At 56.4% G+C, this 57,671-nt stretch carries 43 protein-coding genes and 2 tRNA genes (1 of these 45 running past the window's edge); 26 read left to right on the forward strand and 19 right to left on the reverse strand.

The features are described 5' to 3' along the window. Window positions 1-547: 547 nt before the first annotated feature. From NB063_RS01140 to NB063_RS01175, 8 genes are all read right to left on the reverse strand, one after another. Window positions 548-1,573: an IS630 family transposase gene (locus tag NB063_RS01140; protein WP_250926893.1), complete on the reverse strand. Its 1,026-nt coding sequence runs from the start codon at window positions 1,571-1,573 to the stop codon at window positions 548-550. A gap of 310 nt (window positions 1,574-1,883) precedes the next feature. Next, the gene (gmd, locus tag NB063_RS01145) at window positions 1,884-2,975 is read right to left on the reverse strand and encodes a GDP-mannose 4,6-dehydratase (protein ID WP_250926894.1); all 1,092 of its coding nucleotides are present in this window, start codon (window positions 2,973-2,975) and stop codon (window positions 1,884-1,886) included. A gap of 185 nt (window positions 2,976-3,160) precedes the next feature. Next, complete coding sequence (gene gmd, locus NB063_RS01150) at window positions 3,161-4,279, reverse strand: GDP-mannose 4,6-dehydratase (protein ID WP_250926895.1); 1,119 nt, start codon at window positions 4,277-4,279, stop codon at window positions 3,161-3,163. 408 nt (window positions 4,280-4,687) lie between these two features. Then, window positions 4,688-6,292 carry an exopolysaccharide biosynthesis polyprenyl glycosylphosphotransferase gene (locus NB063_RS01155; RefSeq protein ID WP_250926896.1) on the reverse strand — a complete coding sequence of 535 codons (1,605 nt, stop codon included), beginning with the start codon at window positions 6,290-6,292 and terminating at the stop codon, window positions 4,688-4,690. An 852-nt stretch (window positions 6,293-7,144) separates the two neighbouring features. Then, the gene (locus NB063_RS01160) at window positions 7,145-8,521 is read right to left on the reverse strand and encodes a hypothetical protein (RefSeq protein ID WP_250926897.1); all 1,377 of its coding nucleotides are present in this window, start codon (window positions 8,519-8,521) and stop codon (window positions 7,145-7,147) included. 506 nt (window positions 8,522-9,027) lie between these two features. After that, entirely contained in the window at window positions 9,028-9,786 is a 759-nt protein-coding gene (locus tag NB063_RS01165; protein WP_250926898.1) for a hypothetical protein, read from the reverse strand. 394 nt (window positions 9,787-10,180) lie between these two features. Continuing rightward, window positions 10,181-10,254 (reverse strand) — tRNA-Lys (locus NB063_RS01170). An 85-nt stretch (window positions 10,255-10,339) separates the two neighbouring features. After that, window positions 10,340-10,428, reverse strand: a tRNA-Ser gene (locus NB063_RS01175). Between the two features lie 202 nt (window positions 10,429-10,630). On the opposite strand from NB063_RS01175, the gene NB063_RS01180 reads away from it, so the two are divergent. From NB063_RS01180 to NB063_RS01200, 5 genes are all read left to right on the forward strand, one after another. Next, on the forward strand, window positions 10,631-11,497 hold the full coding sequence (locus NB063_RS01180) for a polyphosphate kinase 2 family protein (RefSeq protein ID WP_250926899.1): 867 nt from the start codon (window positions 10,631-10,633) through the stop codon (window positions 11,495-11,497). Window positions 11,498-11,582: 85 nt separating this feature from the next. Further along, complete coding sequence (gene ispG, locus NB063_RS01185; protein WP_250926900.1) at window positions 11,583-12,737, forward strand: (E)-4-hydroxy-3-methylbut-2-enyl-diphosphate synthase; 1,155 nt, start codon at window positions 11,583-11,585, stop codon at window positions 12,735-12,737. Beyond that, complete coding sequence (locus tag NB063_RS01190) at window positions 12,734-14,014, forward strand: glycosyltransferase (RefSeq protein ID WP_322975033.1); 1,281 nt, start codon at window positions 12,734-12,736, stop codon at window positions 14,012-14,014. The genes ispG and NB063_RS01190 overlap by 4 nt, the downstream gene beginning before the upstream one ends. Window positions 14,015-14,174: 160 nt before the next feature. Beyond that, window positions 14,175-15,011, forward strand: a complete 837-nt coding sequence (locus tag NB063_RS01195) for a hypothetical protein (RefSeq protein ID WP_250926901.1) — start codon at window positions 14,175-14,177, stop codon at window positions 15,009-15,011. Continuing rightward, on the forward strand, window positions 14,989-15,207 hold the full coding sequence (locus tag NB063_RS01200) for a hypothetical protein (RefSeq protein WP_250926902.1): 219 nt from the start codon (window positions 14,989-14,991) through the stop codon (window positions 15,205-15,207). The genes NB063_RS01195 and NB063_RS01200 overlap by 23 nt, the downstream gene beginning before the upstream one ends. A 478-nt stretch (window positions 15,208-15,685) precedes the next feature. Here NB063_RS01200 and queA read toward each other — a convergent pair whose 3' ends face one another. The 3 genes from queA to glgA form a co-directional block, all read right to left on the reverse strand. Further along, window positions 15,686-16,789, reverse strand: a complete 1,104-nt coding sequence (queA, locus tag NB063_RS01205; RefSeq protein ID WP_250926903.1) for a tRNA preQ1(34) S-adenosylmethionine ribosyltransferase-isomerase QueA — start codon at window positions 16,787-16,789, stop codon at window positions 15,686-15,688. 1 nt (window position 16,790) lies between these two features. Then, a complete protein-coding gene (locus NB063_RS01210; RefSeq protein ID WP_250926904.1) occupies window positions 16,791-18,587 on the reverse strand; it encodes a galactose-1-phosphate uridylyltransferase in 1,797 nt (598 codons plus the stop codon). Window positions 18,588-18,728: 141 nt separating this feature from the next. Beyond that, complete coding sequence (gene glgA / locus NB063_RS01215; RefSeq protein WP_250926905.1) at window positions 18,729-20,216, reverse strand: glycogen synthase GlgA; 1,488 nt, start codon at window positions 20,214-20,216, stop codon at window positions 18,729-18,731. 252 nt (window positions 20,217-20,468) lie between these two features. On the opposite strand from glgA, the gene NB063_RS01220 reads away from it, so the two are divergent. Continuing rightward, entirely contained in the window at window positions 20,469-23,897 is a 3,429-nt protein-coding gene (locus NB063_RS01220) for a serine/threonine-protein kinase (protein ID WP_250926906.1), read from the forward strand. Window positions 23,898-24,167: 270 nt separating this feature from the next. Beyond that, window positions 24,168-24,500 carry a HesB/IscA family protein gene (locus NB063_RS01225; protein ID WP_250926907.1) on the forward strand — a complete coding sequence of 111 codons (333 nt, stop codon included), beginning with the start codon at window positions 24,168-24,170 and terminating at the stop codon, window positions 24,498-24,500. A gap of 183 nt (window positions 24,501-24,683) precedes the next feature. Here the strand turns inward: NB063_RS01225 and NB063_RS01230 are convergent, their stop codons facing one another. Continuing rightward, window positions 24,684-26,162, reverse strand: a complete 1,479-nt coding sequence (locus NB063_RS01230) for a DUF389 domain-containing protein (protein ID WP_322975036.1) — start codon at window positions 26,160-26,162, stop codon at window positions 24,684-24,686. A gap of 181 nt (window positions 26,163-26,343) precedes the next feature. Then, the gene (locus NB063_RS01235) at window positions 26,344-27,555 is read right to left on the reverse strand and encodes a hypothetical protein (RefSeq protein ID WP_250926909.1); all 1,212 of its coding nucleotides are present in this window, start codon (window positions 27,553-27,555) and stop codon (window positions 26,344-26,346) included. A 364-nt stretch (window positions 27,556-27,919) separates the two neighbouring features. Between NB063_RS01235 and NB063_RS01240 the strand changes: the two genes are divergently transcribed. From NB063_RS01240 to NB063_RS01265, 6 genes are all read left to right on the forward strand, one after another. Next, complete coding sequence (locus NB063_RS01240; protein ID WP_250926910.1) at window positions 27,920-29,149, forward strand: M24 family metallopeptidase; 1,230 nt, start codon at window positions 27,920-27,922, stop codon at window positions 29,147-29,149. Between the two features lie 69 nt (window positions 29,150-29,218). Further along, window positions 29,219-29,527, forward strand: a complete 309-nt coding sequence (locus tag NB063_RS01245; protein WP_250926911.1) for a FliM/FliN family flagellar motor switch protein — start codon at window positions 29,219-29,221, stop codon at window positions 29,525-29,527. A gap of 144 nt (window positions 29,528-29,671) precedes the next feature. Further along, on the forward strand, window positions 29,672-30,661 hold the full coding sequence (locus NB063_RS01250) for an adenosine kinase (RefSeq protein WP_250926912.1): 990 nt from the start codon (window positions 29,672-29,674) through the stop codon (window positions 30,659-30,661). Between the two features lie 3 nt (window positions 30,662-30,664). Continuing rightward, on the forward strand, window positions 30,665-31,048 hold the full coding sequence (locus tag NB063_RS01255; RefSeq protein ID WP_250926913.1) for a response regulator: 384 nt from the start codon (window positions 30,665-30,667) through the stop codon (window positions 31,046-31,048). Then, complete coding sequence (locus tag NB063_RS01260) at window positions 31,033-32,658, forward strand: TrkH family potassium uptake protein (protein ID WP_322975034.1); 1,626 nt, start codon at window positions 31,033-31,035, stop codon at window positions 32,656-32,658. The genes NB063_RS01255 and NB063_RS01260 overlap by 16 nt, the downstream gene beginning before the upstream one ends. 1 nt (window position 32,659) lies before the next feature. After that, window positions 32,660-34,225 carry an NfeD family protein gene (locus tag NB063_RS01265; RefSeq protein ID WP_250926915.1) on the forward strand — a complete coding sequence of 522 codons (1,566 nt, stop codon included), beginning with the start codon at window positions 32,660-32,662 and terminating at the stop codon, window positions 34,223-34,225. A gap of 51 nt (window positions 34,226-34,276) precedes the next feature. Here the strand turns inward: NB063_RS01265 and NB063_RS01270 are convergent, their stop codons facing one another. Further along, window positions 34,277-36,145: a leucine-rich repeat domain-containing protein gene (locus tag NB063_RS01270; RefSeq protein ID WP_250926916.1), complete on the reverse strand. Its 1,869-nt coding sequence runs from the start codon at window positions 36,143-36,145 to the stop codon at window positions 34,277-34,279. On the opposite strand from NB063_RS01270, the gene NB063_RS01275 reads away from it, so the two are divergent. Continuing rightward, entirely contained in the window at window positions 36,144-37,709 is a 1,566-nt protein-coding gene (locus NB063_RS01275) for a sulfatase family protein (protein WP_250926917.1), read from the forward strand. The genes NB063_RS01270 and NB063_RS01275 overlap by 2 nt on opposite strands. Window positions 37,710-37,777: 68 nt before the next feature. Here the strand turns inward: NB063_RS01275 and NB063_RS01280 are convergent, their stop codons facing one another. Next, window positions 37,778-39,199 carry a DUF6666 family protein gene (locus tag NB063_RS01280; RefSeq protein ID WP_250926918.1) on the reverse strand — a complete coding sequence of 474 codons (1,422 nt, stop codon included), beginning with the start codon at window positions 39,197-39,199 and terminating at the stop codon, window positions 37,778-37,780. A 344-nt stretch (window positions 39,200-39,543) separates the two neighbouring features. Here NB063_RS01280 and NB063_RS01285 point away from each other — a divergent pair, with 344 nt between their 5' ends. From NB063_RS01285 to NB063_RS01320, 8 genes are all read left to right on the forward strand, one after another. After that, on the forward strand, window positions 39,544-40,830 hold the full coding sequence (locus tag NB063_RS01285) for a hypothetical protein (protein WP_250926919.1): 1,287 nt from the start codon (window positions 39,544-39,546) through the stop codon (window positions 40,828-40,830). 340 nt (window positions 40,831-41,170) lie between these two features. Continuing rightward, a complete protein-coding gene (locus tag NB063_RS01290; RefSeq protein ID WP_250926920.1) occupies window positions 41,171-41,338 on the forward strand; it encodes a DUF1328 domain-containing protein in 168 nt (55 codons plus the stop codon). 76 nt (window positions 41,339-41,414) lie between these two features. After that, window positions 41,415-41,765: a hypothetical protein gene (locus NB063_RS01295; RefSeq protein WP_250926921.1), complete on the forward strand. Its 351-nt coding sequence runs from the start codon at window positions 41,415-41,417 to the stop codon at window positions 41,763-41,765. Between the two features lie 20 nt (window positions 41,766-41,785). Then, window positions 41,786-42,082: a Rho termination factor N-terminal domain-containing protein gene (locus tag NB063_RS01300; RefSeq protein ID WP_250926922.1), complete on the forward strand. Its 297-nt coding sequence runs from the start codon at window positions 41,786-41,788 to the stop codon at window positions 42,080-42,082. 323 nt (window positions 42,083-42,405) lie between these two features. Beyond that, on the forward strand, window positions 42,406-43,308 hold the full coding sequence (locus NB063_RS01305; RefSeq protein WP_250926923.1) for a DUF4142 domain-containing protein: 903 nt from the start codon (window positions 42,406-42,408) through the stop codon (window positions 43,306-43,308). A gap of 52 nt (window positions 43,309-43,360) precedes the next feature. Next, complete coding sequence (locus NB063_RS01310; protein ID WP_250926924.1) at window positions 43,361-43,804, forward strand: hypothetical protein; 444 nt, start codon at window positions 43,361-43,363, stop codon at window positions 43,802-43,804. A 26-nt stretch (window positions 43,805-43,830) separates the two neighbouring features. Further along, window positions 43,831-45,138 (forward strand): cytochrome P450, encoded by a 1,308-nt coding sequence (locus NB063_RS01315; RefSeq protein WP_250926925.1) that lies wholly within the window; start codon window positions 43,831-43,833, stop codon window positions 45,136-45,138. After that, the gene (locus tag NB063_RS01320; RefSeq protein ID WP_250926926.1) at window positions 45,122-45,703 is read left to right on the forward strand and encodes a DUF1990 family protein; all 582 of its coding nucleotides are present in this window, start codon (window positions 45,122-45,124) and stop codon (window positions 45,701-45,703) included. Before NB063_RS01315 ends, NB063_RS01320 begins: the two co-directional genes overlap by 17 nt. A 111-nt stretch (window positions 45,704-45,814) precedes the next feature. Here NB063_RS01320 and NB063_RS01325 read toward each other — a convergent pair whose 3' ends face one another. Beyond that, on the reverse strand, window positions 45,815-46,708 hold the full coding sequence (locus NB063_RS01325) for an SDR family oxidoreductase (protein ID WP_250926927.1): 894 nt from the start codon (window positions 46,706-46,708) through the stop codon (window positions 45,815-45,817). A 338-nt stretch (window positions 46,709-47,046) separates the two neighbouring features. On the opposite strand from NB063_RS01325, the gene NB063_RS01330 reads away from it, so the two are divergent. Then, window positions 47,047-47,964: a prolyl oligopeptidase family serine peptidase gene (locus tag NB063_RS01330; protein ID WP_250926928.1), complete on the forward strand. Its 918-nt coding sequence runs from the start codon at window positions 47,047-47,049 to the stop codon at window positions 47,962-47,964. A gap of 50 nt (window positions 47,965-48,014) precedes the next feature. On the opposite strand, the gene NB063_RS01335 is transcribed toward NB063_RS01330, so the two are convergent. Then, on the reverse strand, window positions 48,015-49,157 hold the full coding sequence (locus NB063_RS01335; protein WP_250926929.1) for an AraC family transcriptional regulator: 1,143 nt from the start codon (window positions 49,155-49,157) through the stop codon (window positions 48,015-48,017). A 152-nt stretch (window positions 49,158-49,309) separates the two neighbouring features. Here NB063_RS01335 and xylA point away from each other — a divergent pair, with 152 nt between their 5' ends. Further along, window positions 49,310-50,626 carry a xylose isomerase gene (xylA, locus tag NB063_RS01340; RefSeq protein WP_250926930.1) on the forward strand — a complete coding sequence of 439 codons (1,317 nt, stop codon included), beginning with the start codon at window positions 49,310-49,312 and terminating at the stop codon, window positions 50,624-50,626. Window positions 50,627-50,886: 260 nt separating this feature from the next. On the opposite strand, the gene NB063_RS01345 is transcribed toward xylA, so the two are convergent. Further along, complete coding sequence (locus tag NB063_RS01345; RefSeq protein WP_250926931.1) at window positions 50,887-52,200, reverse strand: MFS transporter; 1,314 nt, start codon at window positions 52,198-52,200, stop codon at window positions 50,887-50,889. Between the two features lie 378 nt (window positions 52,201-52,578). On the opposite strand from NB063_RS01345, the gene NB063_RS01350 reads away from it, so the two are divergent. Further along, entirely contained in the window at window positions 52,579-53,637 is a 1,059-nt protein-coding gene (locus NB063_RS01350; RefSeq protein ID WP_250926945.1) for a hypothetical protein, read from the forward strand. Between the two features lie 440 nt (window positions 53,638-54,077). On the opposite strand, the gene katG is transcribed toward NB063_RS01350, so the two are convergent. Then, window positions 54,078-56,528, reverse strand: coding sequence for a catalase/peroxidase HPI (gene katG, locus NB063_RS01355; RefSeq protein WP_407652520.1), 2,451 nt, complete (start codon window positions 56,526-56,528; stop codon window positions 54,078-54,080). Window positions 56,529-57,534: 1,006 nt separating this feature from the next. Between katG and NB063_RS01360 the strand changes: the two genes are divergently transcribed. Next, window positions 57,535-57,671 carry the 5' end (the start) of a glycoside hydrolase family 2 protein gene (locus NB063_RS01360; protein ID WP_250926932.1) on the forward strand. It continues 2,386 nt past the right edge of the window, so 137 of the gene's 2,523 nt are visible here — the first part of the coding sequence; the start codon lies at window positions 57,535-57,537; the stop codon falls past the right edge of the window.

Genomic DNA, 57,671 nt, shown 5'->3' on the forward strand with positions numbered 1-57,671 from the left:
GCTGCAAACCAGCTACCCAATCACGAACCCTTGCTCAGCTTCGCAGATTGCCCAATGTGGCGCAATCGCCCTGGGTAAGTATACTATGGTGCCGTATACCACCACACGCTCGCTATAGTTTTCCGATCCCCTACTCATCGAACCGAGAACGCAATGATCAAGGATTGTGGTACGTTCGTTGCGACATTATATTGATAGTTGGCTTGTCCTTACTTTCGAGGTACATGCACTTTTTTGAGCTTTGAGCGATATTCGCCGAACGTCACGCGTTCCTTCGAATCGCAAGGGTTTCGGCGTGGCGGGGTGATCCAAGGTTGAGTGAGTCACGTTGCACGCATGCAGTCCGCAACAACTCGCAGCAATTGAACGTGCTCCACCACGAACACAACCTGTCACAAACATAGGGCAATCGCCGATAAAAGGGGGTAGTTTCCTACCGTGGAATCTCTGGTGCTAAACCAAGCAGGAGTCGAGTTGATGCTGGATTGAGCTCGGGGTTCTTTCCGCACTGAGAAAGAAGATCTGATTCTAAGCACGAGAACAGGAGTTATTCGGCGTAATGATGAAGCGACAGCATATAGGTCACTTCACCGAGTTCTGCGAGCTTCGATGTCAAAGTATCCAGCATAGTTTTGAACCGTTCCCAAGCATTTGCGGGCATCAGTTGGTACTTGAGTTTTTTCCACAATCGTTCGATCGCGTTGAGTTCTGGGCTGTAGGGAGGAATGTTGTAGACCAGCAAGCCCCGCTCCGCCCAACGCTCCACCGACGCCCTGAAGGTTTTGCTGGTGTGGCAAGACGCGTTGTCCAAGATCACCACGGTCGTTTGGTCGATGGTCTCGCAAAAATCGTCGAACACGTCGATGACGGTTTGCGTGTTGACGTAACCCTTGTGAAGGTAGGTCTGGGTTGTACCGTCTTGGTGCTCGAAGCCCATCGCCTGCACCGTCGATCCGTGCGCGCCGGTGACAGGCACATCGGTGCGTTCACCAACCGGAAGCCACCCATAGGGAACGACTCCCTTGAGGGAGAAGCCAGCTTCGTCGAAATAGACTACGTTCAATCCAAGTTCTTCGAGCAGCTCGGCAAGTTCTGCTTGAGCGAGTCGAAACGCTCGTTCGTCCCGTTTCTGCCGAAGGCTGCGGCGAAACCGTTTCCAGCTGAGATTGAATCGTTTGGCGTATCGCGACAGGGACTTGCGGCTGATCGATTTGCCCGTTTTCTCTTTCAGCTTCGCAATCACCTTTGCAGGGTGCGAGGGATACTCTCGGAGAAGATCCTCGAGGATCCGCTGCTCCTGTTCGACGAGTTTTCGCGGCCCGCCCGGTCTGTCGTCATCGAAAAGGGCGTCGACTCCTCCCTGGTTAAAACGCGAGATCCAGCTGGCTGCGGTGTCGCGATCAACACCGAAGATGTCCACCAGTTGACTAACGTTGTAGCCGGCGTCACAGAGGATGATCGCGTGTCCCCGCATTCGCGTGTAATGATTGGGATGTTGTTTCCAAAGTTCGACAAGACGATCGCGTTGTTGTTCACTTTTGATTTCCGCAAACAGAATTGCAGGCCGTGCCATGATACTCCTCCCGTTGAAGTTAGGAGGAAACGACGCTGTGGCGGCCGCCTGACCTTCAGGCGAAATGCTAGCAAAACCACGAGAGATTCCCATCGAACCAATGCTGCAATTCGCTTGCCAATTAAACACAATCAATCCTGTTCACGTGCTTAGATTCTTTGTCTGACGCTTTGTGCTTGTTTGCCGAGCGAGCGTTTCATTTAGTTCGTCAGTTGGTGTCGAATTGAGCGTGCAAGATAGATTTGAATGATTGTCGGTGGCGACTACCGCTAGGAAAATTCAATATTCAGTTCGAATTGCGAAGCCATTATTAGGATTTGCCGGAACTTGCATTCGGCGGTGATGTCCACGCTTGTGAGGCGACGGCACAATTGGGGAATCGATTGCGATTAATCAACAATAGATCCGCGTCAACCATACTTCGCACTATCGAAGCCAAGTCTGACTGCGGTTTCCAGCCGAGCCGCTGCCACGCTTTGCTTGGATCTCCTACCAGCATGTTGACTTCGGCGGGGCGAATAAACCGCTGATCCACTTCATAGTGGTCTTTCCAGTCAAGCCCGACTGCTTCGAAAGCGGTCTGCAGAAATTCCTGGACACTGTGGTCGACCCCGGTTGCTAGTACGTAATCATCAGGATTGTTTTGCTGTAAAATTTGCCACATACCTACGACGTACTCTGGTGCATAACCCCAGTCGCGACGAGCGTCGAGGCTGCCCATCTTAAGTTTGTCTTGCAGGCCGACTGATATTGCGGCGGCGGCCTGGGTGATCTTACGGGTGACAAACGATTCGCCGCGTCGAGGTGACTCATGGTTGTAGCAAATTGCATTGCAGGCAAAGAGGTCGAAGGATTCGCGGTACAAACACGTCATGCTGGTTGCGAAAGCCTTAGCCACTCCATACGGGGTGACGGGCCGCATCGGAGTGTGCTCATTTTGTGGTGACGCAGTGGGGCGACCGAAAATTTCACTGCTGCTTATTTGCAAAAACCGCGGTCGCTTGGCTAGATCACGAATAATCTCCAGCAGCTTCAGTGTTCCCATGGCGGTGAACTCGCACGTCGACTCGGGGATCTCGAAACTTGTGCCAACATGGCTTTGGCCTGCGAGGTGATATATTTCGTCGGGCTGAATTTTCGTAAGAAGTCGGCGAATGGTGGTAACATCATCAAGGTCCGCATAGTGCAAAAAGAGTCGTTTTCCGTAGACTTCTTTGTCTTGGAATATTGGGTCTAACCGAGCCCTCGTCGTCGAACTGTTTCGCCGCACGAGTCCATGGACGACGTAGCCCTTTGACAGCAAAAGCTCACATAAATACGAACCGTCTTGACCGGTGATACCAGTGATCAAGGCAAGTGGCGGAGGAGCGTTGGAGGAATGCAGTTGAAAGTTGGATGTCATAATTGGTAGTTGGCATGGGGGAAAAGTCGAGTGAAGGCAGAGCCGAAACTGAAGCCACTGGATATTGAGGTTCGTTCACGCTCCGTAACCGCGGGCACTGACCGATCGCCGGAGACGCGAGAATTCTTAGCAACCACACCACCTCTATGCTGAGGATTTTTATCTGACAACTGGCAGCCTTCCGCCTACTCCACGGCGAAGCTGACGCTGTGGCCATGGAGCTTTAGGAGGGCGTGGCAGCGGGCTTGTTCGAGGTCGTTGGCTACCATCTCGGCGCACATTTCTTCAACGGTGATTTCGCATTCCCAGCCGAGTTTGTCTTTTGCTTTGGTAGGATCGCCTAGCAGCGTTTCGACTTCGGCGGGGCGGAAGTAGCGAGGGTCGACTCGGACAATCACGTCGCCGACGGAGACTTCAGGAGCCCTTTCGTGATCGGTGACCCCGGTGACGGTTGCAATTTCGTCGATTCCTTCGCCGCTGAATTCGACTTCTAAACCGGCTTCCGCGGCTGACATTTTCACAAACTCACGGACGGTAATTTGTTGGCCGGTTGCGATGACGAAGTCGTCTGCGGTCTCTTGTTGCAGCATCATCCACTGCATACGGACGTAGTCTTTTGCATGTCCCCAGTCGCGGAGTGCGTCCATGTTGCCGAGGTACAGGCACGGCTCTAGCCCCTGGGCGATGTTCGCCATTCCCCGAGTAATTTTACGCGTGACGAAAGTCTCGCCGCGGCGCGGCGATTCGTGGTTAAAAAGAATTCCGTTGCACGCATACATCCCATAGGATTCACGATAGTTGACCGTGATCCAATACGCGTACAACTTGGCGCACGCATAGGGGGAACGCGGATAAAACGGCGTTGATTCCTTTTGTGGGATCTCTTGGACGAGACCAAACAGCTCGGATGTGGACGCCTGGTAGAATCGTGTTTTCTGCTCAAGACCAAGGAAGCGGATGGCTTCGAGAAGTCGAAGCGTTCCGAGGCCGTCGACGTCCGCAGTGTATTCCGGAGACTCGAACGAGACCGCAACGTGGGATTGCGCACCCAGGTTGTAGACTTCGTCGGGTTGAACCTCTTGGATGATCCGCGTCAGGTTCGAGGTGTCCGTGAGGTCGCCGTAATGAAGCTGGAAGCGTTTGCTCCCTGCGTGTGGCGATTGATAGATATGATCAACTCGTTCGGTATTGAACGATGAGGCGCGGCGTTTGATGCCGTGTACTTCGTAGCCCTTTTCCAAGAGGAACTCAGCGAGGTAAGAGCCATCTTGGCCGGTGATGCCGGTGATGAGTGCACGTTTCATTGTCTATCTAAGTCCTAAGAAAGTTCGGCTTTCGCAATTTTCAGGCGACTTCAGGCGACGATTGTCGCCTGTTGTGAAGCCATCGCTGCGACTGAGGATGAAAAACAATTTGGGAAAATTGTTCTACAATGCGAAACGCGAAAGTCGACGCTAGCATCCATGCCGGAAATATCGGGGCTCGGTATAGTGATGCGTCTGCCGCCAAAAAAGTTATTTGTTTCTAGATGTGTGTCACAGCTTAGTACTGGACGGCTTGCGTCGTTCCGCTAACAAGCAAAAGCCTTGCTTTTGCAGTTCAAAATGCTTCACAGCGTTGCGTTTTGGCGCTAGCCACGATTTACCGAAAAACCGGGGCTATCGCCCAAACGGCTAAAATCATCAACCTTCATTCCAAGTTGTGACTTAGTGCTAACACGCGCCTTCTTGGAAGAGAGCCGTTTTGATCGTTCGCCAGAGAATGAAGATGTCGGTTGCGATGGACCAATTGTGAAGATAGAAACGGTCGAAGTCGATCCGCTGTTTGTAGCTGGTGGAATTTCGCCCGCTCACCTGCCACATGCCGGTGATGCCGGGACGCACCATTTGATACATCTCGAACACATCGGGATGCTCTTGGATGTATTCGCGGTCGTAGCTACTGCAGTCGATGATCGGCCTGGGCCCGACCAGGCTCATCTCGCCACGTAGCACGTTGATCAATTGCGGCAATTCATCTAAGCTTGTTTTGCGAATGATACGGCCGATACCTGTGATCCGTGGGTCGTTTTGAAGCTTGTGTGTCGCATCCCACTCCGCTTTCATTTCAGGGTTGTTGCTCAAGTACTCATTCAGTTTGCGATCCGCGTCGCAGCACATGCTTCGAAACTTGAGGGCGTCGAAGGGTTGACGAAATCTGCCAACACGCGACTGGCGATAGAAGATTGGGCCGGGGTCTGTGAGTTTGATCGCCAGGCCGATCAGTACCATCACAGGGATCCAGAATGGCATGGCGCCGACAACTAATATTAGGTCCATGGCTCGTTTTGCAATCATAGCCTGGGGGCTGAGCAGTGTCGTTTGGCAATGCATCTCAACCCGCCCGTCTGCCTCAACGATCCGCACGTTTTCGGTGGGTTGGCTGGATAGGTCCATGGGAACCGCAACATGCGGTATGCCATGAAAGCTGGTGAATTGGTTGCTAGACATATCGTGGCAATCGGCAATCGCGATCCGGCACGTGCCCGATTCGAGCAGTATGTCTTCCAGTTCGCTGATGGGCCCGATGTACATCGGTGCTGATCGCTTTACTCTGGCTCGTACCGCATTGGCCAAGAGCACTTGGTCGCGTTCCAGTGCAGCATTGTGTTCGAAGTTGTTCGTCCAGTGCGGGTGGGGATCGTATACGATCCCCACTGGCCTTAGCCCATCGCTGCCCATTTTGCCAAGTCGTTCAAACAAGCGAGCCGCTCTTTCCCCATTCCCGACGACCAGGATAGGCTGCGTCCACCAGGCTTGGGAGGAAAGTAAATACCGGGCAAGCGACCGAGACGACGACAGCAAAAACAGAAAAACTATACTGAAAATCAGCCAACAAACCCAAGGGAAGCTGCCCGCAAAGAACATGCCCAATCCCATGCCCACGCTTACGTAGAGGGCTGTCTGAAGATGTCGTCGGAACTCCGTCGAGTGCGACATTCCACACGCTGGGTATAGGCCATGGAACAACTGGGCGAGCAATGTGATCAAGATGGCGACTGGAATAAACCCCGCTTCAATGACTTCACCGACTAAGACGCCAATAGAGGAAGCCGTTATCGCCGACGCACCGGCAGCCGCAGCGTCAGCAATGATGAGTGGGATCGCAAACCTAGTGTCCAGCCAGAATTGGCGCCGCCCCAGCCTCAACGCCGATGCAGTGCTGATCTTCGACTGATGCTCAGGATTCGATCGCGGTACTGAACTCGCATTCGGCCAGTTTAGCGAGGACGAGGTAACGCGTGAGTCAATTCCAGCTTCATAAATCAATGAACTCATCACACTGTCTTCCTGGTCTGAGGAATTGAGGTCGACTTCAATTTGCCGAGGTCGAAAGTTGAGTGCATGTTCTGCATGATTACCCAGCGGTGGTAAACTCGAGTCAAGCATTTTGTAGGGGGTGTCCGCGCGCACTTCGTGCCTTTGGGTGGCACTAGCTTCCCCCTGCGAACGAGGGGGTTGCGCGGCTGCTCATTTCGTTCGCCCCTAGGTTAGCTACGGCTTTGACGCGATCAACCAGCGAAATTTTGAATTCAAAAGTAAAGGCTTTGATCAGCCCATTACGCTGACGAAGAGTGGGATACGAACGCCGTTTCTGTCGAAAAAGCGAGGAAATATCCAAATTGCGTAGCTACCGAGGATATGTGTCCTGTTTGATAACACCGCGTGCCAACCACTGCGGTTAGCAAGACAAGTCCCTGGGGAATGGCGGAGGCACGCCAGCAATGTTCGGCGTTATTTCAGGGCTTCCGGTTGATCGCGGGGGCTGCTGCCCCTCGTGTTGCCAGGCAAATTTGCTCGTCAAGGTCGTTTGAGACGCGGAAGGCTGGCTACTTCGACTTCAGATTGATGTCAACCATCGGGCGTCTCGATCTCATCGCAACAGCCACGCCAATTGCGGTGGTTCGTGTTAATGACTCATTCTTGGTTTGTGGTTCTTACCGGGGTTGGCGGCCTTCCACGCGATTCATCGAAAATCGTGACAAAGCAAGTCGCGTCCGCACTTGGCGTCCTGGCCGGCCATTCGCGGTCGCAAGGTATCCTCGCCTGACTGATGCGTTTTCGCTCGGGGTAATAGTGGCAGGGCGTACGGCAGTTACTCGGTACGGAGGCGGCAGCAAGGTCGATTGGTTAGCCTGTCACTTGTCCCGTTCGAACGAGTTTTGCTTGCGCGGTTAAGCCTGCGGCGGCCCCCATTTGGAAGAGAGTCCAGAATGAAAAGTCATACGACCAGAACACGGTTATGATTTCGAGCATTACCGCAAAGAGCATGCCTGCATACGCGAAGCAAACATGGTTCTGCGATGGATAAAAGTACGTTGATGCAACGGGGCCAAGTCGGAGGCTTAATGCGATTGCCACGAGCAACGAAGCTGTAAATAGGGCAATGCCGATCCATCCAAACCGTAGGCCGACATTTATGTAGGAGTTGTCGACGATCCCCAATTGCTTTCGTATTTCGGGGGCCGCGGGGAGTCCCGGAAGGTTTCGAGGTGGGAAGCCCGTTGAATTCGAGGTGCCGAATCCGAGCGGGCCTCCTTTGATCACAAGAGGGCCGTAGATCTGCACAACAAAAATCCGATGTCGTGAACTTGTGGTGACGGCAGGAGAACCGTCGCCGTCCACCTGTATAATCCGAGCAGTTTCTTTTCCAGTGCCTTCTGAGTCGAAAAGCCGGATCGCAGCCTCTGTATTGAGGCTGACTGCGGCGATGCCCAAGATAACTAAGGTCGCAATCGCAATTCTCGCGGCTCGATTTGCGCATGCCCATGCAAACCCAAATGCAATGAAAGTGCAGAGTATTGGACCTCTCGATATTGTTGACGCGATGCCAAGGCAAATAACTGCTAGCAGCAAGCACCCAAGTATTTGAAATTTCCGTGTCGCAGTCGAGCGGAGGCAGAGGTCAATCGCAAACGGAATCGTTGAAAGTAGGACAACGCCTAGAAAAATTGGGTGTCGAACCGGACCGATTGCACGATAAAACATGCCGTAGCGTAGGCTACTGGTGCGGGCAACCTTGTCATCAACCGTGGTGAAGGCAATTTCCCATAGATTGATTGAAGTGAATGCCTCCAAGACAGCGGCGAGCGAAATGAACACGGCGACGGCCACAAAGATCGGTGACAGTTTGGTGAGCGAACCGGGGTGTAGAAATGCGTAGCGTCCGGCGGCGTAGGGGAGCATCCATTGGCCGTAGGCCTGGGCGGCAAAGGTGAGCGGTTGGCCATCGTGGTAGGTGTCCACGGTGATGTGCCAAACCATTAAGGCGGCAACCAAGAAATCCAGCAAATTGAGGCATCGGAACATCTCACGCCATGAATGCGCGCAATACGCGACCAGCAGAATAATGGCTGTCGCCATTGTGACGTTGATCTCGGTATCGGCGATGGTGATTTCGAACCAGGTTCCAGCCAGCAAGGACGCAGCCATGCCAGCGCCGAGTGCGTATTGCTTGCCATGCCGGTATCCATACCACGCGGCGAAACCGCAGGATACGACCAGCATGATTGCGAAAGAGACTGCTTCGGTGAACAAGAGAGGTCAGGTGTCCATTTGCGGAAAACATGCCAAAAAACGGGCGTAAGGGATAGCCCGAGTGTAATTGCCGGGTGGCCGGTAGGGAAGTTCGCGAGGGTCAGTGGCAATTGCGAACCGCTCGTTCAATCTAGTCCTTAAACGGCAAGTGGTTTGTTTGGTTAAGGACGACCACGCTCTGTAAACGCCAGAGTTTGAGGATGATCGCTCAAGCATTCGCGCAAGTCAGGGATCGCGTAAGTGCGAGGGTAACCGTCATCGAATCACGCGACCGGCGTCCTGTGCCGGTGCGTTCGCGTCAGTCGCAAAGTACTTTTTTGACGAAACGCCGGTGTCTGCCAGTTGAGAGCACCGGAGTTTCGTGAGAGAAAAGGATTTGAATGAGAGCCGCATGGATGTATTTTATTCTCGCGCGATCGCACATATCGGGGTGATGCGTTTGTAGTATGCGAGACGCTTCAGTGGGCTGCGGATTGTTAGAGTGCGAGCGTGACGGCGGCAATGGTCAGGCCGCCGGAGAGATAGAGGAATGGGGCGTCCCAGGTATGAGGTGACGCGGCTTCGGTCGCTGTCATGATCGGTGGTAGTAACAGCATGAGTGCGATCCATTGCCCGGTGCTGACGAGAGGGTAGACGCAGGCGACTGAGAGCAACGCAACGATCCAAACGCATGCGCTGCCCTCGATCGATCGGACGTAGCTGCGGTTTTTGGCTAACGATGGCACGCGGTAGGTGTGTTTTCCGAACCGGACCCCAACCGGCTCGGCCAGCCCGTCGCCGATGCCGGTGACCACCAGTGGGATGCTGACTAATGCCGGGATGTCCAGTTCTTGAAAGGCTAGAAAAATACCCATCAAGACAATTGCCGCCACAACCGCTTGGCTGATGATCCAAAGTAGAGTGTGCGGGCGATCTTCGGGTCGATCAACGGCAGCGAATGCCGTCTTCATCATCGACACCCGCTCGCGTACCGGATGGGACATCGCGAGTGTTGCTATCGTGAACACACACACCGTCGCTAGAAACGTGGTGATGCTCGGCTGGTACGGAAAAACCTTCGCCAGTAGGAACGGGCACAGCATCAACGCGAAATGGTTGATTTTGCGAGTGTAGTTCACTTTCCAGTTGCGATTGACCACCAGCCAGCCGGTGGCCCAGCAGAGTACTGCCAGCAGCAGCTGATGCAAGCTGATCGTCCAGAGGAAATTCGTGGGCAGGTTCAGCCAGTTGTTCAAGATGACGATTCAAAAATGACGGTGGAGCGATAAGGTTGAACCGAAGTCGATGAGTCGGTCAGGCGACAGATGGAATCAAGGCTAATCACAGGCGTCGTTTTTACGAACCGAATGCGTTTGGCTCTCTCGTCGAATAGGGTAGTCAGCGGTTCTCGTTTTCTCTCCTGATTTACCTGGGATTTCTATCACGTGTGCCCGTTGCCTTGCGGTCTTTCTGGGCGGCGAAGCATTTCGTCGCCAAGGTGGGACGAGCCGAGCCAAGCGGGAGGGCCAACGGACGCCACTGCTGCTCAGGCGGCACCGAGACGCTCACGTTTCCCGGTCGGGCTTCGTTCGAGCGGGAAAGAGGCCGCGGCTGCCTGTGGCTCTCGCTGCTGTGCGAGAGAAAAAGAAGTGGAAGTGCTGGGACTCGAACCCAGGACCATTCGATTAAAAGTCGAATGCTCTAACCAACTGAGCTACACTTCCGGGTGAAGGACTGAGAAACAAAAACAGCACCGTTGTTTGGACGGTGCTGCATTGAAATCAGCGATCCTACGTTTTCGTTTACAAGCGGAGCGGACAGGATTCGAACCTGCGGTACGGTTTGACCCGTACGCCGATTTAGCAAACCGGTGCTTTCGACCACTCAGCCACCGCTCCTGGTGGAATCTTGCGTCTGTGCGGGATTGTGCTTTATTGCGGTCGCCTTGGCAACCCTTGTTCAACGGCACTTTTCGGGGACTTTGGACGACCCCGGATCGGCACGCTACACTGCGGCACTCGGCCCGACGCGTTTTCCATCATAACCCGTTCGTTTTCGGCTGACTGACCGCTCCGTGTCCACCTTTTCTGAACCAATTCGATGCAAGACACGACCTGGGATCTGAATCCGAAGTTTGATTTCCGAGACGAACACGGTGTTCGGCGGGGAAAAAAGGTCTCGCTGGCGAAGATTCCTACTGAATTTGAGGGGCCGTTTAGCGGTAAGGAACACGGGGTGGCGTTTAAGGAAAATGCCATCGATGAAATTCGCGATCTTCAATATCAGATGTTCACGGAGGCGAAACAGTCGCTGCTGATCGTGCTGCAGGCACCGGACGCGGCGGGCAAGGACGGATTGATTCGAAAGGTCCTCGGTCAAATGAATCCACAGGGGTGCCGAACATACCCATTCAAGGTGCCCAGTAGCGAGGAACTCGCCCACGATTTCCTGTGGCGGATCCACAAAGCGACACCCGCGGCGGGCAAGGTTTCGATCTTCAACCGTTCGCACTACGAGGACGTTTTAGTGGTTCGGGTGGAGGACATTGTTCCCAAATCGGTATGGGGACAGCGATACGAAATCATCAACGATTTCGAGAAGCTACTGGCACACCGGGGAACTCGGATTTTGAAGTTTTATTTGCACATCAGCCCCGCCGAGCAGCTAGAGCGGTTTAAGAAACGGCTCGACGATCCCACCAAGCACTGGAAGCTCAACGCCGGTGATTACGAGGCCCGTTTGAAAGCCGATTTGTACCGAGAGGCTTACGAAGACGTATTTGAAAAATGCAATTTCAGACATGCCCCCTGGTACATTATCCCCGCGGACAAAAAATGGTATCGAGACGCCAGTGTCGCGGCGATTGTCCGGGACACGTTTCGAGAGATGAATCCCCAGTTGCCGCCTGTCGACGCGGATCTTGACGAAATCCGCCGGCTCTACCAACGCGAGCTTGGCAAGCAATAGGGATTCGCTCGACGTCGTTCCGTTCCGCCGAGCCAACGCTCACAATCCCAGAACCAGTTCCCTCCCTTTTCTATCCTTTCTTCTTATGTCGATTCAGCGAAATCCCACCCGTCCTGTCACCATCGGTTCGATCACGATCGGCGATGGCAATCCGATTGCGGTGCAGAGCATGACAGCGACGAAGACACAGGACGTCGATGCCACGGTGGCCCAAGCCGAGGCGTTGCGGGAACGCGGTGCCGGCGTGGTGCGGATTGCGGTCGATAGCGCGAAGGACGCTGAGGCGTTGGCGGAAATTCGCAAGCGGACGACCGCCAATCTCGCGGTGGATTTGCAGGAGAACTTCCGGCTCGCCGAGTTGGTTGCGCCGCATGTCGACAAGATCCGCTACAACCCCGGGCACCTCTATCACCACGGTCGTGACATGACGTGGCAGGACAAGGTTCGCTACCTGATCGATCTGGCGGGGACAAACGGGTGTGCCGTTCGGATCGGAGTAAATTGCGGCAGCGTCGATCCGGCGAAGAAGGAGAAATACGCGGCGGACGATTCGATCACGCCGATGCTCGAGTCCGCCTTCGAGCACTGCGAGTTGGTCGACTCGTTGGGGTTCCATCAATTCGTCGTGTCGTTGAAGGACAGCGATCCGACGAAAGTGGTCGAGGTGAACCGTCGGTTTGCGGAACAGCGTCCCGACGTGCCGCTGCACCTCGGCGTTACCGAAGCCGGGATGCCGCCGGAGGGCATTATCAAAACACGGATCGCGTTTGAACAATTGATCGGCAAGGGAATCGGTGACACGGTGCGTGTTTCGCTGACGTTGCCGAACCCGCGCAAACCGGAAGAGATCGACGCGGGCCGCGAAATCGTCGACGACGTTTATGCCGGGCGGGTGCGGAGTGTCGTGCGATTTGACGACACGAAGCTGAACATCATCAGCTGCCCGAGTTGTTCGCGGGTCGAGAACGAGGCGTTTGTGGATCTCGCCGCGAACGTCAAAGAAATGACCGAATATGCGAAGGATTTTGCAATCACCATCGCGGTGATGGGGTGCCGGGTGAATGGGCCCGGAGAAACGGATGACGCCGATTTGGGTTTGTGGTGCGGTCCGGCGAAAGTCAATCTGAAGAAAGGTGAAGAGGCCCTGGGGGCGTTCAGCTATGACGAGATCCTTCCCAAACTCAAAGCGGAATTGGACGCGTTGATCGCGGAAAAGACTGGATCGGCAGCGGGCGTTTGAGTCCAGAGGCAGGTCCGTTGACGCCACCGGCGCGGCGCACCCGCGTGCTCTTGATGGCGACGTCGATGCGGGGTGGCGGCAGCGAACATCAGGTCGCGTTGCTGGCACGCCATCTGCCCCGTGATCGCTTTGACGTGCATTTGTATCTGACCCATCGGGTTGGCGAGTTGCTCGCAGAGCTTCCCGACGATGTGACGATTCATTCCCCTACGCCCGCAGGCCATCGCGGTCTTTTGCAGCGGCTCGCCGATCGATGGCCGGGTACGATCCTGCGTCGGCAAGCGGCCGAGTTCGCGGAGTTGGTTAGACGAGAGCGGGTCGATGTGGTTTACGATCGCGCCTTCCACAACACCCTGATCGCCGGTCATCCGTTTATTCGCGATGTTGTGACCGCGCGGCGGGTGTCGACGATCGTTAGTCCGCCCCACGTCGCGTTGCCGATGGTGGAAAAGCGGTTTGTGGCTGCAAAACGGCGGCTGCTCCGCGGTGCGTACCTGCGAAGTGACGCGGTGATCGCGGTCAGCACGGCGGCGGCGGATTCAGCGGTGAAATATTATGGTCTGCCACGCGATCGAGTCATCGTGGTCGCCAATCCTGTCGATGTCGAACGGGTGCGGAGATTGGCCGGTTTCCCGGAATCGACGGAGAGGGCTCGTTCCTCTTTGAGGCCGCGAGTTGATACGGCCGGGCCGTCCGCCGATGGTCTCGTTCGGTTGCGATTGGTTTGCGTCGGGCGGATGACTCGCGAAAAGGGGCAGGTGGATTTGATCGAGGCGGTCGCTCGGCTGCGTGGTCGATGGCCGGAGACGGGCGTGCCTCGATTGGCGATCCGCTTTGTCGGTGATGGCCCCGACCGCGAGACGCTTGAGCGACGATGGCACGAAATTTCCGATGCTGATGGCAGCTTGGATGGGCACGTCGTTGAGTTCGCGGGGGTGATTTCCCCGGCGGTTTCGGAGATCGCCCGTTCGGACGCGTTGGTGTTGCCGTCGCATTTCGAAGGCATGCCCAACGTGGTTTTGGAGGCGTTTGCCTTGGGGGTGCCGGTCGTCGCGACGAGGTCGGGGGGGACGACGGATTTGGAGTCCGAGGCTGGAAAGCCCACCTGTTTTTGGGCTGATCCGGCGTCGCCCGATTCGCTGGCCGAGGCGTTGCTCGCGATGGCGGGGGATCCGACGGAGCGGGCCCGTCACGTCGCGGAGGCCGCTGAATTAGTGCGTTTGCGGCACGGGGTGGAGGATGCCGTCAACAAAATCGGCGAGATATTGCTCGGATAATCGGCGGAATCGTTATACTCGCCGGCTTACCTAAGTTGCCTAGGCGAGTCGCTGGTAAAAGACCCAATTTTGTTGACACCTATTTTTTTCGTCAATTATAATTTTTGCTTGCGACCACACCCTTCCCACCTCTCTCTTGTCTCCTTGGAACCACTTTCCCATGAATCTACTCGGGAAATCCTTCTCGGTTTTGATCTTGCTGCTCAGTGTGGTGTTCATGGTCTTGGCCCTCGCGGTCAACGCTTCGCACCGCAATTGGCGAGACATGGTGCTCGCCGACGATGGTCTAAAGGCTCAGATCGAAGCATACGAACGAACCAACGATCAGCTTCGCGAAGCTCGTGCTCGGACTCAGGCGGACCTCGATCGCGAGAAAGCGGCTCGGCGGACGGCCCTCGCTGCTCTGCAAACGCAGCTCGATCAGCTCGAATCCCAGCTTCGTGAGAGCGAATCGACCGTCCAGCAGCTTCAGGCCAAGAACACCGAGTTGGCCCAGCTCGACCGGAGTCGTGCTGAAGAGCTCGAAAAGTTGACTGCTGAGACGACTCTGTTGCGTTCGCAAATCCGCAAAGAACAGCAGGATCGCGATACCCTGTTCGCGGAAACGCTGAAATTGACTGATGACATGAACGAATTACGTGGGATCGTTCAGTTGCAGCAGGACCGAAACGACCAGTTGCTCACCCAGGTGACGCGTTACAAAGAAGTCGTCGATGCGGCGGGCTTGAACATCAACGATCCTCTCGATGGGGCACCGCCAGAGCGAAACGGCAGCGTGCTCGTAATCAATCGGCCGCGAAAATTGGTCGAGGTTTCGATCGGGTATGACGATGGACTGCGAGAAGGGCATTTTCTCGAAGTCACACGAGGCGGTCGTTACGTGACTCGTTTGCGAGTGCGTGAGACCGAGCCAGATCGTTCGGTCGCTGAGATTTTGAACGATTACAGCGAAGGAACGATTCAGGAGGGTGATCGTGTCGACACAACCATCGAGTAATTTTGGCGGTAAGCCGGCCAAGCGACCGGCGAACATTTTCACCGTGATGTTGTTGTTGGCGATGTTGTTCATGATCATTGCCGTTGTGGCGATGTACATTGAACTGAATCGCTGGGCACCGGATTATTACAAGACCAACACGGCCCGACCGGCGACATCGATGGTGGCACCGGCAAACGATTTCTACCTCGCGTAGCGGTCGCCTGGCCAAGCTAGGTGATTGATTCTCAATGACGTTCCGGCTCGTAGGTTTATCACCTGTGGGCGTTGGGGCGTCGCTTCTTTGGCGGCTTTCTGATGCCGCCCAATGGATTCGCCCGAGCGAGTGTCGAGTCCCATTTTCACGATGAGGCGGACGTAACGGGGGTTTTGCCGCTTTCGTCGCCGTCGTGATTGCCGCAAGGGCTGGGAAGATGCCGTCCACCTGCTGCGGGGTGAGCTAATCTCGGCTTTTTGGGGAATTCTATTAAGAAAGTTGTGGCTCGGCAGATTTCTGCTGAAGGATTCGGCCGGCGGGATCCGATACTACTGGTACCATGGATTGGGAGGGCGGAACGATCGGTGCCATCGTTCCAGCATTGATAGGGCCATGGTGAGGCAGGGAGGGCTTCACCATGGCCCTTCCCTTTTGCGCTCGCGTTGTTTTTAAGCTGTGCGATTCAAAATCTCGGACGCTAAATGATGAGCATCGCGTCGCCGTAGCTGAAGAATCGGTACTCCGATACGATCGCTTCTCGATAGGCCTGCATGATCAGGTCGCGACCCGCCAAAGCACTGACGAGCACCAGCAGCGAACTTTTGGGCAGGTGGAAATTGGTCATCAGCGCGTCGACGGCTGCGAATTGATAGGGCGGTTTGATAAACAGATCGGTTGCTCCGGTCCATTCTCGCAACTCACCTGCGTTAGCCGCCGCGGCGCTTTCGAGGACTCGCACGCTGGTCGTTCCGACGGCGACGCAGCGGCCACCGGCGGCACGTCGGGCGTTGATGTTTTCGCAGGTTTCTGAGTCGATCCGGCCCCATTCGTGATGCATGTGGTGCTCGTCAATGTTTTCGACCTCGATCGGGCGAAACGTTCCGATGCCGACATGCAGGGTGACTTCGTGGATCGAAGTTTGGCCTTTGGCAATGTTCTTAAGCAGGTTTTCGGTGAAGTGCAGGCCCGCGGTGGGGGCCGCAACGCTGGCCTTGTCCTCTTCGCGGGTGCTGGCAAAGACGGTTTGGTAGTTGACCAAATCCGCGTCGACCATTCGTCCGTCGCGAATGTACGGCGGGATCGGCACGCGGCCGAACCGTTCGAGCCAGCGGGTGGGTGATGTTTCGTGGCCAGTCAAAGACTCGTCGAGTAGCACGGATTCGGGGAGCGGACGGACGAGCAGGTGTCCTTCCAGGTCGCGGCCGATCACTTCAAGTTTTCCGCCGTCGCGGGCATCGCGATCTTGTAGCGTGATGGTTTCGCCGGTTTTCAGCGTGCCGCGGGTCTTCGTCAACAATTCCCAGATCCCCGACTCCGGATCACTCCGCAAGAACAAACCTTGCCAGCGTCCCTCGGTCCGCGTGCGGTAGCCGATCAGGCGGGCGGGCACGACGCGGGAGTTATTGAGTACGAGCGAATCTTCGGCCCGCAAAAGTTCCGGCAAGTCTCGCACGTGATAATGGTCGATCGTCCCATTGGCTCGATTGACGAGCATCAGTCGGGCGTCGACACGATTGCGGAGCGGTTCCTGGGCGATCAGCTCTCGCGGGAGCTGGTAGTCGTAAAGATTAAGTGAATGCATCCTAGCGAAGCACGTAGCGGGGATCGCTGAGTCGTGCCTGGGCTCGGTACGCCTTCGCGGCGGTCTCGGGGTAGATCGGGTTGATCATCGCTCCGGTCGCCAGTTCGAATCCGGCTAACCGAGAGACTCGCGGGAAAATATCGATCGCCCAGTGCTGGGATTCCTTGGCACCTTGGAAGTCAACCGGGCAGGTATGTACGAGGACATTGTACGCGGTTCGCGGGCGGAGTGCCTCCAGCCAACGGACGACTCGCAGGCTAAGTCGAGCAAGTTCGGCGAGCGGTCGCTCGTGCAATTCGCTAATGCAGCTGAGGTGTTCCTTCGATGTCAGACGTACCTGCATTGGGAACCGGCTCGCAAACGGGCAGTACGCAACAAACGAGTCGGTCTGGCTGACGATGCGAGATTTTTCGTCCATTTCGCCGCGGATCAGGTCGCATTGCAAGCACGAGCCGACGCGAGCATGGTGGGCTTGGAGTCGACGGGTGACCTGTTGCACGAGGGCGGGAACGCGGTTCGTCGCAATCAGTTGGCTGTGGCTGTGCTGCAACGATGCGCCCGCGTCGCGACCGACATTTTTGAAAATGCTGACGTGTCGCACGCCCGGAACGCTCCGCCAGTAACGGATGCGATCGGCGTAGGCGGCGAACACGAGTGCGATCTCAGACGTGTTGAGTTCACCGAGTGATTCGGTATGGCGTGGGGCCTCGATGATGACTTCGTGCCCGCCCATCGCGGGTTCGCAGGGAAACAGCTTCGCCGCTGGGGACGAGGGCGTCGGTTTTCTTCCTTCTCGAAAGATCGCTTGAGCATGACTGTATGAGGTGAAAGTACCGCCTGAGCGATGGATTCTCGCTGACGCGGGCATCGCTTCTTTTTCAGCTTGTTGGTCGCTAACGTCTTGGTCCGGCGGGGTATGGACACCGGCATCTTCGAGGCGGGTTACTGCGGGGTACAGGTTGGGAACGACACGAACGGCCCAATCCGGTGCGTTCTCGGTCGAAGTGGCACTTTGTGAGTCATGGGGATCGCTTTTTTCATCGATACTCGCTACCCAAACCGGGTTGGGAGTGCGGTGCTCTTCGCCTGCACAAAACGGGCAGTCAATCTCTTTGGCGGGTTGCACGAGGACATTGCCGTACTGATCAGGACGCTGGGAGCGGGTGGTTGCAAACCAAGTCCACTCACCGGTGATGAGATCGAGTCGAGACTGTCCGACCTTGGGGTCGACTGCGCTGGCAGGCGGTGCCGGAGAGGGAGCGGTTGCCGCTGCGTTTGGGGCGGGTTGCTTGGGAGTTTCTTTGGCAACGGTTTTTTCGGCCGCGATCTGGGTGGCGGCTCCTCCCTCGACTGCAGACGTCTCGACAGCAGCAATCGCATCGACCGGTGTCTCGGTGGTCTTGGCGTCGACGGGTTTGCCGGACGTTTCTTTGAGATCGACGTTCTCGTCGGACCGATCCAAGACGGGGGTGTGTTGGTCCGAGTTGGGCGTCGGGGCTCCCGAGATAACGGCCTTCAGATCGTAAAGCTTGCTGTCGGTACCGGACTGGTGCGAATCAATGCGGTGACGGCTACCAGGGGAAATCTCGCGGATTGGGCCGCTGTCCGAACTCGTTTCTGACGGCTGGCCGTCAACAACCGGGGGGACCGTGTTTGGGGTCTGGAGGGTGTCCGCCGACGCATTGGCTAATGTGTCCCCCTCGAGATATCGATGGTCGCGGCGACTCGCTCGTAACTGCCTATTATCACGTCGAAGCCGTAAACGGTTGGCGTTGAGTTCGACGCGAGTAATAGCCATGAGGGGGGCATCCGGTTGAAGTTGCTGAGGCCGAGACTGGGCGACGAAGCGGGGGGGTTGCCGTCATTCTACGGAAAATCTCGGTCCTGGTAGGGGGTAAAATTCAACTAGATTCGAACATGATGCCGCAGTCCGTCGATCTTATTTTGCGCCCCTTCGTTTAAGGGAAATCGTCCGCGCATAGAGTTCTATGTATTGGGATGCACTTTTCCGCCACGACCAGTCGCGTGTCATGGCGTGCGTCACAATTTTTTTCCAAATATCTTTTTCGTGGAAACGCAGTTGCAATGCGTCCCCGATTGCCCGGTCCAACGACGCCGCGTCGTAGGATCGGAGGTGGAAACCGGTGGCGGTACCGTTAGCAATGGTTTCGCTGTTGGTGTCAACAATGGTATCGGCCAACCCGCCGGTAGCGGTGACGATGCAAATTGTACCGTAGCGCAAACTGTATAGCTGATTCAACCCGCATGGTTCGTATCGGCTCGGCATGACAAAAAGATCACTTGACGCTTCGATACGATGTGCGATCGGGTCGCTGAATCCGATGTGGGCGGCGAGTTGGTCGGGGTGCTCCTCGGCGAGCCAACGTAGCTCGCTTTCGATCACCGGGTCACCGCTGCCGAGAACTGCCCATTGCGTAGGCCGTCCTTCACGCAAATGCTCGCGAATCACCGGCAGAATGAGGTCCCACCCCTTTTGATCGGCTAGCCGTCCGACCAGTCCGATCAGCGGCACGTTGGGATCACTCGGAAGCCGGAGTTCGGCTTGCAGTGCGAGCTTGTTTTCGAGCTTGCCGAGTTCCCAAGTGTCTACGTCGTAGTTGCGGACCAGGTGGACGTCTTTGGCCGGGCTCCAAACTTCGGTATCGATGCCGTTGATAATTCCGGAAACACGATCACCGAGGCTTCGCAGGATTGGATCGAGCCCGCATCCATGCATGGGGGTTTTGATTTCACGGGCATACGTGGGGCTGACGGTGCAGACGTGATCGGCCGTCACGATGCCGGTTTTGAGGAAGTTCAGGCCGCCATAGAATTCGAACGATTCGCTGCGGAAACGGTCCCAAGACAATCCGGTTAAGGGGAATTCGTCGGCCGCAAACGAACCCTGGTACGCGAGGTTGTGAATCGAGAGCACGGTCGGGGTTTCGACGGGCAGCCCACCGACGCCGTTTTGAATCAGTGCGGGAACGATTGCGGTCTGCCAGTCATTGCATTGGATCAGGTCGACCCGCTTCTCGAGCCGTTTCATGACTTCGATGGCCGCCCGGCAGAAGAAAATGAACCGTTCGGCGTTGTCGCGGTAGTCGCCGTGTTTGTCGCCGTAGAGGAACGGGCGTCCGTAATACTGTGGTTGGTCGATGAAATAGACCGGAACATTGCCTCCCGGCAGATGGCTTTTGAGCACGCGTCCGCCAACGATACGATCGGTCGGCATGTCGATCGCGAAGCTGATGTTGGTCTTCTCGATCTGCATGCCCGAGCGACGGATGGAATCAAACGCGGGCATGATGACCGCGCACTGATGACCGCCTGCCGCGACGACACTCGGCAGCGTGCCGCAGACATCCGCGAGACCGCCCGTTTTAGCGAAGGGGACGGATTCCGTTGTAAGGTAGACGATGTTCAAATTAACACCGGGGGGTGACGAAGGGAGGGGGAAAGCAAATCAAAGATGTCTAAGTTCTCGGTCGCGGTGCGGGCTACCTAGCCTCAAAATCGTGTCGGAATTTCATAAAGCCTGTGGTTTTTAACGTTCTCGAATCGATCGGGCGCCGCAAAACGGCATCGCACACAATAGACTAAAGGAAACATAGGATGGGATGTTGTACCGAGACGTTTCTCTCCCGAACCCTTTTCGACTGTTCCCAGATCGCTTTTCATGCCGCTTCCCCTCGCCGAATTTTGGAAACGCTTGATTCAAAGTGGTCTTGCTGACTCGTCGGTACCACGGCAGTGGGCGGCCGATTACGCCGGTGATCATCGGGCAACGCCGCCTTCGGACCCTTTGGGCCTGGCGCAGTGGTTGGTTGAGACCGGTCGGCTGAGCCCTTTCCAAGCATCCTGTTTGCTGAACAGCTCGCCACAGGCTTCTGGCAAGACGGGTGAGAATCCGGCTGGGCGATTTCCGGTCTTGCGGATTGCACCACTGACGCAGTCTGGCGAGGCCGCGCCGCCGCCGTTTGCAAAGTGGTTGCCGGTGTCACATGACTCGCATCCTGACGAATCCGGCCTCGTGCTGCAGATCGTACCGACGCGATTGACGCCCGTAGACGGGGACCGATTACGAGCGATCGCGGGGATACGCGGACCCGGATTTCCTGCCCTCGAGTTGATGGCGCTGCCGCATGGTCCGCTGGGGGATCGCAAGACGACGATTCCGATTGACGCGTCGCTCGATGCGGTGGGGCTGTTCGCGGTTCTGCCCCCAGGCAAATGCTTGGCCACGCTGATCGCGTCGAAGTCCGCTGCCGCCCATTCGCGATGGTCAGCAGCTGAGATCGTTCCGTTGATCGAATCATTGGCAGCGGGTATGGCGACGTTTGCTGCTCATGGTCAAGGCAAGATGCCGCATCCGCCCATGCCGTCGCCGGACCGAATTTGGGTGCCGGATGACTCGAGTCTGTCGACACAGTTGTGGCTTGATCCTGCCGAATACCTCTCGTCGGATGTCTTTGAGACGCCGGTCACGATCGATACAGATGAATCGCAAGTCTTGTACGCCGCGCCGGAAGCACTGGGCGGTGAAGGTGAGCTGACGCATTCACTTGAAAGTCAGTCTGTCTATGCGCTGGGTTGTTTGGCGTATCGATTGCGATTCGGACAGCATGCGTTTGGCGCGGCGAAAGAGGAACAGATTCGATCTCGGCAGCTCCGATTCGAGCCACCGGAACTGAGTGCAGCCGTCGCCAAAGGGGCTGCGGGCGAACCGTTATTACGAGTTCTCGCGTTCGCGCTCGCGAAAGATCCCGCTTTGCGTTTCCCATCTTTGGATGCTTTTGTGACTGCGTTGCGGGCGACTGTTCCCGCAGACGAACCGAGTCCAGCGTCAGCTGGCGCCTCGACGGCAGAACCATCCTCGGCGGTTCCTGTGGCCGAACCAGCCGGACGTGGCGGTGAGACGTCCCAAGCCGAGGCGGGAGCCCAAGTGGATGTCACCGCACCGCCGTCGGCCGCCGCATTCAAACCACCGGCTCAAGGTAAAGCATCCAAACCTGAGTCAGCAGCAAAACCGCAAGCCACACAGTCCGCAGTTTCGCAACCACCGAAACCCTCGCCAGTGGTTGCTGCGCCGAGACAGGCTCCTGGGCCCGTTTCCGAAGCTCCACCCGCTCAACCAAAGCCACCCGAGGTTGCTCCTCCGCCCGCTTCGAGTCCGGTTGTGGCGTCGCCTCACGCGGTCCCGGCTGCTCGCGCCGTTTCGCCGGAGCAAACATCGATTGCTTCCGAGGGTTCGGCTCCCGTGGGGGCAGCGATCGCGGTGGCCGGACCGGCCCATGAACCTTCGATAAGGCGTCGTTCGGGAAGCCGTCGAACCGCCTGGTATGTGCTCGGAAGTTTGTGGATTCCGATTTTCTTGTTGATCTTCGCGCTTGCTCTCCAAGATCCCAATGCGCCCCGTCCGGTTGCCAAACGGACGCGGCCACCGATTCCCTCCGTGATCCCATCGGTGACCGGCAATCGGTCCGAGCCGAAAGTTCCCGCCAAAGTGCCGCCACGGCCCCCACGTCAGTACCCAGAGCTGGCCGATCCCAATTCGTTTGAGGTGGTTTCCGATCCGAGAATGTTGTGGGCTCCACCGTCGGCAATCGTTGAGAACGTGAATTCTCAGCCGGCATCTTCGGCGACGATCCTGTTGCCGCCCGGGCCTGCCGCGATTTTGACGTTTGATTTGCCACATTTGGTTTCGACCGGGCTGCGCGACGTCTTTGAGCCGGAACTCGCTCCGCTGTTTGAACGGTTGCAGAAGCGAATCGCGTTACCGCTGGACGACATCCGCATGATCGCGATGGCGTGGTTCCCGGGCCGTGACGGCGTGCCAGAAATCGCACTCGCAATTCATTTGAAATCGCCTCGCCCGCTCGACGAACTCACCGAAGCCTGGGATGTGTCGATGGCTCAATTGCCCGGCGGCGTGACGCTCTACGCAGGTGATGATCCCGACAGCGATGCGTTCTATCCTCATTTCGCGGAGGTTTCGAAGAACGCCGAGGAAGGGACCGCGGATAAATCGCTCGTTGATGCGTTTGCGGTCGGCTCGATCGCGAGGATCAGCCAAGTCGCAGAAGTCGAAGGGGCGGCCGTCTTGCTGCCGCGACAGCTCGAGGAGCTGTGGGTGACTGCACAGCCGACCGATGCGGTCGCATTGCTGACTCAGCCGAACTTTTTGATCGCGGACGCTCGGACGTGGGTCAATCAAACGGCTCCAACGTTGATGAGTTGGATTCAGTCGACGTTGATTCCGGAATGCGGCGGGCTGTTGCTGCGAGTCGCCTCGGTGCCGCCCGAAGGTGAGGGCGAGGGCAAAAACACGACTGAGGTTGCTGCTGCCGATGAGGCTCCGACGGGATCTCGAGGCTGCTATATGGAGGTCCGGTTGGCGGCGGCCCCAGGTATGGACCCGATGGCGCTTAAGACAAAGGTGCTGGCGAAGGTGAACAATGCGTCCGTCGCGGCGGAGGATTTTCTCGTCACACGAGAGGTGGACCCGTCATGGCGGCTGCTGGCCTCGCGTTTGCCCAACATGTGGGCGTTCGTGCAAGAGCAAACCCGCTCGGCGGCGATTAAGCGGGAGGTGATCGTCAACGTCTACCTACCACCGCTGGCCCTGCCTCAAGTCGCCCTGGGGACGCTTTTGGCAGCCAATACGACCATCGGCGGCGACACGATGGCGGTCAAAACACTGACGCTCGAGGAAATGCTCGATCGACCGATGTCGGTGAGTTTCGGCCAAGAATCCCTGCAGTTTGCCATCGACACCATTATCAGCGAGTTTGCCGCCGATCTGCCTGAGGGCAACCCGCCGCCGAAGGTCGAGATCATCGGTGGCGATTTGCAGCTGAACGGGATTACTCAAAACCAGCAGGTTCGGAATTTCGCGAAAACGGACCTGCCGCTGCGAACCGTGTTGACCGATCTCATGCTCGGTGCCAACCCCGACCGCACCGCGACGGGCCCGAATGATCCCAAACAGTCGTTGATTTGGGTCATTGTGGGCGAGGGGGCAGATGCCGAAATTCGGGTTACGACGCGTGAGGCGGCGGCGAGCAAAAACTACCAATTGCCGAAGGAATTCCAGCTGGCAGACTAGGTCGCGTCCATTCTCGCCTGTCCTTCACACTTGACGGGGAGTACAATAACGCACACCTTTGCCGCACACCGGCGTTGATCGCCAATGCCGCCAATTTGGCAGTTAAAACGTTTGGCAAGCGAATTGCTGTATTTGGTGTTGATCTTAGTGCTACTGTGCACCCACACTGACGGTGTTCCGAACTAGATACAGCTTTCAGTTTGATCCAGTCCTCCTTCGAACACTCTCCACACATTTCCGACCCCTCCTTCCTGGGAGTTCATCTCAACGATGGCCATTAAATTAACCGAACGTGCCGCAGCTGAAGTCCTGCGATTCCGCAAAGAGCACAATTTTGACGACTCGATGCTGTTGCGTATCGGTGTCGCCGGAGGCGGCTGCAGCGGCTTCAACTACACGCTGAATTTCGACGACAACTACGACGAGAAATCCGACAGCAAGTACGAGCACCACGGCGTTGCCGTCGTCGTCGACAAAAAGAGCGCGTTGTACCTCGACGGTACCGAAGTTGATTGGTTCGACAGCCTTGAGAAACAAGGCTTCACCTTCAATAACCCCAACGCGGTCAAGAGCTGCGGTTGCGGAAGCTCGTTCCAAGCCTAAACATCCCAGCCTAGTCTCCGTTTGCGAACGGAGCGTCCGGATTTGAACAGAACCGACGTGCCGACGAGGAGTCATCCTCGCCGAAGCGTCGGTTTTTTTATGTCCACACTGATCCGATGTTTCCCTTCCAAGGCCCGCAGTTCACTCCAACGACTTCACGCTTAACAGCGGGCGGTCATCCGCTCAGAGGAACAGTCGTTCCAGGTGCATCATCCAAACCAGCACCAGCAATACGAGCGTGATCAGAGAAACCATCGTCCGCGTCGCCCATTTGTTGCCTGCCGGTTTGCCCGATCCATTGGTCGATTTGCCCGGGAGGGAGGTGTCGATCCGCAGGCCTCGCGCGTACAGCACGAACGACGTTCCGATCATGATCGTCAACACGTTGACGCTGACCAGGAGCAGTGGTCCGAAGACGGGCCAGCCCTGAGGCGTCGAATGCCAGGCACCGAACGCGGTTTGCAAACCGGCCGTGGCGATTGGCGGAACGAGCGCCGCTGCGATCGCCGCCCCCGCGAGTGCCGACGACAAATGCCGCCGTGTCCGTGCGTACGACGCTGCCATCCCGCCGACAAGGCCGACGCAGAAATCCAGGGGGGACGGGTTGCAACGGCTCCACATCTCCGGTGTAACGACGGGTTGCTGAACGAGGCGGACGAGTAGCCCGAACAGGAAACTCGACACAAACGCACCGACAAAACCCATGCCGATTGTTAGCAACGAGGTTTGGAAGAGCGGGCGATTGCCGTGCGCCAATGACAGACCTGCGCCCATGATCGGTGTCATCAAAGGCGCGATCAGCATCGCGCCGATGATCACGGCGGCGGAGTTCTGCAGCAGTCCGAATGCGGCGAGCATTGCCGCAGCAGAAATCAGTCCCAGGAATTCGAGGTTGGGCTGAGAACCTTCTTGCAGCGTTGTTGCGAGTTCCAACCGCAGGTCGCGGTCCATGGGTTCAGCGACATGACTCGACCAGTACCGAATCTGGGACAGCAACGACCGGTCCCATCCCTCTTGGCTGCTGACCAAACCGATCGAGGCTTTGGTTGTCGCTGAGAGTAATGCTCTCGCTAACGGGTAGTGAAGTTCGGTCGACGGGGATGGGCCGAAAGGGATCCAAATGAGATCGCCTTCGTCGCAACGTTGACGTTCCAACTCCAGGGCTTTTTCGACAAGAGCATCCGGATCCACATCCGCATCCGTCAACCAAACGTGGTCGAGTTGCAACGAAGTCGTTGTTTTGAGCAACCGTTGCGAAATGAGGTTGGTTGTATCGCCGAATGCGTCGTCTAACGAGAAGATGTGCTTTTCGCTGTGAGGCGGTGGCGACTTCACGCCGAGCCAAACCGTTTTGACGCCACAATGTTCGAACACAGACGCTTGAAATCGATCGTCATCGACATCGTCGATCATCAACAGCAGCCGGCTCTTGTTCGCCAACAATTTTGCGACGACCGATTTGACTTCCGCCTCGACCAATTCGATGGGGCCATGCGGGCCGCATTCATCGAGAACCAATTCCACTCGCTTTGCCAACGCGCGATGGTCCAGGCCGAGCACGAACGCGTTGGGGGCGTAGCCTGTCGAGTCAGCAAAGCGGGTCAGCCATGGCAACCCATCGGCGAGTTGTTGCTGAGATCCGACGAGAAGGGTGACGTACATATCGCGAACCGATCCAGCCATGACAACGGGGCCGTGAAATTCCAGTGGTGTTCCTTTGCGAGGGCTTGGCCATTCGGCCTGGTGGCTCGCCAAGAAACACCGTGAGACAAGAATGCTAGCAGATTCATGTCGCGGCGGTTATCGCCAGAATTTTTCCGCGTCGGCGCGGAGACGGAGCCGTTCAGCGTGGCTGTTTTACGAATCGCCAATCGGGAATTTCCGCGACCCGGGCCTCGGGTTGTAAAGCCGTTTGAGGCGTTTGCTGGGTTGCCGCAGCTCGCTGTGATTCGGCCGATTGCTTTGGTCGGACCGCGTTGCCCGGGGTGGGCGCGTGACTTGATTGGACGGACGGCACCGGGTGGGACGATCGAATCGGTGCGTTGAAGTCGAGCTGTGTTTGTTGCAGTCGTGACGGGCGGGCGGAATCGAGATTGTCGAGAGGTTCGGTGATTCGCTGCGGAACGGTCTCGCCATCTAGAATTTCTTCGTCCAGGATCTCGACATCGAGTTCGTCGTATTGTTTGGGAAACGGCAATGGTTGGTCCTGGAGAAGTTCTTCTTCGCGGAGTTCTTCTTTCTGGGGAAACGGTGGCAAGAGCGTGTCCAGAGGCAATTCGCGATCGCTCGGGCTGTTCATCCCGTCTTCGCCTTCTGCGTTGGAATCGCCGCTGAACGGTTTGGTTGAGTCAAGTTGTTCGTCTTCACGCCGAAATCTTTCGAGGCGTTCTTGCCGGAGTTGTGCCTGAAGTTGTTCCGTTTTGGCTTCGTCGAGCTTGCGACGTAGTTCAGTGCCGACCGGTGGTCCGCCGAATGTTTGAGACGGTTCGATGTCCTCGGGATTGATGAGGTATTTCTCGAACTTCTTTCGTAGGCGTTGTTCGGCTTGGAGTTGGCGGAGTTCCTCGAGTTCTTGGACACTCAGCGCGGGCGCCGCTGGCGTTCCATCCGCGGTGGCGTTGACCGACCCCCGGGTGGAATTGAGCAAGCGGTTCTGTGGGAGAGAATGTATGGCGTGTGTCTCTCGTTCATAGCGTGGTGCCGCGACGCCTGCTTCCGGATCGATGATCGGTTGAACAGGTCCCCGCGATGATGCTTGGGCTTCGCGGTGGCTGACTTGGGCAGCGTATTGATCAAACCGGTGATAGAACGTTTCAGGTCCACGTGGTGACGTGATCGGATCCACGCTCGGCAGCCTCCGAGGTTGACAGGTGGGGCATCCGGCGATGCGTTCTTGAGGGGTGCCGACGCGAGCGGCATAGGATCGTGGCGGTAAATCTGCGAGGGGGCGAACGCCGCTGCTATGACACGTGTGGTATCCATCACCCCAACAACATCCGCAGACGCGACCGCCCCGTGCGAGTGTTTCGGGGAAGCCTGCGGTGGCAACGGACAAGACTGAAAACACCCCTTGCGGAACGAATACCGCAGCGAGCGGGCTCAGTAAGATGCCCGCAAGGAGTAAGCGTTTTTTGGACCGTGTCCGGTTTGTCCACGCATTTTTGGATGGAGTGTTTTGATCAGTGCGACGTGTTTTGGTTGGTAACGCGGTCATAAAATTTTTGCAGTTACAAAAAAGAACGATTACGGTTTTGGACGAGCGAATGGTTGTAAGGGCGCAGCGTCACGTCTTTCTGCGAGCACAACGGGCTCAACCGGTACGATCGGACGTTTAGATCGAATCGTTGCGACCGACCCGAGTATCTATTTGGAGTAGTCGGTGTCTCGGCAGGGTCGGTTCGGTCAGGTAATTTGTAGGGATGATCTACCAAACACTAAAACAAACAGCAGCAACTTCATCCGATTCTGACTCGTCGTCGGAGGGCTACGCGACTCTGTTCGCGGGGCTCGCGGATCGAAACCCAAACCTTTTCCGACGGATCGGATTGCCGTTAGGAGATCCCACGGCTTGGATCGAATTACCGTCTGGAAACAAGATCCGAATCGTTCGCGATTTGGAGATGGATCGCACCCGCGCCGCGGGCATCGAGGAGGGTGACGATCACGCCGCAATCGAACTCGGTACCGTCTTTTGCCCAGCTGATTTTCCGCCGACCAACGGTTCATTGAGTGCCGACCGTGAAACGGCCACCGCGCAGGCGGTAGCCGCCTGTTTGCAAAAGGAAGGTGTCCGCCGAGTTCGTGCAGATCGTACGTTGCCCATGATTTACGTTTGGCACGTGGCCGCCGCCGGGATCGCGATTGACTACGACGATGAACTCGGCGTGATCGATCGACGTGTCAAAACGGCCAGCGAAGTCGCGGCCCTGCGTCAGGCCCAACATGTTACCGAGCAAGTGATGTTGCAGATCTGTCGCCGGATTGCCACCGCATCGGTCGACGATGACGGGCATCTCATCGATGAGTCTTATCTGTTGACGAGTGAACGGATCCGGGCATTTGCCGCAAGATTGTTCATGGATCGCGGTTTCACGATGAGTCATGGTGCGATCGTGGCTGCTCGGCCGTTTTCGGCCGATTGCCATCATGCCGGCACGGGGCCGCTTTCGACCGGTGTGCCGATCATCGTCGATTTGTTTCCGCGAGACGAATCGACCCGTTACAACGGTGACTGCACCCGAACCGTCGTGCACGGCACCCCCAATGACGAGGTGGTTCGGATGCACGCGGCCGTGGTCGCATCCAAAGCGGCGGGTGAGGCAGAGATGTACCCCGGTCGGACCGCCGACGCGGTTCACAAAGCGGTCATCCGAGAACTCGAAGCCGCCGGTTATCAATCGCGCCGGGGCGAGTTGACCGACGAAGCCTCAATCCAGCACGGTACGGGGCACGGCATCGGATTGGACGTGCACGAGCCGATTTTGCTTGACGACGGCGGTGGCGAGTTGCTCGAGGGCGAAATGTTTACGGTCGAACCGGGCTTGTACGGACGCCGCGATGGCGGGGTGCGGGTTGAGGACATGGTCTTGGTGACTGAAAACGGTCCGGAGATCATCAACGAGTTGCCGATGGGGCTGGATTGGACCTAAGCGAACACAATCGCTCAAGTCATCACCGCCGTCGGTTCGATACCTGATGTGAAGGAATCGACGGAAAAAATGACCCAAACCGAAACATCCTCACCACCGGCTAACGAAACGGCGGCGGCTGCACCGATGCAGCCGCAGTACCGTGAGCGTTTGCTCAGCATCAAAACCCCGGTCACGGTAACGTTGGCCGAGCGAAAGGAAACGCTGCGCAATATCCTCGCCCTTGTTCCCGGATCGATGTTGACGTTTGAAACACACTGCGATCAACCGTTGCAGTTGTCAGTCGGCGGCCACCCGATCGCGACCGGGGAAACGGTCAAAATCGGTGACAAGTTTGGCATCCGCATCCGCGAAATCGGCGTGCCCAAGACCGACTGATGAGGGCATCTGGAGCAGGTGTTCGGGGGGCGAAACGTCGTCCCCTACTTGCTCATACGTGGCGAAGACCGCATTCTGGGGCACCGCTCGCGATCGACCGCTGGGCGGCCATGTCGCTTTCCCCCCAGCTCCTGAATCCTCCCCATGAATCATGACGTCTACGCCGTCGGCAATGCGCTCGTCGACATCCAAGCTCAAGTGAGCGAAGAATTGCTCACCAAACTCGCCTTCGAAAAAGGCATCATGACCTTGGTGGATGACGAGCGTCAGGCGGGCGTTTTGTCAAATTTTGACCTCCCGTCGCTCAACCGCTGTGCCGGCGGTTCGGCCGCCAACACGATCGCAGCGGTCGCCGATTTTGGCGGAAAGGCGTCGTTTGTCGGCAAAATCGGAAACGACGAAACCGGAGAGTTTTTCCTCAAAGACCTACGGAATCTTGGCGTCACGATCGATGTCGATCCGCTCGAGGGGGCGCCCACGGGAACCTGCGCGATCCTGATCACGGACGATGCCGAACGCACGATGTTGACGAACCTCGGTGCCTCGTCCCAACTGTCGGTGGAAGATATCGATGAAGCGGCGATCGCCGCGGCGAAATACATTTACATCGAAGGTTACCTGTTCACCGGGGATTCGACGAAGGCGGCCGCCTACCGGGCGATGGAACTGGCCAAGAAAAACAACGTCAAAGTCGCGTTCACGGCGTCGGATCCGTTCCTGGTCAACATGATCCGCGACGAAATTTGGGACCTGATCCGCGGCCCCGTCGACCTGTTTTTCTGCAACGAAGAGGAGGCGCAGAGTTTGACCGGTCTTTCCGATCCGATCGCTTGTGCGAGCAAAATCCACGAATCGGCGGAGAATGTCGCCATGACGCTGGGCGAAAATGGTTCGATCCTGATGCACGGCGGCGAGGCGATCGCGATCGAGGGAGTGAGCGTCAAAGCGGTCGACACGACCGGGGCGGGCGATATGTATGCCGGTGGAGTTTTGTATGGTATTACGAATGGATTATCATGGAAGCAAGCAGGCCACCTCGGCTCGCATGCCGCTGCTCGGGTTGTCAGTCAACTCGGAGCACGTTTGGCGACCCCATTCACGAAAGATGAAGTCCAAGAGCTAACCAACGTGTGAGCTATGATTGCGAACGTTCTAATCACCGATGACGACGCAGGGTACCGAGAAACTCTCTGCGACGCACTTGCGCGTCGCGGCTTGAATTTGCATCAAGCCAAGGATGGTGACGAAGCCCTCGCGGTGATTGAACGGGAACCGATCCATCTCGCGTTGTTGGACGTTCACATGCCACGTGTGACCGGTCTCGAAGTCATCCGGGTGCTCTCCGAGCGGCCCGGAACGATGCCATATATCTTGATGAGTGCGATGATGGATGAAGAAATTGAGCGCGAGGCGGCGAGGATGCGGGCCTACAAGATTTTGCATAAACCGATTCGTTTGAAAGTCCTGCGGGACATCGTCTGTGGCGGATTGGCCGAGACGTATGGGTGGCGTCCCTCTTGAACTATCCATTACTGCTCCGGTTTCTCGGAACGATTTGTTTGCTCATCGGTGGATCGATGGGCTTTAGCCTGCCGTTCGCATTCCCTCGATTCGCCGAACGGACGCATCTGCCACCCGCCGCGGAATTCGAACAGCAGGGTGCGTACGGGTTGCTCGCCAGCATGATGGTGTGTTTCATCGTCGGGCTCGCGTTCCGATTTTTCGGACGCTCCCACCGCCAAGGCGGACATCTGTTTCGCAAAGAAGCGATGGCGATCGTCGGCCTGTCGTGGGTCAGTGCCACCGTGCTCGGGGCGTTGCCGTATTACTTCAGTGGCACGCAAACGACGGCAGAGAATCCGATCACGTTTATTGAAGCGATGTTCGAATCGCAGTCCGGATTCAGCACCACGGGGGCGACCGTGCTGACGGATTTGGAAACGCCCGGGATGGTGCCGCACTGCATTTTGTTTTGGCGTTCGTGGACTCACTTCCTCGGTGGGCTCGGGATCGTTGTTCTGTTCGTGGCGATTCTCGGTCAAGGTTCGGCGGGGAAAGCGATGATGCGGGCGGAGATGCCCGGTCCTACCAAAGACGGCAGCATGCCGCGGATGCAGCACACGGCGCTGGTCTTCGCCGCGATCTACTTGGGGCTGAATATTCTGCTCACGTTCATCTACGCGTTTGAAGGCATGAGCGCCTTTGATGCCATGTGCCACGCGTTTGGGACGATGGCGACGGGCGGTTTTAGCACTTACAACCGATCGCTCGGCGGATTTGATAGCCCGCTGATCGAGTCGACCACGATCGCCTTCATGGTGCTCGCCGGTACCAACTTCACGCTGTTGTATCTAACGCTCGTTGGCGGCCCGCGACGGTTGCTCCGTGACGTGGAGTTTCGAGCCTATGTCGGCATCATCGGGGTGGTCACGGCGGGAGTCGTTTTTTTCGGGATGAAGGCGGGCGATGACGGTTTTGGATCGCTCGCGACCGCCGCCCGAAATGGATTGTTCCAAGTCGTTTCGGTGATGACGACGACCGGATACGGGACGGCGGATTTCGACACCTGGAACAATTTCGGGCGGGGGATTTTGTTGTTGCTGATGTTTGTCGGCGGTTGTGCGGGCAGCACCGGGGGCGGTTTAAAGGTGATTCGGCACGTTTTGTTCTACAAAATCTTGCATTTGGAGATGGAGCGCGCCCACCGACCACGAGTAATTCGGCCTTTGAGAATTAGCGGCCAGGCGGTCGATGATCCGCTGCTGGCGCACAATATTTTGCTTTATTTTTGTTTGGTGTTGGCCATTTTCGTTTTCTCATGGCTCGCCCTGATCACGTTCGAACCCAATTCGACGTGGGGTGTGGTGGAGAGCGACGTGGCCCAACAATCCGAAGTCGGAAAACAGTTGCTCAAGGGAACCCTCGACGACAAACTGCTAGATAGCGCTAGTGCCGTTGCCGCGACGCTCAACAATATCGGCCCTGGGCTTGGTGTGGTCGGCGCGACCCGTAATTACGCCGGGTTCAGTCAAGGTGCGAAGCTATTGTTCGTGTGGTTGATGATGCTCGGACGCGTCGAGATTTTCAGTGTGCTGTTGTTGTTCGTACCATCGTTTTGGCGAAGGGTGTGACATGATGATTCAGAGCTTCTTACGGACGTCGTTCCTGTTCACGGGACTTGCCGTCTGTCTGGTCATGAATCCGTTTCCCGGTGCGATCAGGGCTGAGGATCCGGTTGCCGCTGACGTTGATGTCGCAGCCGCCAAAGACGCCGCTGCAAAACGTCCCAACGCCAAACGCACCGCCGTGATCCTTCCGTTCAAGGAAGACATCAACCCGCTCAGCGGTGCCTTATTAAAACGGAAATTCGAAGCCGCCCTGGACTCCGGCGTCGACGTGATCATCTTCGACATCCACTCGCCGGGTGGCTTCACGATGGTGACGTTCGAGTTGATGGACATGGTGCTCGACGCCGATGATGTCGAGACGGTCGCGTACATCGAAAAGGATGCCATCAGCGGAGCGGCATTATTCGCACTCGCGACGGACACGATCCTGATGAAACCGGACGCACGGATGGGTGACGCCGGCGAGATCGTCATGGGCGAAGACGGAGCGTTTCGTTATACGGAAGCGAAAAGCCGTAGTGTCTTGGCTCAAAAAGCTCGTGATACTGCGGCGGCGACCGGTCGATCCGTGGCACTGGCTGAAAAGATGACTGATAAAGACATGGTCGTTTATCGGGCAACCAATAAAAACACCGGGGAAGAGCGATTGCTCTCCGATAAAGAACACGCCTCAATGCAAGATGCTGGCGATTGGGAACTCGGCACGCCGATTCGAGAAGCGGGCAAGGAAATGTTCTTTATCGCCAACGGACAGCGGGCTGTCGAACTCGGCATGGCGGATCAAACGGTTTCAGGCAAAGAAGACCTCGCCCGCGTGCTCAACGTGCAGTCACCGATTCCCGAAGTGCAACGCAGTTGGGTGGACACGTTCGTGCTGGTGCTGAACATGAAATTCTTCACGTTCCTACTGCTGCTGATCGGTCTGATCGCGATTGCGGTCGAACTGAGTGCCCCGGGGATCGGCGTCGGCGGATTGATCAGTTGTCTGTGTTTCGGGCTGTTCTTTTGGAGCCGTTTTCTAGGCGGTACGTCAGGCTGGCTTGAGGTGATGTTGTTCCTGATGGGATTGCTGTTTATCGCGGCAGAAGTTTTCGTGATTCCAGGATTCGGCGTCGCCGGCATTATGGGATTGGCGTTGTCGCTCGGATCGTTAGTGATGGCGTCTCGCCGGTTTTCGATGGCCGGCGAGGGAATCGATTGGACTTCGCTTGGAAACGATGTGGCGTTGGTGCTGGGGGCGTTCCTCGCTTTTCTGGTGGCGGGAATTGTCTTGACCAGTTACATGGGGCAAATCCCGGGACTGAGTCGTCTGACGTTGCAGGCCGAAATGGCACCCGCCGATTCGTTCGTGACCGCGGATTCAGCTCCAGCGTGGCAGCGAGTTCAGATTGGACAAACGGGCACGACCGTCTCACCGCTGAGACCGGGCGGCCGCGTTCAGGTCGACGACATGATGCTCGACGTTGTGACCGAAGGCGACTTCGTCGATCCTGGAAATCCCGTGCGCGTGATCGCCAAGCAAGGCACACGCGTTGTCGTGCGACTCATTGAAGACTCCCCCAACGTTTAAGACGGCGTCAGACCTGTGGCAGCCTCAAGACACTGAACCGGTGCGCCCCGATTAAGGTGTCAGTTGCAGCGGGTTGAGATCGAGGTCCGAGATCGCGGCACGCAATTGTTGTAAACCCGCGTCGTTGACTCGCGTTCGCTGCACGTCAACGGTTTGCAGGTTGGGGAATTTTGATAGCTTTGCGATGGAGGCATCCGTGATTGCGGTCCCGGTCAACCAGATGGTTTCGATGGTTTTGTCTGCGGCGATTGATTCGATCACGGAATCATCGATCGGTGTCCAACTGAGATCGAGTTCACGCAGATCGGTCGCTCGACGGATCGTCTCGCGAACCATCGGAGTGATCTTGGTGGCTTCGAGGCTGAGTTGATCGAGACTCGTCGCATCACCGATAATCCTCGCGACTTGTTCGTCGTCGATCGGGGTTCGTGAAGCGTCGAACCAGTGGACTTGCGGCAATTGCGGCAAAGTCTTCCAACCCGCGAGCGAGACTTCGCAGCCGGCCAAGCAGATCGTCGTTGCCGACCCCGGAATCGGATGGGCGATCAGGTGATGGTCGTCAACCATCAGAAAGCGATCCACTCGTGAGTCTTCGTCCGGTGACGCTGGATGGCTTTGGTGAAGGCAAGCGAAATCGCTTATGTCGATGCCGTAGATTTCCGCCAACGCGAGATAAATGTTTTTGCGACGAGGAGATTTCGCTGCGTCATCCATCGCAAAATGCGTTTGCAGGATCGCCTGTGAATACCACGTCGCCAAGTCGCTCCGACGCTGCACATCGTGACGGTCACCGCGTAATTCGGCGATCGAGGCGACCGGTGCACGGGCGATCAAGGTTTGATAGCGTGCGTATTGCAAACGGTTGCTGTCCCACCCGCCAACGCAAGCCAATTGGCTACCGGTTTGTAACGATTCAAAATGTCCCGCGATCCCTTCGACCAGCCAAAAGTTTTTGGTCGATAGCGTCGTCTTTCGAGATCGCTTGCGGTCGCTGGCCTCTTCAAATAATTGGTGGCACGTTTCGTGAGCCATCCCCGACGCGTCGTCTTGAGGAAAGAAGAACGAAGTCTCTAACGTATCGCTGTAGAAACCTGCTGACGCGGCGATGGTGGATGCCTGTCCTGCGGAAATCTGCGGGTACGAGATCGTCAGTTGATAACTTCGTTCGTCGGGCAGCAGAACGACACGGTGTCGACGACGCAGGGACAACCGAGATGCCGCGTGTTTCGATAAGTAGTCGCTGAGGTTTGATGATTCCGGATCCCATTGGGCGAGGCTGATCGCGGTTTGATCGCGGCCCGACCAAAGTGGGAAGTAAATTTGTGTCCAGGTCCAATAGAACCGTTCGAGATCACGAGCGACCTTTTGCGTGGTATCGGTACTGGCACGTGAGAGAATCTCGAAGTGCGGTGTTTGTGCAACGACAAAGCTCGCCGGTCGCCAGGGCAGGAACTTCGGGGCGCCGCGACCGGATCGTGTCGTGATTTGCACGTCGTCGTGTTGCGGCAGCGTCAGCCAACGTCGGATCGACGTGGACGCTGGATTTTCGTGGTGAGCCCGCCAGACTTCGATGTAACGCCACCAATCGAGATCGCCGCCACGCGACATCGGTCCGATCCCGAGTGCCTCGGTGGGGAGCACTCCAGACCGCAAAATCGCAGCGTCGGCAGGCTCAAGGTCTTGATTGGTGGTGTTTAACTCGTCTTTTCCCGGGGTGACCGCGATCGGCAGGAAACTTCTCGTGCGATCGGCGGCATCCGATGCCGTGATGTCCAGTGTCGTGTTGCCGATTGCCACGACGGCCAGAAAAAACGCAACGGCGGATCGGCATTTCATTACACTGATGAACCCGCTGTTGGTCGCCTGACTGTTGCGATGGCGTTGTTGTTCCCCACCCACGATGTGAAGACTGAAATCCATGTGCGTTCCCATTTCAAGATCCTTCGTTTCTCGATTGCGTTGGCTTCCTGGGGCGGTCGTGTTGGCCGCCTGGTTGGTCGTCACAGGTGGAGTAGCCGGGCACGCGGCCGAGCGAAATGTTTTGTTTATTATTACCGATGACGAAAGTCCCACGCTCGGATGTTATGGCGATGCGTGTGCAGTGACTCCCGCGATCGACGCGGTTGCTGCCGATGGGATGGTTTTCCACAACGCGTTTGCGACAACTGCGTCATGCAGCGCCAGCCGTAGTGTCGTCATGAGCGGCTTGCACAACCATCGTAACGGACAATTCGGCCATCAACATCATTATCACAAATTCGCGTCATTCCAGGATGTGATCGCACTTTCTTTGCCACGCGTGATGCAACGGGCGGGGTATCGTACCGGTCATATCGGTAAGTATCACGTGGCACCCGAAGAGGTCTACCATTTTGAAACCTATCTCAAGGGCAATGGACGCAACGCCGTCGAGATGGCCAATAGCGCCAAAGACTTTTTGGTGAGCCAAGAAGATGACCGGCCGTTCTTTTTGTACTTTGGAACCTCCGATCCGCACCGAGGTGGCGGCAACGATCAAACCTCCGAACTCGAATTGAAGCCGAACTTGTTCGGCAACCGACCGCGAAAAGGAGCGTATCCGGGCGTCGAAGAAGTGTTCTTTGACCCGGCCGACGTGATCGTGCCGCCGTTTCTGCCGGATACACCGGAGACTCGCAGCGAGTTGGCGCAGTACTACCAGTCCTGTAGCCGGATCGATCAAGGCGTCGCGCGGCTGGTCCAAATTCTCAAAGACGCAGGGCTGTACGATAAGACATTGATCGTGTTTACATCCGATCACGGGATGGCATTTGCCGGCGGCAAGACGACAGTGTACGAAGGCGGTTTACGCGTGCCGATGGTCGTTCGCGATCCCTATCAAAAGGTCCGTGGCGTTGAGAGTGACGCCATGATCAGCCATATCGACATCACTCCCACCCTTCTCGATTTTGCCGGCGGTCTCGATAGGGATGCGAACGCACCCAAGGACCTTCTCGACGCGAAGAAGTACTGGAAGGATAAAGGAGTGTCGCCGATCGAGAATCGTGACGGTGGAAAACCTTTTAACCAGTACCACGGAAAATCATGGATGGGCGTACTCGCGGAGCCGACCAAGTCGCATCACGATGAAATCTTCGCCTCGCATACGTTCCACGAAATCCAGATGTACTACCCGATGCGGGTGATTCGTGATGACAAGTATAAACTGATCTGGAACATCGCTCATCCGTTGCCGTATCCGTTTGCGAGCGACCTCTGGGCGGCCAGCAGTTGGCAGGCCCAACTCGCCAAGGGCAATGACGCGTCCTACGGAAACAAGACGGTCGGGGAGTACATCCAGCGTCCTGAGTTCGAGCTCTTTGACATCGCCGCTGATCCGGATGAGACAACGAATCTCGCGGCCAGTTCAGGCCACTCGGATGTGCTCAAGCGATATCAGGCGAAACTCAAGGCCGCGCAAAAACGCTACCAAGACCCGTGGATCATGAAGTGGGAGTATGAATAGGGGAACGAAATCAGGTGACAGGTCTGTGGATCCTGTCACCTGTTCTACTTTCACCCATTCATGCATTCTTACCTTCTGAAGACGAAGAACGATCCGTTGTCGGCGACATCGAACATCGGTCGGCTGTAGCGACTCGATCGTTTTCCAAAGCCAGGGCGATAGGCCATGCTGATCGACATGTTCCATCCTTCGGCCTGGTGTTGATCGATCACCGAATCATCGCCAGGCGAGAAGTAAATCGACGAAAGCCGCATCGAGAGTCCGTTCTTGAGTGGCATTTCCATGTCGCTGCCGACGAGGAAGTGCTCGTCATCGGTCCCACCGATGTAGGTTGTCCACTGACCGGTCGATGCGAAGTTGTATCGGTAGAACGCCCGGTATTGGTTGCTCGCTTCGAGCGTCTCGGTTCCGTTGAAGGTCGCACCGGATTCGTCGAGTACCGTTGTCGTGACGGTGTCATCGCTGACGCCGCCCATCCAGTGGAAACCGAACCCTTGGCATGCCGACCATTTCCAGCTCAGTTCACCGCGGAGTTGCAGCAAGTCAGTTTGGTAGTACCAGTCTTCGTTGAGGTAGTCGAGCACGACACCATACTGCAGTCCGTAGTCGACGCGACGGAACAAGCCAGTCGTCAGGAAAATTTGGTTGCGATGTTCGTCGGTAAAATCTTCGCCCTGCAAGTTGCTCTGTGTGGCACGAAGTCCGAATTGTGCCGAGAGATCCAAGCAGATCCAAGGACGCAGGTTGCGACCCTCGTTGAACCCTTGGTGGAATCCGAAACTGCCGCTGTCGGTGCTCGTGGCTGCACCGGTGGCCGGATCGTTCATCGGGTTGTGATAGGCTTGGTTTCCGATGAAAAAGTCGAAACGATTCCAGTCGATATGGAGAATGGGCAGGAAGAGGGGGAAACAATCGACGTGGCAGGCGGGGGCACAGACGTATCCGTCGCAGCCGCCCACACCGGTCGTGCACGCGTCACAGCCACACATGTCGCCGTAGGTTTCCAAGCCGCAGCCTGGTTCGAGCCCACAGCCAGGTTCAAATCCGCAACCCGGTTCGAGCCCACAACCCGGTTCGAGTCCGCAGCCGGGCTCGACAAAGTAGCCGCCTTCCATGCCGCAGGCGGGCTCCCGCAAGATGCCGCCGGAGCACTCGCCGCAGTCGCAAACGGCGCCGCATCTACCGTAGTCTTCGAGGAAACCGACCTGTCGGACGTTTCCACCGCTCTGCCGAGTGGCGGATTGGGACGCGGTTCTGGTGGCGGAAGTTCGCTTAATCACGGGAGATTTCTGGACGATCACCGCGCCAGCGTCCGCATCGAAGCGAGATGGCGACCAGGTCGTTCGTCCGTTGGGCTGGGTTCGTTTGACGCGAACCGGCCCTTCGGCAAAGACGGTGGTGGCGGATCCCAGTGTGATCAGCAGCGTGATGCTGAGCACGAGGTGCCGTTTTGCAAACGTGGCGAATTGCAGTGTTTTCGTAGCAGGCATGGAGTAGTTCCCGTTTCGCGATTTCGTGCCGATATGCCACGAATCGTCGTAGGTAAATTCGATATCACTCCGTATCGGACCGTTAGAGTCCGGCTCATTAGAAAAACCTGCGTAACCGGCACAGATTATCTGACTGGTACCTCGGCGGCGAGTTTCACGCGATTGCAGGCGGCGATAACCGGCACAATCGGACTCCGGTTATGAATCCTGTTTCGGTTGCTCGGTTCTTTCCGAAGAGACTGCCACAGGCGATTCTAAGTCAAGGAAGACTTCGGACGTCTGGCGTCGACTGACATTGGGTCGACGCGGTGTCTGCGCGTTCGACAGGGAGGTCAACGAATCGTATGAGCAAATATCGCCGATTCGGTTTGTTGTGCTTGATCGCTGTCGTGGTTCCGAGTTTGGGATGGCGATATCTCTCTCCGCCCGCAGCTCAGGCTCTTGGCGTGCCGCTGAGTTGGGTCGGTCTTTCCGATGACGCAGTGGCGGGCGACATGATGTCGCTCGACCACGGTCACTCGGTCGGTACGTTTGAACTCGCCCATCCGCAGGTGGAACTGAATTCCTCTGCCGTTCAGGTCAATGGTCCCAACGGTCAACCTATTGCCGGGCCGGCCATTTACACGCAGGAACAGGTCATGCGATGGGCCTACGACCGTTCACCCGAAGCGGGGTTGATCGAAACCGAGGTCGAGGCGGTATTACGCGGAATCGATCCGAAAGATCCTGACGCGTGTTGTTCAGCCCGGTTGATCCGCAACGTGTTGCGAGAAGTCGCCTTGGCCCGTCGATACGACGACGCGACACACGCCGCGGTCGCGTATCACAAATTGATCGCCGCATCTCAGGCGGTTGCCGTTGCCGAGCAAGCGATCGCCACCGCCGATAAGCTGATATCGATGGCCGACCAAGCGGAACGCTTGGAAATCCCCGACGGGGACCCGCTCAAACTTCGTCAGACGCGATTGAACCTGCTGTCGATGAAAAGCGAGCAGTCGTTCAACACGTTGAAACTGCGACAAGAACTTTCGCGGTTGACGGGTAGGAGCGAAGCCGAGGTGGCGACCGCGATCATGACCGATTCGTTGCCCAACGAGGCGCCGTCGATCATTGCCGGTGAAGCCGTTTCGATCGCTTTGGTGCAACGACGCGACCTTCGAGCGGTTCAGGTTCTCTGTCGCGAACTCCGCAGTTGCAACGTGGATGCCGCCCGTTTGTTGATGGGCATCGTCAGCCCCGGCGTCGGATTGTCACTCGCGACAGCGACAAAAGGGCTTTTCCAATGTCTCAAAGATGACAAGTCGGATGATGATCTCAACGCTCGGCGTCGCCAATGCTCGCAGCTTTGTCGTTCCCTCGAAGTGGTCATCCGCAACGAAACGTTGCAGGCGGTGTTGGATGTTCGGAGTGCAGCGGCGAGATTGCGGTTAGTGGACGAGCAACTGCAGCTCGCCCGGCAACGCCTGGAAGAAACGCGTGGTCGTATTCGGATCGATGAAGAGGTGCCCGGCAGCGATCTTGTCTTGGAACTTGAGATCTCCGAATTCACCGGCAAACGTCTGACACTGCAAAAAGAATTGATCTTGGCGATCGACGATCTGGAACACGCCAAGAGCACACCGGTACAGTAGTCGTCGATTGGCAAACACGATCCACCACTGAACGGGTCGTTCCTGTACCGTGTATCTATGTCTTGGTGCGCCCGACGATTGTGGGCATACGGGTTGGATTGGGCTGGGTGTTATCACACGCCAGATCCAGAATGGTCGCTTGGCGGCCAACCTGATTGCGGCAGGCTCAGCTGATCCAGAGGTTTGTGGGCTTCTCTCTCGCAATTCACGACGTCGTGCCCTCGCAGAATCTCCGATGCTACTTTGGCACGAGAATCGCTTCTCCTAAAGGAAGACAACCAACGCTCGCGTGACGACCACGCCTGCGGTTCAGTTACCTTTTCGAGAAGAGGATATAACCATGTTAGGCTGGGCTCTAACTTTTCTTATCATCGCGTTGATCGCGGGGGCATTGGGCTTTGGTATGGTCGCCGGTACGGCCGCGACGATCGCCAAAGTGTTGTTCTTTGTTTTCCTGGTCCTATTCATCATCGGCTTGGTGCTGGGCCGACGCGGACCCGCCGTCTAGACGCGTGCAGTGAAGTTTTGTGATGCGGCAGGCTGTTGAACCTGCCGCATTCTTTGCGCGATTGAAAGACGGAAAAATGAATCAAACCAATCCCGAAATCGAGTCTGCTTTGGACGAGTTGGCGGCCCTTGTGTGCCAAGCACTCAAAAACGAAGGCAACGACTTAGCCGAGCGATACGAAGGGCTGTTGAAGACGCTGTTGATGAGCGGCTATTCGACGAAGCCTGGTGCAGGGCTGATGGCTGATGTCGAAGCCCGAGTCAAGTCGCAATGCGGCGAGTGTGCCATGCACCGCGGCGGTGCGCTGTCGTCGATCACAAGTGATCTCGGTGTCAAATTCAAATCGCTCTCGCGATGGGAGTCTCGCGTCCCGAGCGATGACACGCCCGCGAAACCAGCGAACATCAGTGCCGTGACGGACTCTTAGAGAGCAAAGCGAGGTGTGCAATGCCTGAATGGACTGACAAAGACGAGCGGCAGTACGAGCATATCAAAGACAGCCAACTCGACGACGGAAAACCAGAAGACGAAGCGAAAGAGGTCGCCGCACGAACCGTGAACAAGCGTCGTCGTGAAGAAGGTCGAACGCCGAATCAAACGACACAGGGAACGGGGAATCCGAACACGCCATTAGAAGACCGCACCGTCGACGAACTGCAAAATCGAGCTGCGGAATTGAATATCGAGGGACGTAGCAAACTGAAAAAGGCAGAGCTCGTCGAAGCGATCCGCCAAGCAAGCTGAGGCCTAAGTAACGAAAGTATTCACCGCTCTCATCGAGCCACGAATGCCCGTACCGCCAAGCAATATTCCGAAACGATCGAGATATCACTATCGCTTTGTCTAACTTGAACTTGTGGGTAGCCCGAATCGGAGGGCTCGCGTCCTGCCGCTAAAGACTTAGCGGAACGGCGCAAGCCGTCCGGTTTCACTTCCTATTTCAATGCTGATCAAGCCCTAGCCGCAAACGCCACTAACGACCTTCTCAGATCCCTCACGGATGTGACGGATTGGGAGATCAATGAATCGCAAACCAGTCCGACCCTATCGGCCACGGAGAATCACTCATGTCACTCACTCAATGGAAGATCGCCTGGATCGCGGCGCCGTTATCCTTAGCTTTACTGGCACCTGTCAGCGCACAAGGTGTCAACGTGCAGGTCGGCCAGGCGGATGTCGGTCTCAATCGCGAGGGGGCCAGTGTTGAGGTGGATGTGGACGAAGTGCGTCTTGGTTCCCCTGGGCGCAGCTACGCCGACCGAATGAATCAGCAGATCGCGAGTTGGTTGTTGGCGGATCAGGAGGCGTTGCTTGATTTAACCCGCTACGGTCTCGAGCGGTCTCGCGACGAACACGTTCGCCGAATCGCTCAAGCGATGATTCGCGATCACGAGCGAATCGTCGATCAGTTGTCGCCTATCGCCGCTTGGCGGACCCGTCCCAGTTGGTCGAGAACGTCCGAGGAGATCGAGCGGGATCAGCAGCGTCGTTTGGAAGTGGCCGATGAAGCGCGAGAGGATCGACGCGAGATTGTCCGAGATGCTCGTCGAGACGGCGATGGTGTGCGGCGACCTCTTGAAAATATCGTTGACCGTATCGAAGACGGTGTGGAACGAGTCGCGGACCGAACCGAACAGGCTGTTGAGAACACGCGTGACACGATCGATCGGGAGCTCAGACCTAAGGAACGGCCGAGAAGCCGAGGCGTTCCCTGGATTGCCATTCATCGTGAGGTGGTCGACGCGGTGACGGAGACGGCGAGACAAGACCTGAAAGAGCGAACCGGGTATGAGTTCGAAGCGTCTTTTGTCGGAATGTTGGTCGCATCCCATATTCAACAAGAAGCCACCCTCAAAACGCTCCGTAGTCGCGCCACCGGTGAGCTTTCCGAAACCATCGAAGATGTTCTCGCGATAGTTCGCCAGCACCGCAACGAAGCCAACCGAGTCATGGAAGTGATCCAACCTTAGCGCCTACCCACATCAATCATTGTTCTAACCACGTCCCACGGAGGAATGAATCATGTCTGCCGAGACCAATACCCAAACAACCGACTCATCCATGTGGATGCGCACGCGAGAGGTCATTACCGAGCGGTGGCCACACCTCGACCGAGAGGAACTCGCGCAGTGTCCCAACTCCACGTCGGAACTCATCGAGTTTGTCAAGCATCGGGTGGAAGCGAGTGAAGAAGAAGTGAGATCGGTTGTGGAGGAATTCGCACCCCGCGACTCGATACTCGATCGTGTGACGCACGCGGCCGAATCGGGATTGCGTCGTGCGGGAGGAACGGCCGAGGTCGCCTATCGTCGGGCCGATGAAGTCCTCGCGAAACGGCCAACCGAGTCGGTGCTGACAGGCTTTTTGGTTGGCGTCGTACTCGGTGCAACCGTGACGGCGTTATTCATGCAGTCCAAGCCGGAACCGACGGTTTGGGATCGCATGAAAGATCGGTCTTGGTCGTAATCACGTTTAGCTGAGAGGAGCCTCAGATGTCTGAAATCACATGCAACGGTCGGGCCGAATCGACGTTGGCGTTCTTGAAACACGGATACGATTTCATTCGCCACGAAGCTGATCGGCTCGGCGTGGATGTGTTTCAGACACGGCTCAAGCTTCGTCAAACAATTTGTTTGCGGGGGCCTGGGGCTGCTGAGCTATTTTACGACAATGATCGGATCCAGCGTCGTGGCGCTTGCCCGATGCGGATCGTCAAGACGCTGTTCGGCGTCGGTGGCGTGCAGACTCTCGATGATGAGGCTCACCTCGACCGAAAAGCAATGCTGATGTCGCTATTTACGGACGCACGCATTGGCGAACTGATCGAGCATGTCCGCTGCGAACTCAAAGACGCCGCCGACCGATGGGAATCCGAACCGCAAATCGTCGTCCTGCCTGCAATGCAGCGGGTGATGTGTCGGGCCGCGTGCCAATGGGCTTCGGTTCCACTGGAAGAGGGAGACGCCGATCAAGTGGCCAAGGAGCTAGCGGCCATCATCGACGGATGCGGCGGAATCGGCCCGCGATATGTTCGCGCTAGGCTCGCACGGCGACGGTCGAACCGGTGGGCCGAAAAATGGATCGGCCGCGTCCGTCGTGGAGAGTATCTGCCCTCGGAATATTCTGCATTGATGGTGATCGCGACCCATCGGGGCATCGACGGCGAATTGCTACCGTGCCGACATGCCGCGGTAGAGTTGTTGAACGTCCTTCGGCCGAGCGTTGCGATTGCCCGCTGGGTGATGTTTGCCGTGCTGGCAATGCATGCATTCCCCGAAGCAGCCGAGGCGGTTAAGCGATCGGTTGACGGCGCCGAAGCAGATCATTTCGGTGAGGAAGTTCGACGCTACTATCCGTTCTTTCCTGCGGTGGTGGGCAAGACACGGCGTGAATTCACGTGGGATGGCTTGGAATTTCCCGCCAAGACGCGAGTGCTGCTCGATCTTTGGGGACGCAACCGCGATCCGCGGTTTTGGGGCCAGCCGGGCCAATTCAATCCATCGCGTTTTCATCGCCCGGTCGACCGGAAATTCTTGTTCATCCCGCAAGGTGGTGGTGACTTCCATACCGGACATCGTTGTGCCGGCGAGGTGCTAACCCGGCGTGTGCTCGCGGAGTGCATTCGGTGGTTTGCACAGGCCATCCGGTATGATGTTCCCGAACAGAATCTCGAAGTCGCCATCAACCGCTTTCCCGCTGAACCCGAAAGTCGAATGGTGATCGCGAACGTGCGGGCGAACGAAACGTTTGTCGAATCAGATCCGCATTCAGCGATCGGCTCCCTTGTTTTCGATCTCTAAACCCAACGACTTGGCGATCGATCGGTTTCTCAAACGACAAGCAAGATGCGATTTCAACTATCCCGATGTGGGAGCATCAGCGGGCGAGTTACCGCCGGGTTACGATCACCACCATGTCGATGTCGAGCTGGGACGCGGGGATTTGGTTTTCGCCAAGGCTCAGTCGGCGATCACCTCGTGGGCTCAGTTCCGCGTCGGATGGGTCGAAGCGTGCCCGCCAACGACACCACTGGTCATCGGCCAGAACATTGCGATTCGGGCAAGATTTTTCGGTCTTTATGCGTTGGCCGCTTGCCGCATCGTGGACGCATTCGGTTGCGATGAGGGGAGCGGTCGAAATTTTGGTGTTTCAATCGGCACCCTGCCCGATCATCCCGAACAAGGCGAGGAGCGATTCGAAATATCGCAGTCGCGTGATGGAGACGTTCGGTATCAGGTGACCGCGTTCTTTCGAGCCAACCAGACGCTCGCAACGCTTGCGTGGCCGTATCTCAGGTATCGGTTCAACAAATTTCGCGATGAATCCGCGGACACGATGCGTGCAGGAGTCGCGATCCCACGCTGATGCTTGAGGTGCGTCGACGAAATGGCTACCGCCACCAGACTTGTTCGAATGCTTTCGACAACAACCCCTCGACAACGATCAGAAATTACCTGCCAAGTTTCTCGATTGCGATCATCCGTTGATGATCTCGCCTCCATTGGGATGCAGAACCTGCCCAGTCATGTAGGAAGCATCTTCACTGGCGAGAAACACATAGCAACCGCCGCACTCGTGCGGTTGGCCGGCCCGTCCCATCGGAGCGTCACTGCCGAATTTGGCAACCTTCTCTTCCGAGAACGTCGCGGGAATGAGTGGAGTCCAGATCGGTCCGGGGGCAACCGCGTTGACGCGAATCCCGTCGTCGACGAGGTTTTGCGACAGTGACCGAGTGAAGCTGACGATGGCACCTTTCGTAGCCGAATAGTCCATCAATCCGGGGCTGCCACGATACGCCGTCACCGAGGTGGTGTTGATGATGGAGCTTCCCGGTTGTTTTTTGAGATGAGGAACCGCGGCCTGGCAGAGATAGAACATCGAAAAAATGTTGGTGCGGAACGTGTCGACCAATTGCTCCTCGGTAATCTTGTCGATCTCTTTCTGAGGATGCTGCTCGGCCGCGCAATTAACCAAAATATCGAGTCGGCCGAACTCGTCGACCGTCTTGCTGATTGCGGATTCACAGAACTCCTGATCGCCGACGTCCCCGCTGATAGTCAGACAACGACGTCCCTCTTTTTCGACGAGTCGCTTGGTTTCCTCAGCATCGTCATGTTCGTTTCGATAAACGATCGATACGTCAGCGCCTTCACGTGCGTACAGCACGGCGACACTTCGTCCGATGCCGCTGTCGCCTCCCGTAATCAGTGCAGAGCGGCCTTTTAACTTGTCGCTGCCGACGTAGTTGTCTCGCACGCTGATGGGCTTGGGGTGCATCAGCGATTCTTTGCCCGGTTGTTCAGACTGTGACTGGGGAGGACGTTGTTGGTCCTTGTCGGACTTGCCTCGTTCTTTCGATTTGTTCGCCACCAAAAAACTCCTTGAGTGTGTATTTTGATCGACCACAGGGCCGTTGGTTTTCAGATAGGCGGCCGTATGAGACCCCTGTCTGCGAAAACAATTTGCGAATCCCGTGCCAGTTTGCGGGGAGCGACAGGAGGCAACTTTCAGCCTGCTGGTACGCTTCATTCGGTGCGGTCATTCAGCCGGACGGTGAGTGCTTCCTTTGTCGATCTCAACCAAATACGAGAAAGCCTCGCGATGTCCGTCTTGAAATGGTTCGGGGCAACCAATTCGTGTCGTGGGTTGGGTTATCATGGGGACGACCGATCCCAGAAAATGCCTCATGGTTACCACAAATGTTCAACATGCGAATTCTTCTACTACTAGTGCTGTTTACGTCCATCGGGCTCGCCGAAGCCGGTGCAGCCGAACCGGACTTGTCGCAGTTCAACACCGTCCGGGACGTGGTTTACAAAACGGTCGATGGCAAGCGGCTCGACATGCTGTTGTTGCTGCCTAAGGAAGCAAGCCAACAGCCAATCCCCGTCATGATCCATACCCATGGAGGCGGATGGGGTGGAGGAAACAAGTTGAACGTGCTGAAGCAGTCGTTCGCTGGCACACTGAAGATTTGTCTCGACAACGGGATTGCTTGTGCAACGATCGAATATCGGCTGACACGAGGCAAGTCGACCGCGTTTGATAGCGTCGTAGATTGCAAGGATGCGGCAAGATTTTTGGTGAAGAATGCCGACCAATATGGGTTCGACCCTGATCGAATCGGTGTCTGGGGCGGCTCGGCGGGAGGGCATTTGTCTTTAATGACCGGCCTCGCACCCGGGGAGTTGTTTCCCGGCGACCAGGATCTCAAAGGCTTCGATCCTAAATTCCGTTGCATCGCTTCCTATTTCCCGGCAACTTCGTTCCTCCGCCTCGATCTGCTCAAAGGCAGCAACTTCGAAAAACCTGAAAGGTTCACTTCGATATTGGGCGGGCCGTACGAGGATCAACTGGAAATGGCGAAACGATTGAGCCCGGTCGAATATCTCACCTCATCGTCTCCGCCCGTGCTGCTGTTGCACGGCGACAAAGACACCGTGCTACCTCTGGCTGAATCGGAGTTGATGATGGAAGTCGCCAAAACGAAAGGTGCTGACGTTGAACTACTCGTCGTCAAAAACGGTGGTCACAGTTTTGGCGGGAAAAACTTGGAGCCAACGCTAGCGGAAGTTCAGCAACTCGCGGCTGACTTCATCATGCGACATCTCAAAGACGGCGAATAAAGTGCGGGAATTGACCAGCGAAAGTTTCCGTCACGCGTTGCCGCGATGCATTAACCGCGATACTCCGTCGGCGTTTGACCGGTTTCGCGTTTGAAGGCGGCGGCCATGTATTCAACATATTCGAAACCGGTCCGATCGGCGATCTGCCCGATGGAGAGATCGGTATTGCGGAGCAGGTCTTTGATGCGGTTGATCCGAACCCGTTGAATTTCTTCGTGCGGTGTGTGCCCCAAATATTTTTTGAAGCGATGTTCAAGTGCTCGACGTGAAAGCGAGAGATGCCGTAGCACGTCGCCGACACGAATATTTGCGTTCGCATGGCGGCGAATGTATTGCAAGGCTTTGGCAATCTCGCTGTCTTCGATCGCTAGCGTGTCGGTCGATTCGCGGAGTTGAACGCCGAGCGGTTGCGTGATCAGAGGCTCTTCAGTCGCGACATGCTCGCCGCTCATCATTCGATTTAGCAAATCGGCGGCTTCGTAGCCCGTTCGCCGAGTGTCAGGGATGACGCTCGAAAGAGTCGGTTCGCACAAGTCACAAATCAAACGATCATTGTCCACGCCGAGTACCGCGACTTCGGCGGGGACGGAAATATTCAGTTGGCGACAAGCATCGAGAATCTGTTGGGCGATGAAATCGTAGCATCCCATGATGGCGATCGGACGCGGGAGTTCTTTGAGCCACTCGATGATCCGTCGCTTTTCCGCTGCCAGATCATAGGACTTATCGTACCGGCCGACCGATTCGAATTGGTGGACGGTACAGTCGGCGGCTTGCGCCTGACGGCAGAAATGAACTGCCCGTTTTCGGGACCACGCAAAACCGGCGTCGCCGCAGTAGGCGACGTGCCGGAACCCGCGTTCGACGAAATGATCGACGGCCAATTGGGAGATCGCACGGTCCTCGGTGTCGGCCCAGGGGACTCCTTTGACGTGTCGTGCCGCACTGAGGTCGACGATGGGGACCCGGAATTTGCGTAATTGACGACCGATGCTGTCTGTTTCGATTCTCGCGATAATTCCGTCGCCACCCCAATTTTGCAACCACGATGGTGGCGGTGCCCCCCGCTCCTGCTCTGTTAGGTGAACCGACCAATGTCCGCGTTCTTTTGTGTAGGCGATCACGCCTTCGAGAAGCCCACGGCTGTAGCCGTTGGAGGTTTCGATCAGTAAAGCGACGGATTTTCGACCCATGGATAGTCTTTTAGGGTGTGTTAAATATCTCTGGTATTATGCGCGATATCTACTTGGAACGTGATTCTAGGGTGTCATCATGGTGCCCAATACCTCTGAATGAGCGTCCCTACCTCCAAAATGCCGCGTTGGCCCCAACCGAGAAGTAACTTATGACAGCCTTTCCTGAAGTTTCTAAGATTCAATACGAAGGTCCAAAATCGGACAATCCGCTCGCGTTTCGTTGGTACAACCCGGATGAAGTCGTCGCGGGGAAGACGATGAAGGAGCACCTCCGCTTCACCGTCGTCTATTGGCACACCTTCCGCGGAACGGGATCGGATCCGTTCGGCGGTGGAACGATGCAACGGCCCTGGGACGATGGGAGCGAATCGGTCGAAAACGCTTGCAATCGTGCCCGCGCGGCGTTCGAGTTTTTTGAAAAACTGGATGCCCCTTTCTACGCGTTCCACGACCGCGACGTGGCTCCCGAAGGCGCAACACTCGCCGAATCCAACGCCAACCTCGACAAGGTCGCTGCGGTCTTGAAAGAGGAACAAGAGCGGACCGGCGTGAAGCTGTTGTGGGGTACCGCGAATATGTTCAGCAACCCTCGCTTCATGCACGGTGCGGCGACGACGTGCAATGTCGAAGTTTTCGCTTACGCGGCTGCTCAAGTCAAAAAGGCTCTCGAAGTCACCAAGGAACTTGGTGGTGAGAACTACGTGTTCTGGGGCGGACGTGAAGGATACCAATGTCTTTACAACACCGACATGAAACGTGAACTCGACCATCTCGGTCAGTTCTTCCACATGGCGGTCGACTACGCCAAGGAAATCGGATTCACGGGCCAGTTCCTGATCGAGCCAAAACCCAAAGAGCCGACCAAGCATCAATACGACTCCGATGCAGCGGCCTGTTTGAACTTCCTTCGTACCTACGGGTTGATGGATCACTTCAAACTCAATATCGAGACCAACCACGCGACGCTCGCGGGTCATGAAATGATGCACGAGCTCGAGTACGCCGGCATGCAAGGTGCCTTGGGTAGCATCGACGCCAACACCGGCGACTTGTTGCTCGGTTGGGATACGGACCAATTCGCGACCAATTACTACCTCACGACTCAGACGATGTTGGTGCTGCTGAAGTACGGTTTGGCGCCGGGTGGAGTCAACTTTGACGCCAAGGTGCGTCGCGAAAGCTTCGAACCGATCGATTTGTTCTACGCACACATCGGCAGCATGGACGCGTTTGCCCGCGGCCTCAAAATCGCCGCCAAAATTCTCGAAGACGGCGCGATCCAGAAAGTCGTCGACCAACGCTACAGCAGTTGGAACAGCGACCTTGGCAAGAAGATTGAATCGGGAAGTGCAACCTTCGCCGAATTAGAAGCCCTTATGCTCAAACAGGGCGAAGCGGCTACCAACACCAGCGGACGTCAAGAATTGCTCGAAAATATCGTCAACCGATATCTCGACATTTCGTAATCACGTCTCGCATATCTACCAGCGGATTGTTGGTAGGAAGAGAAATCGAAAAGTCGACGGAGGCCGCTTTGATAGCGGCCTCCGTTGCGTTGAAGAGCATGCTTTTGCGGAATGCCCATCCGGTAATCTGTTTATCCGAAGCCGTTTGGAAGAGACCGGGGAATGCGACTCGCCGCACGATCCCTTATCGTCGCCCCCAAAAGACAATGCTGCCTGCGTGGAATCGGTAGGCAGCATTGTCGTTTCGGGAATCGAATTCGCTACGTGATCGGCTCGGCTCTTTCCTGTCCGGCGTTGCCGATGGAAGGTTCACGTGCCTCGTCGATTGCAGGACCCATCGCGTCGGGACGCCGGATGAGGTCAGGCGATGGTGTTTCCGCCGATGTGTCGAGTCGCTGGAACGCGATCAACACGACAGGCCCCATTCCCGCTGCGATCCACCAAACCAATCTTGGGTGAATTTCATAGCACCACGATCCCAATAAAGGGGCGATTACAAAACCGAACGCGATTGAGGTGGAATAGGATGCGATGCGTTTTGCTCGCACCTCGATTGGCGACGATCGGGAAATGTATGCCAACATCGTTGGCATCGAGATCATCTCGCCGACCGTCCAAATCACCACCGCCATGATGGCAAAGTGGTAGCTCGCACCAAAACTCAGTACTGCAAAACCTTCGCATATCAAAAACGCACCGATGGCGATGATCCGCAGGTCACCGAAGCGATGAAGCGATTCGATCAACGCCATTTCAACCGCCACGATGATTAGCGTGTTGACCGAAAACAGCAGCCCGATTTGCCATTCCACCATCCCGTAGTGGTCACGAAGGAAAATGGGGAACGTGCTCATTAATTGGAAAAACACCAAGAACATCAGGAACGAAACGAACACAAAAGACGCAAATTGCTTCGTGCTGGCGAACTCGGTCGAGACCTCCAATGCCCGTTCAGCGAGATTGGACGTGTTCGCAGCGTTTTTGCGCTGATGTTCGACGTGGTGCATTACGGTCAACAACACGAATGCGGTCAAACATGCAGCCGCGTCACCAAAAAACAGCAACGTGTAGCTGTGTTGGGCAAGCAACCCGCCGATCGCGGGCCCAAAGGTGAATCCCAGGTTGAGCGCCAAACGGTTCAACGCGAACGCTCGCCGCTGGAGGTTCGGAGGCACCGCCTCGGCGATCGCGGTAACGTTGGCCGGACGCAGTGACTCGGCTGCTACGCTGACGAAAAACAACGTCAGCAGAACGCTCGGTTTGCTCTCCATTTGCGACAACACCACGAAACCGACCGCAGTGCTGATCAGCGAGGCCTGTTGAACACGAAAAGCTCCCAGCCTGCCGGCCAGCCGTCCACCTGCAAATGACCCGACGCAGGCACCCACGCCATAGACCGCGATCGCGTATCCGGCGAAACGTTCCCCCCAACCCAATCCGCTGCTGAGGTAGATTGATAGGAAGGCGAGTACCATCGCGCCTGAGCGGTTGACGAACATCACCAAGGCAAGAATCCAAGCCGATCGCGGCAGGCCTTCGAAGGAGCGACGGTAGCTCAGGAGGAGAGATTTCAAGGGATTAACCCAAGACGGAGTGTATTGAATCGAGACGAAAACATCGCCAGCGAACATTGGGCGGGGCATCAATGCCCGTGTCGATCGGGCAAACTGTCCTTCGCGGAATAACGCTCAAGACCTCTCCGCGGGGCGCGAGGTTCGCGGCCAACCTCGCCGTCACGCCAACACACGACTGTCACTCAGTTCGTTCACCTCGCACATGAAGCGATCTTGCAATCTTTTGAAGCGATCTAGCGGCGTTCGACGAAATTGCGTATGGGATCAAGTCCAGCTTGAGATTCTCCCGGATGGCACTCGAAAACCTGGATCCGATGTCACTTCGTTCACGTCGTGATCGGTGTTACCCATGCGCGGGAAGGGATTCACGTGATTCGAATGACAAACACGACTCATCATCGAAATCCGCAGTTCGCGGTACGAACGGAATGTTTGTACGCCTGCGTCGGACTGGCGATTGTGAGCTTGCTGCATCGCGACTCATTATTTGCGATGGATCCCGCCAAATGGGCAACCGTTTCAGGCTGGGCTTTGCTAATCGTAGGGATCGTCATCGCCGGTCAACTGCGCGATCGCTTCGAGCAGATGCTTCGCCGGCTTCACAACCGAGAAGCGATCGTCGCCTCGCAGATAGAATTCGATCAGTTACTAGTGCGAATCCATCATCGGGCACAAAAGGCCGCTTCGATCGGCAGCGTTCTGTTTCCCGCGATCCTGCTTATCGCCTATGCGTGCGTATACGCCGGTCAACGATGGTTCGCCATGCCAACGCTCGATCGGGCGGTGTTTATGGGAGAAGTCATTCTGGAAGCCATCGCTGCGCGTTTCGTCGGCCGATATGTGGGCCGCGGAATCTCATATGGATTTCTTGGCAAACATTTGGCCAGCGAATGTGTCAAACTGAAAGTTATTCCCGGCCACTCCGACTCCGCCGCAGGTTTGCGACCGATCGGTGATTTCTATTTTCATCAAGCGACCGTCACGGCGTTGCCCGTGGCATTTCTCGCTTTCTGGGTACTCGTGATTCCGACTTGGTCGACAATTTGGCCGAGCACGGAATCTGAATTTGCATTGCAGTGGAAGAACACCTACCTCGTCTTTTTCTTCTTCACGCTGGGCATCGAGGTCCTCGCATTTGTGTTGCCGCTGTGGTTTGTGCATCAACTCATGGCGGCACAAAAAACGAGCCTGCAATCACGAGTCGATGAACTGAGCGCCAAACTATCAAAGCTGCAACAGGCACCGACCGCGTCGGGACAAAACCCCGATGATGGAACCGATCGGGCACTCTTGATCGACCAAATCGCATCACTCGAAAACCTCCCCACCTGGGCTCTCGCTCCCGACGTCCGGCAACGATTCGCCTGGGGCAATTGCGCCTTCCTCGCTTCACCAGCCCTGCAAATGTCGCAAACCGTCATCGACGCAGTCACCTGAGCCCACCCGCAACGGTTTCACCCGGTAGCGAAACCCGATATGACTTTCGGCTACGAGCTACGAGCTATTTGGGTTTTAGCGTGGGCCGCTAAGACTTTGCGAGAGCGTAAAAATACACGGCCGGGCACGTGTTGCTTCCGTTCTTGGTCGCGATGAGACGTTGATTGTTTCAGTGTTTTCATTAGCGGAACGGCGCGAGATGTCCGGTCCCGACTCACCGGACATCTCGCGCCGTTCCGTTACATTTGAAATCCCGCAGTAATTAAATCAATGTCCCATAGCGACGACTGACGAAAGTCCTGCACTGGAGTCCAGGTTCGACTTTTGCATGTCGTCGCGTTCGTGACTAACCATTCGCGAAACACATGGTCTCCTTTCAAACAAAAAACGCCAACCGAAATGGTTGGCGTTTTCTTGGTTTCCCGAATGAAGCGAAACGTCTAGTTCCGCAGCGAGCGATCGAGGTCAAAACGGTCGGCGTTCATGACTTTGTTCCAAGCCGAAACGAAGTCGTTGACGAATTTGTCTTCCGCGTCATCGGAGGCATACACTTCCGCGATGGCTCGCAGTTGTGAGTTCGAACCGAAAACGAGATCGACGGCCGTGGCTCGCCATTTGACTTCGCCTGTCTCACGATCGCGACCTTCGTAAAAGTGCTCGCACACTTCGGACTTATTCCACTTCGTTCCCATGTCCAACAGGTTCACGAAGAAATCGTTGGTCAACGCCTCGGTGTTGTCCGTAAAGACGCCGAGTTTCATGTCGTCGGTGTTCGCGTTGAGCGTTCGCATTCCGCCGATCAACACCGTCATCTCAGGAGCTGTCAAAGTGAGCTTCTGAGCCCGGTCGATCAACAATTGTTCTGACGGCGTTCGAATTCCGCTGCCGACATAGTTTCTAAATCCGTCCGCGGTTGGTTCGAGAACAGCGATTGCTTCCACGTCGGTTTGCTCTTGCGATGCATCGTTTCGACCTGGCGCGAATGGAACTTCCACGTCATGGCCTGCGTTCTTAGCTGCCGCTTCTACCGCCGCGCAACCGCCCAACACGATCATGTCGGCGAGTGACACTTTTTTGTCGCCGGATTGTGATTGATTGAACTCGGATTGGATTCCTTCGAGCGTCTTCAATACGTTTTCCAACTCTTCGGGATTGTTCACCTTCCAATCTTTCTGTGGTGCCAGACGGACGCGTGCACCATTAGCACCGCCCCGTTTGTCCGTACCACGGAAAGTCGATGCCGACGCCCATGCTGCCGAAACCAATTCGGAAACGGACAGTCCCGAGGAGAGGACCTTTGCCTTCAACGCAGCAACGTCTTGTTCTCCGATCAACTCGTGGTCGACCTCTGGAACAGGATCTTGCCAAATCTGAGGCGGCGCTACTTCAGGGCCGAGGCAGCGTGAGTACGGCCCCATGTCACGATGCGTCAGCTTGTACCACGCCTTCGAAAATGCGGCGGCAAACTCATCGGGGTTCTCGTAAAAGCGTTTCGAGATCGGTCCGTAGATCGGATCCAACTTCAATGCCAAATCTGTCGTGAACATCATCGGAGCGTGCGACTTGGCCGAATCGTGTGCATCGGGAACGGTTCCCTCAGCCGAGTCATCCTTAGGCGTCCACTGATGCGCACCGGCAGGGCTGGTGGTTAATTCCCATTCGTATTCGAACAGGTTCTCAAAGTAACCGTTGGACCATTCCGTTGGCGTCATCGTCCAAGCTCCTTCCAAGCCGCTGGTGATGGTGTCACCCGCGTTGCCGCTTCCGTGAGTGCTCATCCATCCGAGTCCTTGTTCTTCGATGCCTGCCGCTTCCGGTTCCGGACCGACGTGTCCTTGGGGAGGTGCCGCACCGTGAGCTTTACCAAACGTGTGTCCGCCCGCGATCAATGCAACCGTTTCCTCGTCGTTCATCGCCATGCGTCCGAACGTTTCGCGAATGTCTTTGGCCGCTGCGATCGGATCGGGTTTGCCGTTGGGGCCTTCCGGGTTCACGTAGATCAATCCCATCTGCACTGCGGCAAGAGGATTTTCGAGTTCACGGTCACCGGCGTATCGCTTGTCACCCAACCACTCGGTTTCGGGTCCCCAATCGATATCGATCTGCGGTTCCCACACGTCTTCACGTCCACCGGCGAATCCGAACGTCTCGAATCCCATCGACTCCAAAGCGCAGTTGCCGGTCAAGACCATCAAGTCGGCCCATGATATTTGTTTGCCATACTTCTGTTTGATCGGCCACAGCAATCGACGTGCTTTGTCCAAGTTGGCGTTGTCGGGCCAGCTATTCAGTGGCGCGAAACGCTGCGTGCCGTAGCCAGCACCGCCGCGACCATCGGCAACCCGATACGTTCCGGCGCTGTGCCAGGCCATGCGAATGAAGAACGGTCCATAGTGACCCCAATCCGCAGGCCACCAATCTTGCGAGGTGGTCATCAAATCGGTGATGTCTTTCTTGACCGCATCGAGGTCGAGTTTTTGGAATTCTTCGGCGTAGTTGAATTCGCTCCCCATCGGATTGCTCTTGAGCGAATTCTGATGCAGGATTTGAAGGTTCAATTGGTTCGGCCACCAATTGCTGTTCGAATACGAACCGGCAGTCATGCTTCCATGGCCAGGGGCCGCGGAGGCTGCCGATACCGATGATCCCATAACGGGACATTGTGCGATCGACTCGCCGCTTCCATGAGCCGATGTGGTTGGCTGTACGTCCTCGGCGGAGACCGAGGTGGCGATGCAGAGTACTGCGCAGCTCGACATGAATCGAGTGAAAAGTCTTGTGGGGGGCATGATCTCTCCAGGGATAGGGAAAAGGAACTCATCACGAGTTTGGTGGACCATCTGGTCTTCAGTGCCTATTATCCGCGATGTCGCGTCATACATCCAATGCATTCTTCGGGTGACTGGTATGCACAAAACGCATCGCCCAGATCGCACCGCCAGCAGTGCTGTCGGCAACCTAAAAACGCAATCAGAAAACGCGTGGTGCCGCTAAAAACGCACGTCACGGACCAACTTGTACACAGTATCCCCCGTTTCGTAGCGAAAAACACAACTATCGCGCTGCAATTTTCCACCGGCCCGCCTACGACGAGTCCAGAGCGGTTGCGTGCGAAATACTTTGATGGAACCAAAACGAGGTCGGTGGCTCAACGCTGATCGGCTGCGCGGTGAATTCGCTGTGCGGTGTGCGCGAAGAGCACACACCCAAATCTCGCATTGGGCCAGACGGGCACAGAGCGACGAACGTGATTGCTTCTGTTTTCGAATCGACGTGGCATGTTCGCGTCGAGCCCGTTTCGCTAGTCGGTTGAGAGTCGTTGGCAGCTTTTTTGAGACGCAACAAATCGATCGTCGGCAATTCACCGTTTGCAAGCTAAACCGTTGCAAGACGTCGTCAGCACCGTCGACTGCAACAGAGTACGTGGCTGCGGATGCGGTGGGGGTAACGAAAACGAACAGCAGAAACTCGGAAGGTGCTGCCAACACAAATCGGGACCAAAAAAATCTCTCAAGGTGGGACTGTTGGCAAAGACTCGCACGACAGCGTCGAGTGAGTCCAGCTTGAGAGATGGGGTGGGAAATCTATTGACAACGCTTGTCGACCGCCATGGATCGATTGATGCGAAGAACGAAGCCGATGGACTTCCTGGAGAGACGCGTTTGTGGTTCAAAAGCCGGCTCGGACATGCGGCAAGAATCGCAAAGTCCATTGATTACGACTCGGTAAAAAATGCAACTAGAGGGCAGGCATGCGACAATTTTCCATCTGATTGAAGCCGTGTCGAGTGACTAAATTATCTCGCTCGAGAGCGGTGCATTGGGCGCTTCGACGTTACCAAGTGTGCCAGCTACTGACACCACACCCCATTTCCCACTTTTGACAAAAGTCGTCCCCATGACTGTCATTCGTATCTTGTCGCTGACATTGTTCTTTGTCCTGATGCTGACGGCGCAGGTGATCGCACAACCGGGGGCGGGCAGCCTTGTTCAACATGAAGGCCAATTGGTCCAGGACCTCAGCAGCCATCGTTG

The sequence above is a fragment of the Aporhodopirellula aestuarii genome (assembly GCF_023701485.1).
Taxonomy (GTDB): Bacteria; Planctomycetota; Planctomycetia; order Pirellulales; family Pirellulaceae; genus Rhodopirellula; species Rhodopirellula aestuarii.

Excerpts from the sequence above, each read along its gene's own strand:
- NB063_RS01140 (WP_250926893.1), bottom strand. The coding sequence starts at position 1,573 with ATGGCACGGCCTGCAATTCTGTTTGCGGAAATCAAAAGTGAACAACAA.
- gmd (WP_250926894.1), bottom strand. The coding sequence starts at position 2,975 with ATGACATCCAACTTTCAACTGCATTCCTCCAACGCTCCTCCGCCACTT.
- gmd (WP_250926895.1), bottom strand. The coding sequence starts at position 4,279 with ATGAAACGTGCACTCATCACCGGCATCACCGGCCAAGATGGCTCTTAC.
- NB063_RS01155 (WP_250926896.1), bottom strand. The coding sequence starts at position 6,292 with ATGAGTTCATTGATTTATGAAGCTGGAATTGACTCACGCGTTACCTCG.
- NB063_RS01160 (WP_250926897.1), bottom strand. The coding sequence starts at position 8,521 with ATGCTGGTCGTATCCTGCGGTTTCGCCGCGTGGTATGGATACCGGCAT.
- NB063_RS01180 (WP_250926899.1), top strand. The coding sequence starts at position 10,631 with ATGCAAGACACGACCTGGGATCTGAATCCGAAGTTTGATTTCCGAGAC.
- ispG (WP_250926900.1), top strand. The coding sequence starts at position 11,583 with ATGTCGATTCAGCGAAATCCCACCCGTCCTGTCACCATCGGTTCGATC.
- NB063_RS01195 (WP_250926901.1), top strand. The coding sequence starts at position 14,175 with ATGAATCTACTCGGGAAATCCTTCTCGGTTTTGATCTTGCTGCTCAGT.
- queA (WP_250926903.1), bottom strand. The coding sequence starts at position 16,789 with ATGCATTCACTTAATCTTTACGACTACCAGCTCCCGCGAGAGCTGATC.
- NB063_RS01210 (WP_250926904.1), bottom strand. The coding sequence starts at position 18,587 with ATGGCTATTACTCGCGTCGAACTCAACGCCAACCGTTTACGGCTTCGA.
- NB063_RS01220 (WP_250926906.1), top strand. The coding sequence starts at position 20,469 with ATGCCGCTTCCCCTCGCCGAATTTTGGAAACGCTTGATTCAAAGTGGT.
- NB063_RS01225 (WP_250926907.1), top strand. The coding sequence starts at position 24,168 with ATGGCCATTAAATTAACCGAACGTGCCGCAGCTGAAGTCCTGCGATTC.
- NB063_RS01230 (WP_322975036.1), bottom strand. The coding sequence starts at position 26,162 with ATGTACGTCACCCTTCTCGTCGGATCTCAGCAACAACTCGCCGATGGG.
- NB063_RS01240 (WP_250926910.1), top strand. The coding sequence starts at position 27,920 with ATGATCTACCAAACACTAAAACAAACAGCAGCAACTTCATCCGATTCT.
- NB063_RS01245 (WP_250926911.1), top strand. The coding sequence starts at position 29,219 with ATGACCCAAACCGAAACATCCTCACCACCGGCTAACGAAACGGCGGCG.
- NB063_RS01250 (WP_250926912.1), top strand. The coding sequence starts at position 29,672 with ATGAATCATGACGTCTACGCCGTCGGCAATGCGCTCGTCGACATCCAA.
- NB063_RS01255 (WP_250926913.1), top strand. The coding sequence starts at position 30,665 with ATGATTGCGAACGTTCTAATCACCGATGACGACGCAGGGTACCGAGAA.
- NB063_RS01265 (WP_250926915.1), top strand. The coding sequence starts at position 32,660 with ATGATGATTCAGAGCTTCTTACGGACGTCGTTCCTGTTCACGGGACTT.
- NB063_RS01275 (WP_250926917.1), top strand. The coding sequence starts at position 36,144 with ATGTGCGTTCCCATTTCAAGATCCTTCGTTTCTCGATTGCGTTGGCTT.
- NB063_RS01270 (WP_250926916.1), bottom strand. The coding sequence starts at position 36,145 with ATGGATTTCAGTCTTCACATCGTGGGTGGGGAACAACAACGCCATCGC.
- NB063_RS01280 (WP_250926918.1), bottom strand. The coding sequence starts at position 39,199 with ATGCCTGCTACGAAAACACTGCAATTCGCCACGTTTGCAAAACGGCAC.
- NB063_RS01285 (WP_250926919.1), top strand. The coding sequence starts at position 39,544 with ATGAGCAAATATCGCCGATTCGGTTTGTTGTGCTTGATCGCTGTCGTG.
- NB063_RS01290 (WP_250926920.1), top strand. The coding sequence starts at position 41,171 with ATGTTAGGCTGGGCTCTAACTTTTCTTATCATCGCGTTGATCGCGGGG.
- NB063_RS01295 (WP_250926921.1), top strand. The coding sequence starts at position 41,415 with ATGAATCAAACCAATCCCGAAATCGAGTCTGCTTTGGACGAGTTGGCG.
- NB063_RS01300 (WP_250926922.1), top strand. The coding sequence starts at position 41,786 with ATGCCTGAATGGACTGACAAAGACGAGCGGCAGTACGAGCATATCAAA.
- NB063_RS01305 (WP_250926923.1), top strand. The coding sequence starts at position 42,406 with ATGTCACTCACTCAATGGAAGATCGCCTGGATCGCGGCGCCGTTATCC.
- NB063_RS01310 (WP_250926924.1), top strand. The coding sequence starts at position 43,361 with ATGTCTGCCGAGACCAATACCCAAACAACCGACTCATCCATGTGGATG.
- NB063_RS01315 (WP_250926925.1), top strand. The coding sequence starts at position 43,831 with ATGTCTGAAATCACATGCAACGGTCGGGCCGAATCGACGTTGGCGTTC.
- NB063_RS01330 (WP_250926928.1), top strand. The coding sequence starts at position 47,047 with ATGCGAATTCTTCTACTACTAGTGCTGTTTACGTCCATCGGGCTCGCC.
- NB063_RS01335 (WP_250926929.1), bottom strand. The coding sequence starts at position 49,157 with ATGGGTCGAAAATCCGTCGCTTTACTGATCGAAACCTCCAACGGCTAC.
- xylA (WP_250926930.1), top strand. The coding sequence starts at position 49,310 with ATGACAGCCTTTCCTGAAGTTTCTAAGATTCAATACGAAGGTCCAAAA.
- NB063_RS01350 (WP_250926945.1), top strand. The coding sequence starts at position 52,579 with ATGACAAACACGACTCATCATCGAAATCCGCAGTTCGCGGTACGAACG.
- katG (WP_407652520.1), bottom strand. The coding sequence starts at position 56,528 with ATGCATTGGATGTATGACGCGACATCGCGGATAATAGGCACTGAAGAC.